The following is a 57671-nucleotide window of genomic DNA, read 5'->3' as shown; positions in this document are numbered from 1 at the left end:
GTATTCAGGACGATACCAATATCGAAGTAATGTCCGGCTTAAAACCTGGAGATGTGGTTATTACAGGTCCTTATACAACTGTTTCCAAAGAATTAAATTCTGGAGATAAAGTAAAGCTTAAAAAAGCCGAAACGCCTAAGAAATAAACATCTTTAAAAGATTTTTCGTTTGAATATAAGGTCAAAAATAAACACGAATTTCACGAATTGGCACTAATTCGTTTGTTAAATTAATTCCACAAACTAAGTAAACATTAAATTTGTGCAAATTTGTGAAATTCGTGTTTAAAATTAATCTATATATTTGTTTCCAATACGGGGAATGCTCAGCCTGATATAAATATCATTAACTTTTAAAATATAAATACATTGTCTTTTATTCTCAATATCGAAACAGCCACAAAAAATTGTTCAGTATCCATAGCAAAAAATGGGGAAACTATTTTATGTAAAGAAATTGCAGAAGAAGGCTATTCGCATGCCGAAAAACTACATGTTTTTATTGAAGAAATAATTGCAGAAGCCAAAATCTCAGTTCAGGATTTAGCCGCAATTGCAGTAAGTCAGGGGCCGGGATCATATACCGGTTTACGAATTGGAGTTTCGGCAGCAAAAGGATTATGTTTTGCTTTGAATGTTCCATTAATCGCTGTTGATACTTTGCAAACTTTAGCATCTCAGGCCAAAGTCCAGGATGGGAAAATAATTCCGATGCTTGATGCCAGAAGAATGGAAGTGTACAGCGAAATTTTCAATGCTAATTTAGAAATTGAAAGAGAAATTCAGGCAGATGTTATTGATGAAAATTCATTTAAGGATTTTACTGAAACCATTTATTTTGTTGGTGATTGTGCCGAGAAATGCAAATCGGTTTTAACAAAAGAGAATTTTGTGTTTTTAGAAGACATCAAATATCCTTCGGCTTCGGCTATGAGTAAAATCAGTTTTGATAAATATCAAAAAAGCGACACTGTTGATGTCGCTTATTTTGAACCTTATTATTTAAAAGATTTTATGATGGCACCTCCATCAAAAAAATAATAATTTACAGTTGATTGTAATTATTTTTTAACACATAGAAACATAGAATATTGAATTCAAAAAGGCGTTTCACTTGCATTAACAAACATAGTTATGTGTGAGAAACGCGTTTCTTTTGATTTACTTTTTCAAAAATATAAAATCTATGTTTCTATGTGTTTAATTAAACTTTTATTCATTACAAACGATTAATTTATTTTTGTATTGTAAATGGCTGAATAGCAATTCCTGCTTTGTCCAAAGCGGTTTTGCAATTTTCTAATGTTTCAGAAAAAACCGCTCCGTAATTTGCATTTGTTGCCCAGGGACGTACCGCAAATTCTACAGAACTTGTAGTCAGGTTTTTAACAAAAACTTCGGGTACGGGCATTTTTAGCACTTTTGGGTTGTTATTTAAAACATCCAACAAAATATCTTTTGCCTTTTTTATATCAGAATCATAAGATACAGCAAAAGTCAAATCGGCTCTTCTTTCTCCCTGCATCGAATAGTTGATAATTGTTCCGTTAGATAAAGCGCCATTTGGCACAAAAACCGTTTGGTTATTTCCGGTAAGCATTTTTGTTACAAAAATCTGAATTTCCAGAACTGTCGCAATAACGCCTTGTGCTTCAATAGTGTCTCCAACTTTAAAAGGTTTAAAGAGAATGATAAGCATTCCGCCTGCAAAATTAGAAAGAGAACCTTGCAACGATAAACCCACTGCAAGACCCATTGCTCCTAAAATAGCAACAAATGACGAAGTTTCAATTCCGAGTTTTGAAATAAACGTTATAAACAATAAAACGCGTAATGCCCAAAGCAATATATCAGCAAGAAATTTTGTTAATGTAGGATCCAGATTTCTCTTAATCATTACTTTTCTAATGATTCGATTAATCAATCGTATGGCGTATAAACCAACAAATAAGATTAAAATTGCTGAAATTAATTTAGGAGAATAGTCGAGTAAAACCTCGATAAATCTGGCGGCATAACTGCCAATCTGGTTTGAATTAATGTCCATTTTATAAAAATAAAAAAACCTTCCCAAATGAGAAGGTGGTATTAGATTTTGCAAATATATAGATATTTCCTTTTATAAGAAATAAATGTCGTTGTTATTCTGTTGCTGGTGTCTTATTGATAACTTCTTCTGTTGTAGTTATTGTTTCTTCGCTTAAATCAACAATAGTTTTCGTTGTTGTAGTTTTAGCTTCACCAGTAAATTCGCTTGCTTTTTCTTTTACAGAATCGATTACATCACTAATCGTTTCAGAGGCTTTTTCAACATACTCGCTTGCAATATCTTTAGCGTGACTGACATACTCTGTAGCACTATCAATTATTGGTTCTGAAACTTCTTTTGCTTTCGCGAAAGTCTCTTCTGCAAAAGTTTCCGCTTTATTGATTAACGGTGCAGCTTCTTCTTTTGCCTGCTCAAAAGCGTCTTCTGCTTTATTGGCTAAATCAACACTTGTTTCTTTGGCTGAGCCAAATAGATTCTTAAAAAATGAAGTTAATCCCATAGTTTTCTGGTTTTGATTAGTTTAGAAATACAATATTAACCAATTTTATTACACTACGACATTTATTTGAAAATAATTTACTGATAATTAGATAGATACAAATAAAAAAGCATCTCGATTGAGATGCTTTTTTCTAACTATTTTATAGTTGTAATTATGCGTTTATAGCTTCAACTTTGATGGCTTCGTCATTTAGCATGCTTTTCAGCATATTTTCGATTCCGCTTTTTAGAGTAAAAGTAGAGGATGGGCATCCGCTGCAAGCTCCCTGCAAAATTACTTTTACCGTTTTATCATCTTCATTATAAGAATCAAATGCAATATTTCCGCCATCGGCAGCAACTGCAGGTTTTACGTATTCTTCCAGAATGTTAATGATTTGTTGTGATGTAACATCTAATTTATCGAAATTTTCATCTTTTGTAACATCATTTTTTGTAGCAACTTCAATTAAATTTTCATCTAATACAGTACCTCCATTTTCAATAAATTGTTTGATGAATGTTCTTACTTCTAATGTAATTTCCTGCCAGTCGTTGATGTCGTATTTCGTTACCGAAATGTAATTTTCATCAATAAAAACTTCTTTTACATAAGGAAATTTAAATAATTCTTTTGCTAAAGGAGAAGAAGCCGTCTGATCGATATTTTTATATTCAACCGGATTTTTAGTCAGCATTCTGCTTACCACAAATTTTAATGCCGATGGGTTTGGAGTTGTTTCTCCATAAACCGTAATGGGCTGTTTTTTTGTTTTGGTTTCATCGATATTGATAATTACGCCGCCTTTTGCTACAAAAGCTTCAATTTGCTCTGCTACAGCATCTTTTACATCATCCCATTCTACAATGCTATATCTTTCTATAGCTATAAAGTTTCCGGAAATGTAAACTGTTTTTACAAACGGCAAATAAAATAATTGCTGTGCCAATGGTGATGCCTGGGCTTCATCAATATTTTTGAATTCAAAATTTTGATTTTGGGTAATAAAATCCTCAAATTCAAATTTTAAAATAGTCGGATTTTGAGTCTCCTTTATAGTGATTTTCGTCATGATTTAAATTTTTACAAATTTAGTAAAGTTATTTTCTACTAATACCTATATTTGATTTTTTAATAAAATAATTAAGACTCTTTTCAAATTAATCGTACTAAAATTCCAGAGTCTCTAATTTATTCCGACACGACTACCTTTATTATGTTTAAAATCAGAGTTTTATATTTGGTCTTTTTAACTTCTCTTTTTTGTTATTCTCAGGAAGGACTGCCTGTTTATTCTGATTATTTGTCGGATAATTATTATTTAATTCACCCTTCAATGGCTGGTGCGGCGAATTGTGCCAAGATAAGATTGACCGCGAGAAAGCAATGGTTTGGTCAGGATGATGCACCTTCACTTCAAACGTTAAGTTTTAATGGAAGAATTGGCGAAAGATCAGGAGCCGGAATTATTGTTTTTAATGATAAAAACGGATATCATTCTCAAAAAGGATTGAAACTTACTTACGCACATCATATTATGTTTTCGAGAGATGAAATAGATTTGAATCAGCTTTCGTTTGGTATTAGCGGAGGAGTTATTCAGAATCAACTGGATGAAACACAATTTGGAACTACTTTTGATCCTATTGTTTTTGGTGCGATTCAAAAAGATTCTTATTTTAATGTTGATGTTGGAGCTTCCTATAACTATATGGATTTTTATGCTCATGCAACCGTTCAGGGCTTGCTTGAAACCAGAAGAGAAATCTATACAGATTATGAAAGCGATAATTTAAGAAAGTTTTTATTGAGCGTAGGATATGTTTTTGGTAAACACGAGAATATTACCTGGGAACCTTCTGTTTTGTTTCAGTTATTTGATCAGACAAAAGAGAAATCTCTTGATATGAATTTAAAAGCATACAAGAATATGGACTTTGGAAGTCTTTGGGCGGCATTGTCGTACAGAAGAAGTTTTGACGGCGCGCAATACAGTTTAGGAAACGGTGTACAATCTCAAAAATTGCAATACATAACACCAATTATAGGTGTAAATTATAAAAATTTCATGTTTGCTTATACCTATTCGCAAGTTACGGGAGATGTGAAATTTGATACAGGTGCTTATCACCAAATTACTCTGGGGATCAATTTATTTTGTACAAAGGAGCGTTACGATTGTAACTGTCCGGCAATTAATTAAAACTTTTTTATTATGCTTATTAAATCTGTAAACGGAAAATCTCCGGTAATACCTGAAGATTGTTATGTTGCCGAAAATGCAACTATTGTAGGCGATGTTACTTTTGGAGATTCCTGCAGCGTTTGGTTTAATGCTGTAATTCGTGGTGATGTTCACTTCATTAAAATAGGAAATAAAGTAAATATCCAGGACGGCGCTATTATTCATTGTACTTATCAAAAACACCCAACCATTATTGGAAATAATGTTTCAATTGGTCACAATGCCATAGTTCACGGCTGTACTATTCACGACAATGTTTTAATAGGAATGGGCGCTATTGTAATGGATAATTGTGTGATAGAAAGTAATTCTATTGTGGCTGCCGGTGCTGTTTTAACTCAAAACACAGTTGTAACTTCAGGAAGTATTTGGGCAGGAGTTCCGGCCAAAAAGGTAAAAGATATTGACCAATCCGATTTTGCAGGCGAAATTGAGCGAATTTCTAATAATTACGTTATGTATTCGGGATGGTTCAAGAATGAATAAACTCCAAAAAATAAAAATTCCAAATTCCAATCAGAAAGTTAAAACTTCAATGGGAATTTGAAATTTATTTTTATTTTGGAATTTTAAACTTATAAGTTGATTTTTTCAAAGAAAGTACTTTTATAACTTTCACTAATCGGAATTCGTTTATCACTTATCAAAACCTTATTTTTTTGGATAGATTTTACATGTTTTATATTAATAATATAAGATCTGTGAATTCTCGAAAATCCTTTGCTTGAAAGCAAATTCTCTAATTTGATTAAACTAATTAAGGTTAAAGTAAATTTATTATCAGTAGTATATATTTTTACATAATCTTTTAAGCCTTCGATAAATAAAATATCAGCAAAATTCATTTTCACATTTTCATATTCAGCCCTTACAAACATAAAATCCTGTTCTAATTCCGGAGCTGTAGTGTTTTCTGAAATGGCCTGAACTGCTGCTGTTGGGTTAAAAATTTGCTGTGCGCGTACGACTGATTTTAAAAAGCGGTGAAACGGAATTGGCTTTACCAGATAATCAACTGCGCCCAGGTTAAATCCTTCAACAGCATAATCGGAATAGGCAGTGGTGAAAATAATTAATGGCTTTTTTTCGATAGTATTTAAAAATTCAATTCCCGAAAAATGTGGCATCTGAATATCGAGAAAAATCAAATCTATATTGGTTTGATTGATAAAGGAAACGGCGTCAATCGCATTGTTAAAAGTGCTTACCAATTCTAGTGAATCTACTTTTCGAACAAAATCTTCTAATAATTCAACCGCTAAAGGTTCATCGTCTATAATTACACATTTCATTTGCTCGGAATTAGATTTTTAAATTTGTTTTGGCAGTCAAAAGTAGTTTGAAACCAGTAAATTAAGTTTTAAAATTATCATAAATTACCGTTTTATTATCGTAAAATTATGCTTTTACAGTAATGGTTTTGCTTAATGTATAACCATCTGCCAAATTACCTGTTAAAGAAGCTAATTCATCAGATAAACTGTCTGCAAAAATATTGTCTGATGTGTTTGAAGTGTCAGCCTGACCATGAGACGCATAATTTGTGCTTGAATATACTTCATTGGTAACATTTTCCGGAAAAGCGATTTGCGTTACTAATAATGAAGAACCTGAAGCGCTTAAAACTTCAACATGTATATGTGGAGCACGTCCTTGATACCAGCCCGGGAAAATTGAAATAAACGAAACTTCTCCATTTGCATCTGAAGTTTGTCTTCCTCTTAAAAAATGCACAGATGTGTAATCTGTTTGCTGCATGGAAGTTCCTCCGTATTCAGAATAATTTCCGTCTTTATCACAATGCCAAACATCGACTAAAACGCCTTCTAAAGGCGCACAATCTTTGCTTTGGTTTTCAATAGTTAAATTGATCAGCAATGCCACTCCAATCCGGTCTGATTTTATATTTTCTAATACCAGCTGACTTGGTGTTTTTATAGGAAATGGCCCTTTGGTTTCAGAAGGAGAAACGGTACAGCTTCCGTCGACAGAAGTATCTGTACCATCATCATTGTCGCTTTTAGAACAAGATTCTAATATTTTGGTAGCTGTTGCTAATGAAGCAATGCCTAAAATACCATTTTGGATGAATTTTTTTCTGTCCATAATTCCTATAATTAACTTATTGCTGTTTGAATTTTATCCAGTTTTAAATTTAAATGCACACGGTAATATTGATTGTCTTGTGTAATGGTAAGTTCGTGCGCATTTGGGTAAAGTAAATCCAGTCGGTTTTGAATGTTTACTAATCCAATTCCTGAATTGTCAGGATCTTTAACGTAATTTTCGATGGTGTTTTCTATCCAGAAATCAAGATTGTCATCTAATATAAAAACCTTAATTTTTACATGGGCCGCCCCTTTATAATCGGTTCCGTATTTAAAGGCATTTTCTACAAATGAAATTAATAGCAAAGGCTCAATAAATTTATTTTTGGTGTTTCCGTGAACATTGATAACAATGTCTTCGATATCATTAAGTCGGAGCTTTTGTAATTCGATGTAATTTTGAATGTAATTGATTTCTTTTTCTAAAGCCACCGTTTTATTATCAGTTTCATACAGCATATAGCGCATTAATTCTGATAATGTCACGATGGCATCAGGGACCAAATCAGATTTCTTGTGTGCCAATGAATAAATACTGTTTAAAGAATTAAATAAAAAATGCGGATTGGTTTGTTTTCGCAAATAAATTAATTCAGTATTTGTTCTGTGCGTTTCGGCAATTAATTTGTTTTGTTGGTTGTTATAAAATTCAGTTAATGTTCTAATAATAGCACTTATCGTAATAATTAAAATATAGAAAAGAGAAGGTCCAATTTTAAAAAATAAAGGCTGTCTTCTCATCACGACATGTCTGCCATCTCTAACAAAATCATGCGGATCGCGAGGCATCATTTTAGGAGGCAGCATATTTGCCGGTCTTAAATGGTTAAATTCAGGAATAAAGTAATTGATCCTGATAACCATGAAAATAAAAATAAGGGCAAAAACAAAGGCAAAATAAAGCCAATATTTTTTTTCTAAAAGTAGGGCAGGCACCAAATAAAAATAGTTGAGATAAAACAAAATAATTCCCGTGGCCCATTGTACATAAAAATCGTTATTGATTCTGAAAGGGCTTTCATAAAATTGAATCAATGATGTCAGGATAAAGAAAGTCCATATAATACTATGAAACAAAATTTTGTTTGAGCTGGTATTTTTGATGCTGCCTATGTTCATTTAGAATTTTATTTTTAATAAAATTAAATCATTTTTCGTTACTGTTGGCGAATTGTTCTCTTTGAGTTTTTGTGCCACCAGATTCCCCACTTTTAATGCATCTTCTTCTGTCGAAAAACTTTTTGTAGCGTTTATAACAGGAATAATAGATTGTTTAATTATTGTTTTGTTTTTGTAAGCAATTGAATATCCCCAGCCCGAAGTTGTTTTGAAAGATTCTGTTTTAAGTATTTCGTTTCTTGTGCAGGCTGTAATTTGCAAAAGCAGAAAAAGAAACAATAAATTCTTCTGGATTTTACTCCAGAAGAATTGTTTTTTCATATTAATTATCATCGTCATTTTGTTCCTCTAAAGGTTTAAACTCCCATGCATCATCAAAATAAGTAGTACCTATTCTTCCTAACATGTAGAAACCTCTGTTGTTAATTGCAAAACCAACTGCGTCGGTTCTTGTAGCACCTTCCATTGGAGTTCTTTCTACCCAAAGATCTGTCGTAGGATTGTATTCCCAAACTGTTTTTACACTTTCACCACCAACAATATAACCTAAATTATTCATTGAAAAAGCTGAGGCATTTGAACGTACAATTGCATAATCATCATTGAATGAATCATCATCGTCATCATCCTGATCAATATCTCTCTTGCGAGTCCAGATATCTGTGGCAGGATCAAATTGCCAAAAATCTTCCTGATAAACGCCATTGTTGATTCCGGTTGCCAGATAAGCTTTATTATCAATTATAAAAACAGTAGCATTACGTCTTTTGTTTCCGCTAAAACCATTTACTAGAGTCCAGGTATTTGCCTGATCATCGTATTGATAAAAATCTTTCAAATAATTTCCATCATAACCAGTTCCAATATAAGCTTTTCCGCCTACCTGAAAACCTACCGCTGCGTAACGTGCTGTACCCGCAAAATCAGTTTTTTGAGTCCATGCATTACTTGTTGGGTCGTATTGGTAAAAATCTTTCAGTTTATTTGTTCCGTCATAACCAATTCCAACATAACCTTTATCGTTAAGTGTAAAACTAGAAGCCGAACTTCTTCCTATACCAATAAAGTCTGCCTTTTGCTCCCAATAGTCACCAGTTGAATTATAAGCCCATAAATCTTTTAAATACTCATCTCCTGTATAGCCTGTTGCTATATAAGCATAATCACCAATAACAAAACTAGTGGCACTAGATCTTGCCGGTCCATCAAATGCTGATTTTTTAATCCAGTTTCCTATTAAATCATCATCGTCATCACTACTACAGCCTATAAAAAAGAGGCTCGATAATAATGCCGCGAATAATATTCCATTTTTTAAATTATTCATCATAGTGTATTAAATTTATTTATTGTTTGTATTTGATGCCAATGCCTAAAATGTAGCCGTTTCCGGTATTAAAATCATAAACCTTATGATTGTCGTTATCGATAATATTGTATTTTTTATTAAAATCGTAACCTGCCTTAAAATTTATAAACCAGTTTTTATCGACGTTTCTTTCATATTCAAAAGCCGATGTCATTTGCGAGGTGCTAATTTTTGTTCCATTATTAGCAATAACTGTATGATCCAGGTTATAAAAAGTACCATTAAAACTATTCGTCAGGCTAAATGCATTTCGAATATTATTAGAATATGAAATCTTCGAATCCGGAAATCCAATCATCAAGGTGCTTTTATCGTTTATTTTATATCCTACTGATAAAGTGGGCAAAAATTGCGGATAACCAAATATTGCTGTTCTTGCAACTCCAACATTTATATTGGTATTCAAATTTAACTGCTGACTTATTTCAAAACTTCCCAAGAGCGTTACATCAGAAAAGTCAAGGTTTTTTTGAAAATTTGCTGTTGGCGTTAAAGCAAGATTCAATTTAGTATTTGAAATTTCATGTGAAATTTCAAATTTGTTTTTCAACTGACTAAATTGATCCAGATTTTCAAATTCCTCAAAACTTCCGGCATCATAGTTCAACTTCAAATTCGAGTATTCTACTGTGTTCTTTATTTTGTTTTTCGAATTGATTGCCGTACTAAATGATATACCGATACCAGTTTCGTTAAAATCTATTTTATCTGTTGGCTCTGTTTTCAAATTTGCATTTACCGAAAAGTTTTCCTGAGCTTTCATATTCAAAAACGAAATCAAAAAAAGAGAACCTATTAAAAGCCTTATTTTCATTACTTAATTATTGGTTCAAAAGTAGGTGCCTAATGGTTTTAAAAAAAAGAAGATATATGTATGGCTCTTTTTGATAGACTAAATACCCTTTTTTATGGCTGAACCAATTATTTGTTTGGCGAAACCTATCGTAGATGTTTTTTTGCTATTTATAGGCTAAAAAGGCAAGACTGTATATGTTATAGTGTAGTGCAGAAGAGTGCATTTTATATTTGTTCAAAAAATAAGATTATGCATAAGTATATATTGATGTTGGTTTTTGCACTTACAATAATTTCATGCGGTACTGATACAGATGCCGGAGAGTTTGTTGTTGGGTCTGATTATTTGGCGGTAAGCAATAAAATAATTTTAATTGACACCGTAACTGTCGAAATGTCTACCATAAACTTTGATTCACTTGTAACCTCAAGTCAGAGCCGAATTTTAATTGGTAATTATGAAGATCCACTATTCGGGAAAATAAAATCAAATAGCTATTTTCAATTAGCAGGAAGTTCTTATACTCTTGAAAGTACGGGTTCTGATACTGAAGCTGTAAATTATGTTTTCGATTCTATTTCGATGATCTTAAAATATGATAATTACTATTACGGAGATACAACAAAAGTTCAAACGTTTAATATTCACAGAATTACTCAAACAGTAAAACCGAATACAGACGATGACAGTTTTTATAATAACTCATCTTTGAGTTATGGAACCGAAAGTCTTGGAACGATCGCTTATAAACCGAGACCAACAGAAAAAGATTCGATTAATATTAAAATGGATGCTACTTTCGGAAGCGAACTTTTCCAGAAAATTAAAAAAAGAGAGATTACGGGGCTAACAAACTTAACAGAATATTTAAAAGGTCTTGTTCTGGTTCCTAATATTGATAATTCTTCGAGTGTAATTGGTTTTAATGCGACTACAAGTGTCGTCAGGATGTATTATTCCAAGTATCAAAGCGACGATGAAACTTCTTATTATATAGACTTTACCATTGCAGATGTTTCAAAGCAGTTCAACTCTATTTCCTCAGATAAAACCGGAACAGTAATTCAAAATTTACCCATTTCGAGCAGTAAATTATCCAGTACATTAACAAACAGGCAAGGATATATTCAATCGGGAGCAGGAGTAGCCTGCCGGATTGATTTTCCAAATATAAAACAGCTCAAATACATTTCAGAAAAAGGCGCGATTGTCGATGCCCAATTGATTTTAAAACCGGTTAATAATTCTTATTCAGAACAATATCCTTTAGAAGATTCATTGCGTGTATATGTAGCCGATAATTTAAACAGGATTAGCGCCACGTTGTTAAATTCTGCAGGAAGTTCAGTGTATGGAATATTAAACCAAAAAAGTGACGAGTTCAACGAAAACGTAGCTTATACAATTCCGATAGGAGGGTTTCTTCAAAAAGAAATGTGGAAAACCTCCGATTCAAAATCTTCTCTTATTCTGACATTGCCCGGAATTTCTAAAACTGTAGACAGAATTGTTTTAGGAGACCAAAAGCACGCAAACAATAAAATTCAACTAAAAGTTTATTATATCTCATATTAGATGAAAAATAAAATAATTTTTTTAAGCTGCTTCATTCTAATGTCGCTAACTGCATTTTCTCAAAGTATTTCAAGTTCTCCTTATTCCTTATATGGTGTAGGTAGTGTGTATGACTCTGATTTTGGCTCGATTCCATCTATTGGTTCGTCAGGAATAGCATTGCCTTCAAATCTCTTTATCAATAATTTAAATCCGGCTTCATTAGCTTATTTGCCTCTAAATCATTTTATGTTTGATATTGGCGGAAAGGCAATCGCAACAACGTATGAAAGTGGATCGAGATCTGAAAAACGAAATAATTTTCAGTTTTCTCATATTGCTTTTGCTTTTCCAGTTACAAAAAAATCAGGATTTAGTGTGGCTTTGCGACCATATTCAAGTGCAACGTTTAAAATCTCAAATTTAAAATTGACTATCGCAGATAGTCAGGAATATTATTACTTAACAGCGGCGGGTTCTGGCGGATTGAATAATTTTGATTTTTCTTATGGTTATAGAATTGGAAAAAAAATATCCGTTGGAGCTTCAGCCACTGTTTTATTTGGTAATACAACCGATGACAGGAGTTATCTGATCTCAAATTCTATTACAAGTATTAGTAAAAAAACAGATTATAGTGGTTTACGCGCAACTTTAGGTGCTCAATATCAAATTGATTCGACTTTTACAATTGCATCCACTTTTAAATTGCCAACAAAGGTTAACGCTTCAAAAGTGCAAAGTGTAGAAACTTTGACAAATGAGGTTGTTACTACGGTAGAATCGAATGTTGCTTCAGATGCAGATGATTATTATATGCCTTTAGAAATAGGAGTTGGAATTAGTAAACGTTTTAAGAATAATCTAAATATGACCGTAGATTATGAAAAAAGTCTTTGGAAGAATACCAATCAGTCTGAGTTATACGGAGATTTTGTTAATCAGGATCGATTTGCACTTGGGTTTACCTATAGTGCAAAAAAAAATATCAGACGATATTGGGATCGGGTTCAATATGCTGCAGGAGCCAATTTTGACACTGGGTATCTTGAAGTCGATGGAAAAAGAGTTAATAATGCCTCAATATCTATCGGACTTACATTACCAATAGAAAATACTTTTTCGGCTTTGAATATTTCCTATTCTTATGGACAAAAAGGAAAAGTTTCAGAAAATCTGATAAAAGAAAATTATCATAAAATATCCCTCAATTTGTCTTTAGACGGAATTTGGTTCGTCAAGCGAAAAATAGAATAATGACTTAAAAATCCTTCTGTATTACTTCATATTTGTCATTCAAAATTGATTTTAGAACAGAAGGATTTGCATTTGCATAAAATACAGGTTCGCTTTCTCCTTCATCAGAAAAACCAACTTTTTCGCGCAATACATTTTGAGTTTGTCGGGCAACTGCTTCTCCGGAATCAATAATCTGAATATGCTCCGGAAGAATTTTTTTAATCTGAGGAATCAAATACGGATAATGACTACAGCCCAAAACCAGGTAATCGATATTGGTATCAATCATAGGTCGCAAGTAAGTTTCTAATAACTCAGTCATTTCAGGAGAGTTCAAATTTCCATCTTCAATAAGTTGTACCAATCCATGACCAACTTGTTCAATTATGGTTGTGTTTTGAAACATTTCGGCTGTTTTATTAAACAATTCACTGTTCAAAGTTCCTTGTGTAGCTAAAATTCCAATAACTTGGGTTTTCGAATTATTAGCTGCCGGTTTTATTGCCGGTTCAATTCCAATAAAAGGAATATCATAATCAGCACGAAGTTCTCTTATAGCATTTGTGGTTGCAGTATTGCAGGCAACAACAATTAGTTTACAGTTATTTTCGATTAAAAAGTCAACATTTTTTTTACTTAAAGCAACAATCTCTTCTTTGGTTCTTTGGCCATAAGGAGCATTTTTATTGTCTGCTAAATAAATGGTTTTTTCGTTGGGAAGTAATTCGTGAATGGCGCTCCAAATGGAAGTTCCTCCAATACCGGAATCAAAAACGCCTATAGGATTGTTGTTTGTCATACAACAAAGTTACATATTTCTATGTTTTTCTACAATTTAGAAGTTAAATAAAACGGTTAAGAAAATGTAAAAAAAGTACTATATTTACAATTAACCTTAAATAACTATAACTATGAAATTTATTAAAAATTGCGAAAAATTATCAAAAAAAGAACTTAAAAGCATTAATGGTGGAAGTGCCCCTTATTGTCCGGTTGGTAAAGTTTGCTATCGAGGGGAAGATAGTAACGGGAATCTACTTTGGGATTGTGTCCCCTTAACAACTCTATGCCCGGTAATTTAAGAAATCATAATGTAGAAAAGGAGTTTTATTACTCCTTTTTTATTTGTCAAGAAATACTAGGATATTTCTTTATCTTTGCAACATGAAATTAATTTGGTTTTTATTTTCAATTTATCTTGTTTCACTATCATTGACACCTTGCAATGATATAGATGATTGTGCTTCTTTTGCAAAAACCGAACTTCATCAAAATCATTCTCAGGATAAAAAATCAGATTCTCAAAACGATCAATGCAGTCCATTTTGTTTGTGCGCTTGTTGTGGAGTTCATGGTTTTCAATTTCAAAAACATCTTTTTGTTGAGGAAACAAGTATAAATTTTGCCGATGTTAAAGAGCAAAATGACCTTTATGTTTTCAATAATTACAAAGCAATATATTTAGGTATCTGGCAACCGCCAAAATTAAGTTAGATTAATATTGAATTTCTGTCCGTTGTTTTGCTTCGGGTTATGTTAGTATTTATTTAATTTAAAAATCAAATGACAAAATATAGTATGATTTTGGCTTTGCTTGCGTGTTCGTTTGCCTATAGTCAAAACTCTTTAAAAGTTATCGTGAAAGATAACAAAACTCAGGAAAATTTAATTGGAGTTTCTGTTCAGGTTCAGCAAACTAATATTTCTGGAATAACAGACAATACTGGCGTTTTAGAATTGAATTCTATTGAAAATGGAGAACAAAAAATCATTTTTAATTTATTAGGTTACGAAGATTTCTCTATGAATGTAATTTTTCCAAAACAAAATGGAGAAGTTATAACTGTCGAATTATTTCCAGCAGATGAAGAAGAACTTGATGAGGTAATCGTGCAATCGACACGTACCAGCAGAACAATAAAAAACACTCCTACACGTATCGAATCTATTGATGCCGAAGAGCTCGATGAAAAGGCTAATATGAAACCCGCTAATGTAAGCATGGTTTTGCACGAAAGTACCGGTTTACAGGTACAGCAAACTTCTGCAACAAGTGGTAATGCAAGTATACGTGTTCAGGGACTTGATGGTCGTTATACACAATTATTAAAAGATGGTTATGCTAACTTTGGTAATTTTGCCAGTGGTTTAAGTATTCTCGAAATTCCGCCTTTAGATTTGCAACAGGTTGAGGTCATAAAAGGGCCTTCGTCAACTCTATATGGAGGTGGAGCAATTGCAGGTGTTATTAATTTTATTTCGAAAACACCGAAAGAAAAAGGAGAATATAATTTCATCTTGAATCAGTCGAATATTGGCCAGACTAATATTGGAGCTTATGCATCAAAGAGAAAAGGAAAATTTGGTTACGCTATTCTGGGATTGGTTAATTTTCAAAAAGCATATGATGTAGACGATGATGATTTTTCAGAGACGCCAAAATCACATAATTTCACGATTAATCCGCGTTTATTTTATTATCCTTCAGAGAGTTTAAGTTTTATGCTTGGTAATAGTTTTACTAATACAAATATGAAAGGTGGGGATATGCATGTTATTGATGGAAAAGCAGATGCTTACCATGTTTATTTTGAGAAAAATAAAACAATGCGAAATACCACTACTTTTGAATTAGATAAAAAATTTGAAAATCAGAATAGTTTCAAATTAAAACAGAGTCTTAGTTTTTTTGACAGAAAGATTAATATTCCGGATTATGAATTTTCGGGTTTAAATACAAATGCATTTACGGATGCTTCTTATATTATAAACAGAGAGAAATATTCGCTTATAAGCGGTGCAAATTTGGTTTATGATAAATTTGAACAAAGAAACTCAGGTGCTTTAAACGCAAAATCTTTTACTACCGGATTGTATATTCAGCATACCTGGGATGTTTCTGAGGCAATAAAATTAGAAAATGGTTTGCGAGTAGATAACGTTTCTTATTCGAATGTAAATTTCTCTAAAAATCAAACTTTCTTCTTGCCAAAAATTTCTGCCTTGTTCAGGATAAATTCGCAATGGAGTAGTAGAGTAGGTGGAGGTTTAGGATATAAAATCCCAACTGTTTTTACAGAACAAACGGAAACCATGCAATATCAAAATGTGCAGGCTTTACAAAATGTAACTTCCGAAAAAAGTATTGGTGGTACAGCAGATGTAAATTATAAAGCTAATATTTTTTCTGATTTAAAATTCTCAGTTAATCAGATGTTTTTTATCACTCAAATAAACAAACCGTTGGTTTTGCAAAATGAATTTGATGGATCTTACTTTGTAAATGCCTCAGATCCTGTTTTAAGTCAGGGTTTTGAAACAAATTTAAAGTTTATTTATAAAGATGATTTTAAACTTTTTGTTGGCTATACTTTTACCGATGCAAAAGCGAAGTATCTGACAGCAAACCAGGTTTTACCGTTAATGCCTAAAAATAAAGTTAATCTGGCCTTGATTTACGAGAAAGAAAATAATTTTAAAATGGGATTGGAAGGATATTTTACAGATGAGCAATTTTTATACAATGGTATGCAAACTCCTACTTATTGGGAATTTGGATTTATGGTTGAAAAAACATTATGGAAGAATTTTGCTTTCTTTATCAACTTTGAGAACTTTACAGATACTAAACAAAGTAACTATAAAAGAGTTGTAAATGATCCGCACAATGCACCAACTTTTGATGATATATGGGTGCATACAGAAGGTTTTACCATTAACGGAGGAGTAAAAATAAAATTATAGAAGCAAAAAAAATGGCTCAACTTTTTAAGTTGAGCCATTTTTAATAATAAGATTATTTCTTAGAATCCTAAATCTTTTTTAACGTCAGCAGTAATGTTTGGACCGTCAGCTAATAAAAGAGTAGAACCATCTAATACATATTGGAAACCTTTAGCTTTTCCAACTTTTTGGATAGAAGCTCTTACTTTTTCCATTAATGGTTTTACGATGTCAGTTTCTTTTTGTTGTAGTTCTTTTTGTGCATTGTCTCTATAGTCAACAATTCTTTTTTGCATGTCTTGAACTTCTTTAGAACGCTCACCGTTTACAGCTTCAGTTACAGTAGCAGCTTCAGCCTCATACTTTTTGATTTTTACTTGATATTCATCAACCATTTTTTTGTATTCAGTATCGTATGTACCACTTAATTTTTGTAGTTGATTTTGAGCATCAAGCATTGCAGGCATTTTCGACATAATCTCGCTAACATCAACATGAGCTACCTTAGCTTGTGCATTCATTGTGTTACTTGCTCCTAAAACTAGTATCGCAGCAATTAGTAAAGTTTTGATTTGTTTCATCATTTTTAAAAAAATATTAATTAATTATTGGTCGTATTTGTTTTCTGTGTTTCGGCTTCTTTTGCTTTTTTAGCCGCTTCTCGTTCTTCTAAAATTTTCTTCTTTCTTTCTTCTAACTCTTTTTTTCGCTGTTCATAAATCTTCTGTCTTTCTTCGGCCTTCGCTGCTGCTGCGTCAGTGGCAGTATTTGTTGGTGCCGTTGTTGTAGCTGCGGGCTCGGTTGTTGTTGAAGAAGGTTTTGCTGTAGCATCAGTTTTTGTTTCTTCTGTTTTAGCTGGTTCAGAAACCGTGCCATTTTTTTTGGCTTCTCTTTCTGCTAAGATCGCTTTTCTTCTGTCTTCATATTCTTTTTTCTTAGCTTCTTGTTCCAGCCTTCTGTCTTCGATCAATTTTTCTCTTGCCGCCTTTCTTTCATCTAATACCTTTTGTCTTTCTGCCATTTCAGGATTTTCATCAATAGCATTTTCACGGCTTTCTTTAACTTCTTGCTCTTTCAACTGTTTTTTATTCAATTGCTCTCGCTTATCAGTTCTGTTTAGTACACGTATAACCTGATCACTAATATCAAATCTTTTATTGCTAAAAAGCATTGTTAAATCCGATGACTTGTCAAAAACAAAATCATAGTTTTTAGCTTCTGCAATATCCTGAACAGCTGTAAAAACCTGATCTTGTATAGGTTTTGCTAAGGCTGCCTTATGTCGAATTAAATTTCCATCAGCACCAAATTGCTTTTGCTGATAATCCATCATTTCATCTTCCTGAAATTTAATTTCACTTTCTCTTTCATCAATAAGCTCCTTAGTAAGTAAAGCTTTTTCGGCTTTAAGATTTTCTTTGAGTTTGTTGATTTCCAGTTTTTTGGTTTCTATTTCTTGCTTCCATTTTTGAGCTTTTAGCTCCAATTGGGCTTTTGCTTCCTTATAATCGGAAACATTTTCTAAAATATATTCCATGTCGATGTAGCCAATCCTAGTCGTCCTTGTCTGCGCTTGACTTGTAAAAGCTACAACCAAGGCTAAAAATATAAATAAAAATTGTTTTCTCATAACATTACTTTATTTTGAAATTTTTAGCCAAATGTAATAAAATTTGTACTAAAAACTACACTAAAATTGTTGTCCAATGATAAAGTGTGTTTCCCATCCATTTGCTTTATTTGTAACAGATCCTGGCAGAGCGTCAAATCCATAACCAAAATCAATACCTAATAATCCAAATGCAGGCATAAATACACGTAAACCAACACCAGCAGAACGATTTAAATCAAATGGGTTATAATCTTTAAAAGTTGGATATGATGATCCTGCTTCCAAAAAGGTCAAAGCATAAATAGATGCTGATGCTTTTAACGTAATTGGATAACGTAACTCCATTGAGAATTTATTATAAATAGTTGCTCCAATTTGATCTCCGGCTGCGTTCACCGGCGTTAATGAGTTATTTGGGTAACCTCTTAACTGAATAGTTTCTCTACCATCCATAGAATAGTTAGCCATTCCGTCTCCTCCTAAATAAAAACGTTCGAAAGGTACAACACCTCTTGACTGATCATATGCTCCTAAGAAACCAAATTCGGTTAATGTTCTTAAAACTAATTTACCATATACTTTAGTATACCAGTCTGCTTTAAATTTAACTTTATAGTATTCTAACCAGTTGTATTTCTTTTGGTCAACCTTTCCAACATCAGTATCAGCGCTTCCATAATCAGATCCTACCCCTACAGTACCGGATGTTCCGTTTACTGTTTCAGTTTTTGTATAATCTCCAGGACTAATTGGCTGTCCATCTGCACCTGAAATTACTTCTGTTCCTGTATATTTCGTTTTATATTCCTTTTGATTTTGTAAATCTGAATAGTTAATTCCATTAAATAATGAATATGGAGGTGTCACTTTTGCAGAGATACTAAACTCAGAACCATAAGTTGGGAATATCGGGTTAACCCCTTTATTACTTCTTGAAATTCCGATCGTATAAGCTAAGTTTCTTGACGCTCCGTTACCAAAGGTAAATAAACCTGTATTATAGTTATTTAAATCATAATGCTGATAACTGATAGATTGTGATAATACAAAATAATCATCCGGCACTGTCAGCCTTTTAGCAAGTCCAACCTGGACTGTAAAAATATTAAAACTTTTGCTCTTATCAACATCTCTGGTAATATAATTATTAAGAAATTGCGTACTATAAGAAATAGATGAGCTAAATTGTACTGGTTTTTTTCCTCCAAACCATGGTTCAGAAAATGATAAACTATACGTTTGGAAATAGGTACTTCCTTGTAAACGAAGAGATACTTTTTGACCATCTCCCATTGGTAAAGGCTTATAAGCTTCTTTCTTAAAAATATTTCTTACCGAGAAGTTATTGAATGAAAGCCCTAAAGTTCCAATGAAGCCACCTCCACCGTAACCACCCTGAAGTTCGACCTGGCTGGATCCTTTTTCTACTACATGATATTCAATATCAACTGTTCCTGCACCGGCATCAACATTTTTGAATTTTGGATCAATAGCTTCAGGATCAAAGAATCCTAATTGCCCAATTTCACGAATAGTTCTAACTAATTGTTCTTTACTATATTTTTCTCCAGGTTTAGTTCTTAATTCACGGTAAATAACATGATCGTTTGTTTTGTCATTTCCTACAACTGATATTTTATTAAAATAAGCGATAGGACCTTCGGTAACTCTAATTTCAAAATCGATAGTGTCATTAACTGTTCTTACCTCTACAGCATTGATGTTAGAAAACAAATAACCATTGTTTTGGTATAAGTTTGTAATGTCTTCTGCATCAGGTTTTGTTTTATCAGCAATTCTTTTTTCTAGTAAAACTCCATTATATGTTTCACCTTTTTTAATTCCTAAATAACGGTTCAAAAGTTGATCTGAGTATACTGTGTTTCCTAAAAATTTAATATTTCCGAAGTAATATTTATTTCCTTCCTCCATATTGATTTTTATAGCCAACATATTCTTCTCCTTATTATAGGTTACAGAATCATAAATAATACGGGCATCACGATATCCTTTTTCTTTATAAGTAGCAACAACCTTTTCTAAATCGGCTTTGTATTTTTCAGGAATAAATTTTGACTTTTTTAGAATACGTAAAAAGTTTTTTTGTTTAGTATCCTTCATCGCTGCTCTTAACTGATTATCAGTAAGTTTTTCATTACCAATGAAGTCAATTTTACTAATTTTTACTTTATCGCCTTTGTCTACGCGAACAAGCATATTGACCTGATTTCCACCGGTGGTGTCAGCAGGTGTATTTGTAATAGTAACTTTGGTATTATAATAACCTTCTTTTTTATATTTATTTTCAATATAATTTTTGGTTGTTGTAATTAAGTTTTCGTTTACAATTTTATTTTTGGTTAAATTGTTATCCTTAATTAATCCTTCGACTTTACTTTTCTTGATACCAACAAATTTTACCTCGTTTAGTTTAGGAAGTTCAACAATATTTAAGTCAAGATAAATGCTATCATTATCAATTTTATTTACGTAGAAAGCAATTTCATCAAAAAGCCCAAGTTTGCCCAATTTTTTGATTGCACCACTGATTTCTTCACCGGGAACGGCTATTTCCTGTCCTTTTTGAAGACCTGAAAAGGTAACAACGGTTTGTTCATTGAAGCTTATTTTACCAACAACAGAAACTTTAGCAAGAATGTATTTTTTTCCCTGATCAAAAGGAACTCTTTCTTGTGCTTTTATTTGTGAAAAACTACCCAAAAGAAGTAGGGTAAGGACTATTTGTATTCTTTTTTGTAACACTAAAAAATTATTTAATTTGTTCACTGGTTTTTCCAAATCTACGTTCTCTTTTTTGATAACTAATAATAGCCTCATATAAATCTTGATCTTTAAAGTCTGGCCACAAGACATTAGTAAAATATAGTTCTGCGTAGGCAATCTGCCACAGCAAAAAATTACTTATTCTATGTTCTCCACTTGTTCGTATTAATAAATCTACGTCAGGTAAATTTTGCGTGTAAAGATGCTCATTTATAATTGAATCGTCAATAGTGTCTATTGAAATTATATTATTTTTAACTTTATCACTGATGATTCTAACGGCATTTACCAATTCTTCTCGTGATCCGTAACTTAAAGCCAATGTTAGCGTTAGGCGCGTATTATTTTTTGTTTTATCAATAACGTCCTGAAGTTCTTTTTGAGCAGTTTTTGGTAATTTATCAAGATTTCCAATAGCATTAAGTCTGATATTATTTTCTTGTAAAGTACCTAGTTCTTTTTTTAATGAATTGATTAGTATTTTCATTAAAGCTTCAACTTCTAATTTCGGGCGATTCCAGTTTTCTGTGGAGAAAGCATAGAGCGTTAGATACTCAATGCCCAATTTTGCACAGGTAGTAATTGTTTTTTTTACTGACTTTGTACCATTTTCGTGACCAAAAGCTCTTAAGAACCCTTGTTGTTTTGCCCAGCGACCATTCCCGTCCATAATTATGGCCAGATGTTTAGGTAAGTTTGTTTTGTCTATAGAGTCTATTAGGTTCATTTTATTATTCTGCGCAATAGCAAGGTTTTTGTCCAAAGGTATAAGTTAAAGTAACACCTGAAAAGACATACCAATCGTTATTATTTAAATTTCCAAATCGTAAAGATGATAAGGCATTATTACCAGGATTACTTCCGTCAATATCGTCTGTAAAGGTATAGCGGGCTCCAACTTCAAGGCCTAAAACAAAATTAGGAGATACATTTGACTTGATTCCTAACGTTATAGGAATAGCAATTGAACTTGAATTTTTATCTTTTCTAGTTTGACCTCCCGAAATATATAATTCATCATACATAAAGTAACTTAATCCTGAATATATATAAGGAGTAATTTTTGGATGATAATCATGTAGATTAAAATCGAAAAAATTAAATTCTAAACCGGCCGAAAGTTCCTTAATATTGTTTTCAAATCTGTAACCTCGATTGCTTCGTCCCGTTTCTTCGGATTCACGATCATTTCCTGTAACAGTAGATTGTGTATATGAAAAACGGTAAGAATGTCTTGGACTTTTATTCCATTTATACAAAACACCAAAAGCTAACTTTTCAGGAGCGATATAAGTTGTTTTACCAACATCACCTACAAAGTTACTTCCACCAAGAAAAACACCAATCTCATTAATTTGAGCATTTAGTGTAATTAGGGGGAAAAAACATAACAATAAATTAAAAATTTTCTTCATTTAATTCAGAATTGCGTGCAAATATAATAATTATCGATACGAATCAACGTCGCTTTAGTTAAATGTGCTTTTTTTTCAATTTGCAATATGATTTTGAGACATTTAATGAGGATTCGATACATGCAGAACGAGAAAAAGTGGTATTATCGTATAGTGGCGTGTGAGAAAAAGGCTTAATTCCTCTTGTCTTCTCCCCAAAGCAGCTTATTTCTTAAGGTTTTTAAGAAAGTTTCACCGGGAATTTCAACCATTTTTATTTTAAAATCTGTTTTTTTGATTGTTAAAACAGATTCGTTTTTTACAGAAGCAATTCTGGAATCTAATGAAACTAAATATTGATCTTCTCTTCCCGATACACGTAACTTAATTTCGGTATCGTCAGGAATAACAAGTGGTCTGGCGGTTAAATTATGAGGTGCGATAGGCGTAATTACTAAACTTTTTACCTCTGGTGTAAGCAATGGTCCGCCACAACTTAGAGAATATCCGGTTGAACCCGTTGGCGTCGAAATAATCAAACCATCTGCCCAATATGAATTTAAATATTCATTGTTCAAATAAGTTTCAACGGTAATCATCGAAGTTGTGTCTTTTCTGCTCACTGTAACTTCATTCATAGCAAAATTTAAATCTTCTTCTATAGCATCATTTTTTGGATCGCAGGTTATGCTTAGTAAAGTTCTTTCAGAAGTAGTGTAATTTTTATCAATCACAAACTGCAAAAAACTGTCAATATTTTCTTTTTGTACTGTAGCCAAAAAACCAAGTCTTCCTGCATTGATTCCCAAAATTGGAACACCGGAATTACGGACTAAAGTAGCGGCTCTTAATATAGTTCCGTCGCCACCAATACTTATCAACATTTCAAAACTATTATCTAAGGAATTACTTGATGAAAAAGTTTTATATTCTTTTTTTACGAGTTCCTTTTCATGAAGCATTTTTAGAAAGTTCTCCTCTATTACCATTTCAACATTATTGGTATTGAAAAACAAAAAAATATCTTTAATAATAGGCTCAGTACTGTTTTGGTAATATTGTCCGTAAATGGCTACTTTCATCTTGTTGTTTAATCGATTTTTTGTTTAACTGTTTAATCGTTATTTCTTTTCGTTAAAACGATTAAACAATTAACCGATTCAACAAACAAATTATATATTAAGGTATTTGTCTAAATAATCAGAACGTTCTTTTAAACTATTTATATAGGCGTCTTCCTGATGTTCTGAAATGATTTCGTAATTATATCGTCTAAATGTCTGAATAATTTCATTCATTGGTCCCACACCAATTTTTACTGTAATCTGAACATTTTCCAAATCAGCTTCAGAAACAAAACAACCTAAAATTTTTCCATTATTGCTTTCAACTATTTGTGCCACCTGACCCATAGAATAATCCAAAAGTCCTTTTTGAACAATAATGATACCGCCTTGTTCTTTCAAAAATGGAGTTTCCTGAAAAAACTTCATGATGTCTTCCATTTCATAATAACCTACATAGATATTATTTTCATCAATAACCGGAACAGTATTAGTATGATTTTTTGCAAATACTTCTAAAACATCTAGCCACATCATTGATTTTCTGGCAAAAAATCGTTCTAAAGTATATTTGTAATCAATTGCTTTTTTGTCAGTGTCAAAAGTTTCAACATCGTCAGAAGCAATACTCCCAATGAAAATACCGTTTTCCAAAATTGGAAAATGAGAAAAATTCAAGTCAGCAAAAAAGTCCTGAACCGATGCGATCGTTTCCTGGCTATCAATTGCTCGAAAATCGTTTGTGATATAGTTTGTAATTTCTGTCATAAATCAATTGAAGATATTTGATGCAAAATAATCAAAAAATAGCAAAAACTGCTACGTTTTACTTTGTATTTTTGTCGTAACAAATATAGTGTTACTAGAATTAATTATCTATTTATATGACAAAGTTAAGTGTAAATATCAATAAAATTGCAACCTTACGTAATGCAAGAGGCGGAAATGTTCCTGATTTACTAAAAGTAGCTGCCGATATTCAGAATTTTGGAGGTCAGGGAATTACCATTCATCCACGTCCGGATGAGCGTCATATTCGTTATCAGGATGCGCGGGATTTAAAACCAATTGTTTATACCGAATATAATATTGAAGGAAATCCGCAGCATAATTTTATTGATTTGGTTTTAGAATGCAAACCCACTCAGGTTACCTTGGTTCCCGATGCGATTGGGGCTATAACTTCTTCCGCAGGCTGGGATACAATAAAAAATCAGGAATACTTAACGGAAGTTATTCAGGAATTTCAACGTAACGGAATCAGAACTTCGATTTTTGTTGATCCTATTAATGAAATGATTGAAGGAGCAAAAAAAACAGGAACAGACAGGATTGAATTATACACCGAAGCATTTGCACATCAATATAGTTTAGGAAATAAAAACGGAATTGATCCTTATGTAAAAGCTGCAGAATTGGCAAACGAATTAGGTTTGGGAATTAATGCAGGACATGATTTAAGTTTAGATAACATTCAGTTTTTCAAACAAAACATTCCCGGTTTATTAGAGGTTTCTATTGGGCATGCCTTAATTTCTGAAGCACTTTATCTTGGTTTGGATAATGTTGTGAATATGTACTTAAATAAATTGAAATAAGTTTAAAAATTAAAACAATTATAACCTGATGTAATTGGGTTATAATTGTTTACTTTCGCACTTTTCATATAAAAAGCTAGTGTCGAAATCAATTATTATTTTTTGTTTATTGTGTTTTTCCGGTTTATTTGCGCAATCCCAAGCCAATATAAAAGGAAATGTAAAATCTTCTGAAAATGAAAATTTAATTGGTGCCGGTATTTCTTTCGATACAAATAATCAAAAGTATTCTGTACTAAGTGATACACTTGGTAATTTTTCAAAAGATATTTCTTTAGGAAAAATCACAATTTCAATTAATCAATTGGGTTATCTCAATAAAACCCTCAATATTGATCTTGTAAAAGATACCATAATTTCAATTGTTTTAGAAAAAGATATTTCTCTTTTAAAAGAAGTGATTATAGAGAATGATAAAAAAAATGGTATTTCAACTTTATCAGGAGGAAAATTATCTTTCAATTTAAAAGAATTGTCTTCGTTACCAACCGTTTTAGGAACAACCGATATTATAAAGATTTTGCAATTAACACCCGGAGTTCAAAATTCTGGCGATGCTAATGGATATTTATACGTAAGAGGTGGTGATCCGGGACATAATGCAATATTATATAATGGAACTCCGGTTTATGGAATGTCACATTTGTTAGGTATTTTTCCTTTTTACAATGCTGATCATATTAAGGAGGTAGAATTTGACAAGTCAAGTTCGAATGCAAAGTACGGAGGACGATTAAGTTCGACGACACTTTTAATTCCGAACAAAAAAATACCTACTGAATTTTCCATTCAGGGGAATGTTGGGATTTTGGCTTCACAATTAACTTTGGCTTTGCCAATTAGTGAAAAGACAGGTCTTTATCTATCTGGTAGAAAAACGTATATCGATGAAATTATTGCGCCATTGATAAATTCTTCATCCGAAAATAATGATGTTCAGAATATGAAGTATGGATTTTCAGACGGGAATATCACTTTTGTATCTCAGATTTCTAAAAACAATCTATTTGCTGTTGATGCTTTTGTTAGTGGTGATAAATTAAAAATTAATGATGATAATTTATCTTTAAAAACCAGTCTGAAATGGAGTAATTTTACAGTTTCTCCTTCTGTAACCACAGCATTTTCTTCAAAAATAAGCATGTCAAATGCTGTTTATTTTAGCCAATATTCTAATGATTTGAGTATGGAACAAGCAACAATTCAGTTTGGAGTTTCTTCGTCTGTGAAAGATTTTGGTTTTACAAATTCATTTCGTTTTTGGATAAAAGACATTCCTGTCGAGTCTGGATTGCAATATGTTTATCATGATTTGCAGCCTCAAAAAGTGAATGTTGAAAACTTTAGCGGTTCAAACAATGCATCTCAAAATAGTATGATTACTGCCAATGAAGCAGCGATTTTTACTACCATCAAACCAAAACTAACAGACAAATTAAACGCAGAACTGGGCTTGAGGATAAATTATTATACGTCACGATCACAAAGTTCGTATTTGCATTTTCAGCCTCGGGTACTGTTGAATTACGTTGCAAATGAAAAATTTTCCTTTTACGGATCTTATAACAAACAATATCAATATTTGAGTTTGATTACCACTTCAAGTGTTGGAATTCCGACAGATTTCTGGATTGCCAGTTCAGACGGAATTAAACCGCAATCTTCAGATGAGTTTGCAATTGGTTCAAATCAAAACATTTCAAAGAATTTGGTTTCTTCTTTTGGAGGATTTTATCGCTCCATGAAAGATTTACTGGAATATCCTTATGGTATAACTCAGTTTAATGAAACTACGACTCTAAAAAATGATTTATTGGTGGGTAAGGGAAAAACGTACGGTCTCGAATTTATGCTGCGAAAAAATAACGGGAAATTTACCGGCTGGTTAAGTTATACGTTAAGCTGGTCTGATAGAAATTTTGATGAACTCAATAATGGAAAGACGTATTTTGCCAAATATGACAGACGTCATAATCTCTCTTTAGTTGGAATGTACGATTTAAATTCAAAGTGGAGTTTTGGTGTTACCCAAATATTCAGTTCCGGAAATCGATTTACAATGCCAACTTCCTGGTATTTTATCAATAATAATCCTGTCAAAGAGTATTCAGAATATAATAATGCGCAAATGCCAAATTATATTCGTACCGATCTTTCGGCAAACTATTTCTTTTTTAAAACAAATAAAAAAGAAAGTGCCCTGAACTTTTCAATCTATAATACTTTTAATATTGATAATCCAATTTATGTTGTTTTGGATGTTAAAGTTGCTGATGATAAAAGTAGTGTGGTTGTAAAACAGGATAAAAAAGTGTTGTATCGAATATTGCCTTCAATAAGCTGGAGATTTAAATTTTAAAAGATGAAAAAATATTTATTATTTCTTTTTACTTTAGTAATAATGAGCTGCTCTAAAGACGATTTTAGCGAACAAAGTATCGAGTCTAAAATTGTTGTAGAAGGCTGGATAGAAGAGGGTGATTATGCTCAGGTTTTGCTTTCTAGCAGTATTCCCGTTACAGATGTAATTGACTCTACAAATGTTTTAAATCATGTTATTCGATCAGCAAAAATCACAATTTCTGATGGTCAGACTTCAGAAGTTTTACGAGTAAAAAATGACAAAAACAGAGTTCCGCCTTTTGTATACTACGGAACAACTTTAAAAGGGGAAGCTGGAAAAGAGTATTCGCTAAAAATAGAATATTTAAGCCGCGTTATCGAAGCCGTAACAACAATTCCTAAAACTGTTGCGATCAAAAGTGCAGAGTATGTAAAAAAGAATGCTACAGATACAACAGGTTATGTTTTTGTGAAATTTGATGATCCTTTAGAAGATAAAAATTATTATCAGGTTGCAACAAAAATTGATGCCGAAGAACCTATTTTTGTTCCTGCATTTTATGGAAATCTGGATGATAAAAATTTCACGTCAGCAAATGTTTCTATACAGGTAAACAGAGGAATTTTACTTTTTCCTAAAACAAAATTCACCCCTTATTTTGCTGATGGAGATTTAATTTATGTGAAATTAAGAACGCAAAACAAAGACACTTTGGATTTCTGGAACAGCTGGCAAAATGAAATTGTTAACAGTAAAAATCCAATTTATCCGTCGAATACAAGTTTGAAATCGAATATAAAAGGCGGTCTTGGTATTTGGGCAGGATATGGTCAAAGTACTTTAATTGTTAAAACACCTCCAAAAAAATAAAACCGGTTTGAAATAATTTCAAACCGGTTTTTTAAATTAAAATTTAAAAAACTATTTTTTTCCAAAAGATTTAATAAAATCTCCAAATTGAGTTTGAAATTTATCATATAGTGTTGAGAAATATGCGCTAAATTCAACCTCAGTATTATCGCTAAATTTTAAATATAACACTTCGTTAAGGTATGGTTGAGAAAACGATTCTCCGTTACTACTGTATTCCCAATAATTATTTGTAGCATTCCAAACAGGCAAGTTGAAAACATAATCGTCACCTGATTTTTCTGAATGCTTAACAAGATCGGCTATTTTAGTTCCGTCTTTTTTAGAAACTAAAATTAACTTCATGTTTTTGTTGAAATTTGCGGCCTTATTTTCAGATAAGATTTTCTCGTATTTATTCCTAGCTGTATAGTATGCTTTAAAATTGGTATTAGCGTCGTATTGATCTGGAAACAAAGGGCTAGCTATGCTTTTTAAAGTTGCATTCTCGGCTGCTTCGGCCGCCAAATCCATATCTGCAATAATAATAAAATTGTCCATTAAATTCATTAATCCATTAGCTTTTCCTCTGTATTGAACAAGTGTATCATTTTCAATCAATACATCTATATTTGCATTACTTCCTGCATTAAAGTCAAGTATGGTTTTCCCGTTATAAGTAAGAAGACCTTTTGAGGTACTTTCAATTCCTTTTTTACCACTCATTTCCCAGGTATACCCATCATTTAGAATCATTTTATATGTAAAGTCATCTGGAGCCTCTTTTCCGTTAGAATAGCTTGCTGTTTGTGTAAACGTAGCAGCTTGAGCATTGTCAATTGTTAAAATTGCATCTGTAGATGTAGGTAAAAAGATGTGATCATTTACAGCAGGAATAAAAGCACCTTGTTGAGTTTGTTCATCATAAATCCAATATCTATAGCTATCTTCAATTTTTACTTTTATATCAGAAGAAACACTTTTTGCAGAAAATGATGCGTTGTTTTCAGTTTGAGATGCTTTAGCAGGGAAAACAAATTTTAATTCAGTTGCTGAATCTGTTTTAAGCCATTTTTTTTGTGCGTTGTTCCAACTATAAATACCATAAACACCAGAAACATTTAAGATGTCTTCTACCTGATTGTTGTTTTGTCCGTTAAAAATATCAACAAAATCGACGTCTAATAATCTGTTTAAATTTTCCATTGCTCCAATAGCGCCAGAGTTTTTTGTTTTTTCTAACTGAACCAATATTTCATTAGCTTCAGCTTCCAGTTTTACCTTTTGCTCTGCTGGAGTTAAATTAGAATAAGGTTGTTTAAGTATCTCGGCTATTTCTTCAGCAAGGGTTTTGTCTTTTACAGGTTCTTCTGTTACGGGATCTTTTATAGTTTCCGGACTGTCGTCACTAGAACATGAAACCGTAAGTTGAGGAACAATTAATGATAATAATACAATTTTTTTAATCATGATTTGATTTTGATTTAATTAAAAATTTTAAGATTTTTCGTACTCTTAATTAATCGCAATATACATTTTTTGATATAAAAAACTTACAATTTATCACTAAAGACTTTAAGTTTTATAAATAAATGACAAAAAAATCCGGTTTGAATAGTTTCAAACCGGATTTATGTTATAATTTTAAAGAATAATTAGTTCTCAAAAGCTTTGATAAATTCTTCAAATTTAGCTTCAAAGCCGCTAAATCCTGTTGAGAAATAAGCGCTCATTTCTACTTCTGTATTATCTCCGAACTTTAAGTAATATACTTCGTTATAATAATTAACAGTTACAGTCGAGTTGTCGTCAGAAGCCCAGTAACCTCCATTGCTTGCAGTTGCATCAGTTACCCATTTTATATTATATGTGTAGGTGTCTGCTTTTTCAGAGTGCTGAACAATATCAGCTATTTTAGTTCCGTCTTTTTTAGATACTAAAATTAACTTTGAATTTTTATTGAAACTTGCAACAGTACCTTGAGAATATTTAAGGTTGTTTGAATTTTCATCTGCATAATGGTTTTTAGTGTCGTAATTAGAATATACCATTGTTTTTTCTAAAGCAATTTCGTCAGCTGCTGCTGTAGCTAAGTCCATATCAGCAATAATTAGAAAATTGTCTAAAAGTTGCACTAATCCGTTTGCTTTACCTCTATATTGTACTAATTCGTCGTTAGTCATTAAAGCATCAATACTTGCAGTGCTTCCTGAGTTAAATGAAAGTAAACTTTTACCGTTGTAAGTAAGAGCACCTTTTGAAGTGTTTTCTGTAGCTTTAACACCACTCATTTCCCAAGTATAGCCATCACTTAAAGTCATTTTGTACGCAAACTCATTAGGAACTTCTTTTCCGTTAGAATATTTTGCAGTTTGTGTAAATGAAGCTACAGCAGTATTGTCGATTGTTAAAGTTGCATCTGCTGAAGTTGGTAAAAAAACATAATCATTTGTTTTTACTTCAGTTTGCCAATCGTAAGTATCTTCAATTTTAACTTTAATATCTGAAGAAACACTTTTGCTAGTGAATGTAGCATTATTTGTAGTTTGAGTTTCTTTAGCAGGAAAAACAAATTTTAATTCTGAAGTCGAAGCTGTTTTTACCCAAACTTTACCGGCATTATCCCAAGTGTAAATTCCGTAAACTCCGGCAACATTGATAATGTCTTCTACTTCATTATCGTTTTTTCCGTTAAAAATATCAACAGGACTAATGTCTAATAATCTGTTTAAGTTTTCAATTGTTTCAATTGCACTTAGTTTTTTAGTTTTGTCTAGTTGAACTAACATTTCATTAGCTTCTGCCTCTAATTTTACTTTTTGCTCAGTAGGAGTCAATTTAGAATAAGGCTGTTTGATAATGTTAGCAATTTGTTCTGCTAAAGTTTGCTCAGGCACAACAGGGTCAATTACAACAGGGTCAGTTTCCGGACTGTCATCACTAGAACATGAAATCATAAGTTGAGAAGCAACTAACGATAATAAAAGGAATTTTTTAATCATGGATTGGTGTTTTAATTAAATAAATTGAATCAAATTTTGGGTTTGATTTCTAGGCGCGAATATACACTTTCAAATTGTTCTTTGTTTACGGGAAACCGTAAAGTTCGAGAGTTTTTTTAAATAAAATGATTTCTTCAAAATTATTGTGCTTATATTGCTGGATAAGTTTTTTAACTTTGTAATAAGCTAAAAATTAATATAAATGTTATACTCAAAAATAGAAGGCGAAGGGAAACCTTTCATCATCATGCACGGATTTCTCGGAATGTCTGATAATTGGAAAACACTTGCGGGGCAATATGTAGAAGCCGGATTTCAGGTTCATATTTTAGATTTAAGAAATCACGGACGCAGTTTTCATTCAGATGAATGGAGTTACGAAGCTATGGTTCAGGATGTTTTCGAATATTGCCAGGCCAATCAATTAAGTAAAACAGATATTTTAGGGCATTCGATGGGGGGGAAAGTCGCCATGCTTTTTGCAACAACCCATCCTGAAATTGTAGATAAATTGATTGTGGCAGATATTGGCCCTAAATTTTACAAACAACATCATCAGGATATTTTGGCAGGATTAAATGCAGTTGATTTTTCTGTAAAACCAAGTCGAAACGATGTTGAGGAAATTGTAGCGCAATATGTTTCTGATTTTGGAACGCGTCAGTTTTTATTAAAGAATTTATATTGGAAAGAACCGGGACAACTGGCATTTCGATTTAATCTCGAAGTTTTCAATAATAATCTTGATGCAATTGGAAAAGCTCTGGCAGATGATTTGGTTTTCGAAAAACCAACATTATTTATCCGCGGCGGAAATTCGGGTTATGTTCAGGATACTGATCTTGATCAGATACGCACCCATTTTCCGGATTTAAAAGTTGAAACAATTCCAAATGCCGGCCATTGGCTTCATGCCGAAAACCCTAAAATGTTTTTTGAATTAACAACTGCCTTTTTAAAAGAGTAATCATTTTGGCAAATATTTTATTACTTTTATTAAAATTTTAAATCAGAAAAAATATGAAATTATTACTTAGACTTCTTGTTACTGCAGCCCTAGTTTTACTACTTGCTAATCTTTTGTCAGGCGTTCATGTAGCAAGTTTTGGTACAGCGGTAATTGTTGCAGTGGTTTTGGGATTGCTTAATCTTTTTATAAAACCAATCTTAGTTATCCTGACTTTGCCGGTAACGGTGATTACTTTAGGATTGTTTTTACTGGTTATAAATGCGATAATCATTTTATTGTGTACCAATATAGTTGGAGGTTTTGCAGTAGATTCTTTTTGGACAGCCTTAATATTTAGTGTCATATTGTCTATTCTTCAGTCTATTACTTACAAAATTCTGGGAGACGATAAAAAATAAAAATAGAAATGACGTTTAAAACGTCTTCAAATACAATAGGTTAAAAACTTGGCTGGGTTGCAAAAATTTTATAATTTTGCAACCCAATTTTATTACGTAAATTAAAGAAGAAGATGGATATTAAAAGAGTAGCAACAGACGCTGTGAATGAAACAATTGTAATGACAGTTGTTCACATGGATTACAAAGGTCAGGTAGCAAAAAGAATAAACGAAAAAATGCCTTTGGCTACCGTTAAAGGTTTTAGAAAAGGACAAGTTCCTAAAGATCTTGTTGAAAAACAATACGGAAAAGCAATTAAGCAGGAAGAAGTTAAAAAAGTAGTTGATTTGGCTTTAGAGCGTTTTGTTCAATCTGAAAGATTAAATCTTTTAGGAACTCCTCTTGCTAAAGAAAATGAAAACTTTGATTGGGATGCTGAAGAACTAACTTTCGAATACGAAATTGGTTTAGTGCCAAACTTTGAAATTGATTTAGAAGCTAAAAACAATATCGTAAAATATATCGTTACAGCTGATGATAAATTAATCGACGGACAAGTTGAGCGTATCCAAAAACAATTCGGAAAAGCAATTCCACAAGATAAAGTTGATGCTGATTCTGATTTAACCGGAACTTTCACAAACGAAGAAAAAGGTATTAGCAATACAACTACAATTTCTGTATCTACTTTCAACAAAGCTGCTGCTGATAAATTCATCGGTAAAAAAGTTGGTGATGTTGTAACTGTAAGCACAAAAGGTTTATTTGAAGATGATCACCAATTAATGGATTACTTAAAAGTATCTCATGATGATGTTCACGGTTTAGATGTTGAAGTAAACTTTACTATCGAAGCTATAAACGGAGCTGAATTGGCAGAATTAAACCAGGAGTTATTTGATAAACTTTTTGGTGAAGGAAAAGTAGCTTCTCTTGAAGATTTAAAAGCTAAAATTAAAGAAGATGCTGAAGCGCAATTTGCACAACAAGCAGATCAAAAATTATTGTTAGACGTTCAGGATTTCCTAATCGAAAACACAAAATTTGATTTACCTGCAGAATTCCTTAAAAAATGGTTGCAAACTGTTGGAGAGAAAAAACTTTCTGCAGAAGAAGCTGAAGTTGAATACGCAAGATCTGAAAAAGGATTACGTTTTCAATTAATTGAAGGAAAAGCAATGGCTCAAAGCAATATCCAAATTACATTTGAAGATTTGAAAGCTTTTACAACAAACGCAATCAGACAACAAATGGCTCAATTTGGACAAACAAATCCAACTGACGAAGAAGTTCAAGGAATCGTGGCTAGAGTTTTATCTAACCAGGAAGAAGTGAAAAGACTTTCTGAGCAAGTTGTAGCTGAAAAATTGTTAGAAGTGTTTAAAGAAAAAGCAAATCCAACAACTAAAGAAGTAACTTACGAAGAATTTATTGCTGCATCTTACGGAGAATAATTCTATCTGAAAAGTCAAAAGTTATAAGGTTAAAAGTTAGAAGTACAACCGATTGTATTTATTCTAAAATTTAAGATTTTATTACAGATATCGAAAGATAAAAAATAGTTATATTTGAGCGTCAAGAGATTTTTCTTGACGCTTATTTTTTTGTTTCAAGTTTTTTTGTTTCAGGTTTTAGGTTTTCGAACTTCAAAAAACTTGGAACCTGAAACAAAAAATAGGACATATTGACATTCTTTATAAAAGGGTATGACCTTTGTGGGAAATAAAAATATAATACCAAAAATTAAGTAAAACTTATACACATAAAATATGAACTACGGTAAAGAATTTAAAAAATTTGCTACAAAGCACCAGGGAGTAAACGCAATGTACTACGATAAAATCGTAGCGGCAATGAACCCAACAAACATGACTCCATACATTATCGAAGAACGCCAGTTGAATGTTTCTCAATTAGATGTGTTTTCAAGATTAATGATGGACAGAATTATCTTTTTAGGAACGGGTATCGACGATCAAATCGCAAATATCGTTCAGGCGCAATTATTATTTTTAGAAAGTGCCGATGCTTCAAAAGATATTCAAATTTATCTAAATTCTCCAGGAGGAAGCGTTTACGCAGGTTTGGGAATTTATGACACCATGCAATACATCAAACCAGACGTAGCAACAATTTGTACCGGTATGGCAGCTTCAATGGGAGCGGTTTTATTATGTGCAGGAGCTGAAGGAAAACGTTCTGCTCTACCACATTCAAGAGTTATGATTCACCAGCCATCTGGAGGAGCACAAGGTGTTGCAACAGATATGGAAATCAACTTACGTGAAATGTTGAAATTGAAAGATGAATTATACAAAATCATTTCACAGCATTCAGGACAATCTTTTGAAAGAGTACACAAAGACAGTGAGCGTGATTACTGGATGAAAGCTGACGAAGCAAAAGAATACGGAATGATTGATGAAGTATTGAGAAGAGGATAATTTTCTAGTTAAAAATTTGTTTCAAGTTTCAGTTTTCAAGTTAACAAAGCAAACTTGAAACTTGAAACCTGAAACCTTTTTTAAAAACTTGAAACAAAAAAATAAGTTAATAGGTTGCTAAGTTTTTGAGGTTTTAGTGATAAATCTCAAAAACTTAGTAACTTTGCAGCTTAGTAATAAAAAAAGAATGGCTAAAGTAGTATTAGAATGTTCGTTTTGTGGAAGAAAAAAGCCAGAAACCAATTTATTGATTGCAGGTATTAATGCACATATTTGTGATAAGTGTATTGAGCAGGCGCACGGAATTGTAATAGAAGAATTAAAATCAAGTGGAAGTGCAAAACTCGTTGGTGACTTAATATTAAAGAAACCAAAAGAGATCAGAGCTTTCTTAGATCAATATGTTATTGGACAGGATCAGACTAAAAAAGTAATGTCGGTTGCGGTTTACAATCACTACAAACGTTTAATGCAACAGCAATTAGACGACGAAGTAGAAATTGAAAAAAGTAACATCATTATGGTTGGTCAAACCGGAACAGGAAAAACATTGGTAGCAAAAACTATCGCAAAAATGTTAGATGTTCCTTTGGCAATCGTAGATGCGACAGTACTTACAGAAGCAGGTTATGTGGGTGAAGATGTTGAAAGTATTTTGACACGTTTACTTCAAGCCGCTGATTATGATGTAACCAAAGCAGAAAGAGGAATCGTATTTATTGATGAAATTGATAAAATCGCCCGCAAAAGCGATAATCCATCTATAACACGTGACGTTTCTGGAGAAGGAGTTCAACAGGCATTATTGAAATTATTAGAAGGAACAGTTGTAAACGTACCGCCAAAAGGAGGTCGTAAACACCCGGACCAGAAATTTGTTGAGGTAAATACCCAAAACATTCTGTTTATTGCAGGTGGTGCTTTTGATGGTGTAGAACGTATTATTTCTAAACGTTTAAACCGTCAGGCAGTTGGATATTCAACATCCAAAAATGTAGACAATATCGACAAAGACAATTTGTTGCAATACATTATTCCAAAAGATATTAAAGATTTTGGTTTGATTCCGGAAATTATTGGTCGTTTGCCAGTATTGACACACATGGATCCTTTAGACAGAGAAACATTGCGTGCCATTCTGACTCAGCCAAAAAATGCCTTAATCAAACAATATCAAAAATTGTTTATGATGGACGAAGTAGAATTCAGTATTACTGATGAAGCTTTGGATTTTATTGTTGATAAAGCTTTAGAATATAAATTAGGGGCTCGTGGATTGCGTTCATTATGCGAAGCAATTCTAACAGATGCTATGTACGAATTGCCAAGTTCAGACGATAAAGTTTTGACAATTGATAAAGATTATGCAGAACATACTTTAAGTAAAAATTTATTGAAGAGAATGGAAATTGCTTCGTAAATTCTAAATACAGCTGTCAAAGTTTTAAATTTTGACAAAGATTAATATCAAACCTGTTCATTTATTTGAGCAGGTTTTTTTTTTAAAATTATAAAAGCAAACACGAATTTCACGAATTTGCACAAATTTCAATGGTTAATTTATTTTGTAAAATTAATTACACGAATGAATTAGTTTCAATTCGTGAAATTCGTGTTTAAAATTTTCTGCTCCTGAAAAAAATTACTGAACCCTAAACTTCTCACGATATTCGATTGGTTTCATTCCCACCATTTTATAGAATACCTTTCTAAAAGCTTTTGGATCGTTGTAACCTGTTTTTTCGATGATTTCAGAAATTGAAAGCTGTGTTTGTTCCAGATATTTCTTAGAACTTTCAACCCGTATATTTTGTAAATATTCAATTGGCGGAATTCCGGTTACTTGTTTAAATCGGCGTGTCATGTTTCTGGCGCTTGTTGGAATATCTTTGGTTATTTCTTCCAGTTTTTCAATAGAATGATATTGGCTTTCTATTTTTTGCTGTAACATCGCAACCAAACTGTCATTATGTAAATGATTGGGTCTGAAGGTGCTAAAATAGCTTTGTTTGTATCGGTTTAAATCAATAGAGAAAATCTTGGCGATTTGCACCGCAATTTCATTTCCGCAATATTTCTGAACCAAAAGAATCAATAAATGAAAAGTTGAGGTCGAACCTCCGCTTGTATATAAACTTCCATCGGCCGTTAAGGTTTCTTCCGATTTTAATTTTACCATTGGAAAAGCCTTCGTAAAAGCACTACAGGCATCAACATGTGTTGTTGCGAGTTTTTCGTTAAGTAAACCCGAAGCCGCAAACAAAAAAGCACCCGTACAAAAACTGGCCAATTCAGCTCCAGCCTGATGCTGTTTTTGCAGCCATGGAATAAACTTTCTGTTCTTTGCGATCATCTCACTCATATCATCGGTAGTAAAAGCCGGAATTAAAATAAGGTCTAAAAGCTTATCAGAATCTTCGATTGAATTTACTTCATAACCAAATAAAAACTTTTCTTTGATTTGTTCTGCCGATTGAAAAACCATAATTTCAAAAGGCTTTTCAGAACCTTTGTATAATTTATTAGCAGTTTCAAAAACTTCTAAAATGGCTGCTATACTTAATAATTTATAGTAGTGAGGTACTATTAAAGCTGTTTTCTTAGTCATGGTATTTTCATTTATGCTTATTACAAAAATAGAAAAATTGTCTTAAATGACCCTAAAGATGACTTTTTTTGTAATGTAAGCCTTGTTATTTAACTTTAAATTTGTTTTGATAATTTGTAATTTTATATATCATGGCAACAAAAATTTTCATAAATCTTCCGGTAAAAGATTTAAATCGTTCAATATCATTTTTTACAGAGTTGGGTTTTTCGTTCAATCCAATGTTTACAAATGAAAAAGGAACTTGCTTAATTATTGGCGAAAATATAAATGCAATGCTTTTAGTTGAAGAGTTTTATGCAACATTTACCAATAAAGAAATTTGCAATGCAGAGACAACAAGCGAAGTTATTATTGCTGTATCTTTTGAAACTCGCGAAAAAGTAGATCAAATAATGGAAAAAGCTATTCAATCAGGAGGAACTGAATATGTGGAAACAAAGGATTATGGGTGGATGTACCAACGCACTTTCCTGGATATAGACGGGCATCATTGGGAAGTTTTCTGTATGGATGAAAGTAAAATACCGAGCGAAGTATAAAATTAAAAGTCTATAATAATGATACAAGTTCAAAATACAATAAATGCCCCAATAGAAAAAGTTTGGGATCTGTGGACATTGCCAGAACATATTATGAATTGGAATAATGCTTCTGCACACTGGCATACACCATATGTAGAAAATGATTTGAAAGCAGGCGGGAAATTCAAATTTACAATGGCTCTTAAAGATGGAAGCGATGGGTTTGATTTTGAAGGAGTTTATACAAATGTCCAGAAGTTTTCAGTAATAGAGTACAAACTTTTTGATAACAGAACGGCAAATGTTCACTTTGAAAATAATGGTGACCATGTAAAACTTACCGAAACATTTGAGCCCACAACAGAAGATTCAGCAGCTATGGAAGAACAGTTTTGTACTGCAATTATTCAAAATTTTAAAAAGTACGTTGAAGATTTTAAAGAGTAAATCAATTAATAAATTATAAAAATAATGATAACAGTAAAAAGTACAATAAACGAATCAATAGACAAAGTTTGGGAATTCTGGACATTACCTGAACACATTACAAAATGGAGTTTTGCCTCACCGGATTGGCACACGCCTTATGCAGAAAATGATTTGAGAGAAGGCGGGAAATTTAAATCGACGATGGCCGCAAAAGACGGCAGTATGAGTTTTGATTTTGAAGGCGAATATACTTTGGTAGAAAAAAATAAAGCCATTGAATATATAATGGCTGATGGAAGAAAGGTTGAAATTAATTTTGCATCAACTTCAAACGGAGTAGAAGTAACGGAAAGTTTTGATCCCGAAACACAAAATCCCGAAGAAATGCAACGTGGCGGCTGGCAGGCAATTTTAGATAATTTTAAAAGTTATGTAGAAACTAATTAGGTTCAAAGGTTCAAAGAGGCAAAGGTTCAAAGTTTTAACATATGAAAAAAAAACTTTGTGACTTCGTGACTTTGTGGCAAAAACATTTAATAAAAAAACAAAAAGATGGCGAAACAAATTTGGCTGAATTTGCCGGTAAAAGAGGTGGCAAAATCAAAAGCTTTTTTCTCAAAAATAGGTTTCTCTTTTAATGAAAAACACGATACGTCAAGCTCAACCTGTATGATTGTAGGCGAAGGGAAATTTGCAGTAATGCTTTTTGAAGAATCTTTGTTTGCCAGTTTTTCTCAAAATAAGCTGACAGATACAAAATCAAGTTCAGAAGTTTTGATTTCGATTGACGCAGAAAGCAAAGAAGAAGTTGATGAATTCACAGAAAAAGTAAAAGAAGCCGGTGGAACCGTTTTTAGCAAGCCTGCAGAAAGCCAAGGCTGGATGTATGGCAGTGCTTTTGCAGATTTAGATGGTCACCGCTGGAATATCTTATATATGGATTTTAGTAAAATGCCTAAATAAATTAGATATGGAAACATTAGAATTTAAAATCAGAATTAAAGCTCCGGTAGAAACCGTTTGGGCTGTTTTATGGAACGAAGAAACCTATAAAAAATGGACAGGAGCTTTTTGCGAAGGCTCGTATGCAGTAAGTGATTGGAAAGAAGGTGATAAAATTCATTTTATGTCTCCAAACGGAGAAGGAATGAATAGTATTATCGAAAAGAAAATTCCAAATGAATATATGGCTTTCAAACATATAGGAGAAATTAAAGACTTTAAAGAATTACCTATTGATGAAGAAACTAAAAAATGGACCGGCGCAATGGAAACGTATCGTTTAACGCAAGATGACGAATTTACAGATTTGGTAGCTCAGGTTGACGTAGTAGAAAAATATATCGATTATTTTAAAGAAGCTTTTCCGAAAGGATTAGAAACAGTAAAAGAGCTTTCTGAAAAATAGAACAAAGAAAATAGAACAAAGAAAATAGATTATAATAACAAAAAAAAACAAAAATATCATGGCAACATCAGTAAACCCTTATTTAATATTTAATGGAAATTGTGAAGAAGCATTTCTATTTTATAAATCAGTTTTTGGAGGTGAATTTCCGTATATCGGAAAATTTAAAGATATGCCGGCTGCCGAAGACGGAGGCTGTGCAGAATTTTCAGAAAAAGATGCTAACAGAATAATGCACGTTTCTTTGCCAATTGGAAATACCATTTTAATGGGAAGCGACAGTAACGAACAATCAGGAGATGTAACATTTGGAGGAAACTTTTCAGTTTCAATCAATGTAGAAAGCCAAGAAGAAGCAGACAGAATCTTCAACGGACTTTCAGCAGGCGGAAACGTTTTTATGCCTATGGATAATACTTTCTGGGGTTCTTATTTCGGAATGTTCACAGATAAATTCGGCATAGGCTGGATGGTAAATTTCGATGTAAACGAACCAAATAAATAAGTAGTTTTTCCGCCACGAATTCGTGAGATTTTATTCAAATAAAATTCTAAAAATGATTCTTGAATTCGTGGCGGAAAAAACATTGCAATTAACTTTTGTTAAATGTTAAATTACTTAAAACTTACCTATTGATTTGTGTTTTTTCTCTACAAAAAAACAAAGAATATACTTTTTTATCATAAATAGATTGCCGATTTTTGTCGCTTCGAAAATCAATAAGCATAAAATGGCAACAGAAGACAAAGAAATTATTTTACTTAAAGTTTCAGGGCATGACAAACCGGGTGTAACAGCCGGATTAACATCAGTATTAGCTGCTTACGATGCTATTATCCTTGACATAGGCCAGGCGGATATTCACGATACATTGTCTTTAGGAATTTTATTCGAAATAGAAGCAGGCTCAAGTTCTGGTCCGGTGCTTAAAGATTTGCTTTTTAAAGCTTACGAATTAGAAGTTAAGGTAAAATTCATTCCTATTTCTGTAGATGATTACGAAACCTGGGTTAAATCTCAATCCAAACAACGCTACATTATAAATGTTTTGGGCGAAAAACTAACTGCTACACAACTTGCAGCGGTTACCAAAATATTATCAGATCAAAATTTAAATATTGATTCCATTATAAGATTAACTGGAAGAACTTCTGTTGTTGAAAAAGAAGAATATCCGCGTTCCTGCATACAATTATCTGTAACCGGCGAAATAGTAAACAAGATTGAAATGACAGCCAATTTTATGGCCATTTCAAGAACTTTAGATGTCGATATTTCTTTTCAGGAAGATAATATTTACAGAAGAAACCGCCGTTTGGTTTGTTTTGATATGGATTCGACTTTAATCCAGGCTGAAGTTATAGACGAATTGGCAGAACTAAACGGAGTGGGCGCACAAGTAAAAGCGATCACAGAATCTGCGATGAATGGAGAAATCGATTTTAACGAAAGTTTCAAACAACGAATGGCTTTGTTAGAAGGTTTAAGTGAAGACGTTTTGCAAAAAGTAGCCGAGAATCTGCCAATAACAAAAGGAGCACACCGTTTAATGAAAGCCTTAAAATATTACGGTTACAAAACCGCAATTTTATCCGGAGGATTCACTTATTTCGGAGAATACCTGCAAAAAGAATTAGGCATTGATTACGTTCACGCCAATCAATTAGAAATAAAAGACGGAAAATTAACCGGAAAATATATAGGTGATATTGTAGACGGTTTAAAAAAAGCCGAATACCTGACAGCGATTGCAGCTAAAGAAGGAATTCATATCAACCAAACAATTGCAGTAGGAGATGGAGCAAACGATTTACCAATGATCAATTTAGCAGGTCTTGGAATCGCTTTTCACGCCAAACCAAAAGTAAAAGAAAGCGCCTCAAATTCAATTTCAAGTTTAGGTCTTGATGGTGTTTTATATCTTTTAGGATATCACGACCGTTATATCGATATGATGTAATCGATCTTTGTGTCCTTGCGAGGAACGAAGCAATCTCACTTGCTAAATCAACTAATGTTAATAATAGTGAGATTGCTTCGTTCCTCGCAAAGACAAGCGAGTTCAATAATTCGTGAAAATTCATGAAATTAGTGTTTAAGCACGCACATCTCTTTCAACTGCTCCAGATAATCTCTCTCATTCGAAAGTCTCGGAATTTTATGTTGCCCTCCAAGTTTGTCTCTTTCTTTAAGCCAATCGTAGAATAAGTTTTCACGTGCTACATTAATCACCAAAGGATTCAGCGTCATATTGTTGTAGCGTTTGGCTTCGTAATCAGAATTTAAAGTCTGTAAAGTTTCATCAAGCACTTTTTGGAAAAGTCCCACATCAGCCGGTTTTTTCTTGAATTCGATCATCCATTCGTGAGCGCCTTTTTCTTTGTCCTGCATAAAAATAGGGGCAACGGTATAATCGATAACTTCGGTTTGGGTAATCTGACAGGCTTTGGCAATGGCCTGATCTGTATTTTCGACCATTAATTCTTCGCCAAAAACATTAATATGATGTTTTGTTCTTCCTGTAACTCTAATGCGGTACGGATTTAATGAAGTAAAACGAACTGTATCACCAATTAAATAACGCCATAAACCTGAATTGGTCGTAATAACGAGTGCGTAATTTTTATTCAGTTCAACATCGGCCAAACAAATAACTTTTTGGTTTGAAGTCCCAAAAGTATCCATCGGAATAAATTCGTAGAAAATGCCGTAATCCAGCATCAGCAATAAATCGTTGGAATTATTTAGATCCTGAATCGCGAAAAAGCCTTCAGAAGCATTGTATATTTCGTAATATTTAAAATCCTTGCTAGGCAGGATTTTTTTGTATTGTTCTTTGTATGGAGAAAAACTCACGCCGCCATGAAAATAAACCTCAAGATTTGGCCAGATTTCCAATAGACTTTCCTTACCGGTATTCTCCAAAACTTTATTCATTAAAACCAGCATCCACGACGGAACTCCGGCAAAACTGGTCACATTTTCAACTTTGGTTTCATTTATAATAGCAGCGATTTTAGATTCCCATTCGCTCATCAACGAAGTTTTATTACTTGGCGTACTGCTAAATTCAGCCCAAATTGGCATGTTTTCAATTAATATTGCAGATAAATCTCCAAAATAAGTATTGTTGTTTTCGTAAATCTGTGAACTTCCGCCTAAACGAAGACTTTTTCCCAAAAACAATTCAGAATCTTCATTATTATTCAAATAAAGGCAAAGCAAATCTTTACTTCCTTTATAATGACAATCTTCGAGAGCTTCGTTACTTACGGGAATAAATTTGCTTTTCGCATTGGTTGTTCCGCTTGATTTTGCAAACCATTTGATAGGAGTTTCCCAAAAAACGCCTTGTTCGCCCTGACGTGTACGTTCAATCAAAGGTTGTAATTCCTCATAGCTCGCAATCGGCACTCTTTCTGCAAAAGTTTGATAAGAGCTGATTGAAGCAAAATCATATTGTTTTCCTACAACGGTATTTTCAGATGCCATTAATAAATTGTGCAACAGTTCTTCCTGAACTTCATTAGGATATTTTAGAAAGAGTTCTATTTGGTGAATTCTTTGTTTTAGAACCCAGGAGGCGAACGAGTTGATAATTGATAAGGGCATGAGAAATTTTAGATTTTAGATTTTAGATTTCTGATTTTATACTTTTTGTAAAAACTCAAAATATAAGATTTGAAATATCACCAGACAAACATTAACTTTGTCGTTGTATCAAAAATACTGTTTTTTTGTAATAAAAACATTCTATTTTTTACTAAAAAAGAATTTTAAAATTAAAATTCTGCGTTTGAGAAGCAATCTAAAATCTAAAATCAACAATCTAAAATATAATGACATATCAAGGCGTACTTACAAAAATGCAAACAGAAATCGGAAATCCAATTCAGTATTATTTGGTTTTTGAAGATAGCTTTCTCAATATGAATCAATTATTAGATAAAGAAATTGAAATTAATTTTGCAGGTTTTCAATGTTTGAATTGCTGTAAAAAGAAAAAGATATTCAGACAAGGTTTTTGTTATGATTGTTTTTACTCCAGCCCTGCCGTAGGAGATTGGATTATGAGACCGGAATTAAGTACAGCGCATTTAGGAATTGCAGATCGGGATTTAGAATACGAACAAAAAGTACAATTGCAGCCTCATGTTGTGTATTTGGCTGTGGCAAGCGAAATAAAAGTGGGTGTAACACGAAAAACACAAGTCCCAACCAGATGGATTGATCAGGGAGCCAGCCAGGCAATTGCCGTTGTTGAGGTTCCTAACAGATATTTGGCCGGAATTACCGAAGTTGCTTTAAAAAGTCATTATACCGATAAAACCAATTGGAGAAAAATGCTTCAAAATCCAACTGCGGTTTTTGATTTGATTGCCGAAAAAGTAAAAATTGAAGAGTTGATTCCTGCTGAAGCACGAGACTATTTTTACGCTCAAAAGAATGATTTAATCGAATTAAATTATCCTGTTTTAAATTATCCTGCAAAAGTAACAAGCTTAAATTTAGACAAAACACCTTCTTTTCAAGGAAAACTTATTGGGATAAAAGGGCAATATTTAATTTTTGAAGACGGTAATGTTTTTAACATCCGTGGTTCCGAAGGATACGTCGTGACAATCGACGTATAGGTCGATTGTTTTTGGCTATTCGTCTGATTCATTTGGTTTTACATAAAAGTTTTGTAATTTTAAATTATATTTTAATAAGATATCAAGTGTGAAAAATGATACATTTGATTACAATTTTGTAATAATTGCTTATTGAAAGAAATTACTTTTAGAAAAAAAAAGAGACTAGATTTGAAGTAATTCAAGTTAACAGGTTCTTTTTAAAATTAAAGTAAATTTTATAATTTTTAAATTATTTAATAAATGGGTGTTTTAAACAAAATTAATGTTTTCAGAAGAGGCTTAATGCGCAATCTGACGAAGAACATTGGAAAACCAAAAAGTGAATCAGGAATAATTTTAGTGGATAAAACTGAAATTAAAAGAGTCTTAATTTGTAGACCAAATGCAAGATTAGGAAATCTGTTATTGATCTCACCACTTGTTAAAGAAGTTGCTGAAACATTTCCAAATTGTAAAATTGATTTATTTGTTAAAGGACCACTTGCACCCATTATTTTTGAAAATTATGATGTTGTTTACAAAACAATTCATTTACCCAAAAAACCTTTTAAAAACTTATTAGAATATATAAAAGTTTGGATTTCGATAAGAAAACAGCCTTACGATATGGCAATAAATGTCGATCAAAATTCTTCATCAGGCCGTTTGGCTGTACGTTTTTCTAAAGCAAAATATAAATTCTATGGCGATTTAGAAAATGATCGTCAGCAAACGAAATCTGATTATGAGCATATTGCAAAATACCCTGTTTATAATTTCAGACACTATTTAACAAAATTGGGATTAAAAGAAAGCAATAAAATAGTGGAGCCTATAGATCTTAAATTAACTTCTTTTGAGTTGTCCGAGGGCAAAAAGATATTAAGCACATTAAATAGCAATAATTCTAAAAAAACGATTTGCATATTTACATTTGCGACAGGAACAAAATGTTTGTCTGAAGATTGGTGGGAGAATTTTTATGCTTCACTAAAAGAGCAATATACGGATTACAATATTATTGAAATATTACCAATCGAAAATGTATCCCAAATAGCTTTTAAAGCGCCAACTTTTTATAGTAAGGATATCAGAGAAATTGGTTCGCTAATAGCCAATACCGAAATATTTATAGGAGCAGATAGCGGAATGATGCATTTAGCAAGCTCAGTTCAAACACCAACTGTGGGATTGTTTTCAGTTTCAAACCTTAAAAAATATAAGCCTTACGATAATTGCAGCATTGGAGTTGAGGTTGAAAATTGTTCAAAAAATGATTATTTTAAAATAGTAAATGGTATACTGAATAATGGTAGATTAAAAACATATTCAAGAGCTGTTTAAGTTTTAAAATATACAACATAAAAAAGGCCAATCATTACGATTGGCCTTTCTCTTTTATTTGAAATCCTTATTTTTTCTTTTTAAATAAACCATTTAGTAAGTCACTGGCTTTTTTGGTAGCTTCCTGAGTATTTTTTTCTTTCTCAGTTGCTGCGGCTTGCGTAGTATCTTTTGCTTTTGTGTTTTTATTAATCAAATCAGAAAGTGCTGATGCTCCTTTTTGAGTTAATTTCTCTTTTTGCTGATTAGCAACCTGAGATGCTAAACTGCTAACAGCGCTTTTCATATCTGTTGATACTTTTGGATTTGAGAAATTACCTGTAACCAATGCATTGATCGGAATGTTATCCAGTTTTGCAGCATCTGCAGGAGACAATTTAGCAAGGAATGCACTTGCTTCAGTTCCTAAATATTTAGCAGGAACATCTAATTTTAAGTTGTAATTCATTGTTTGATCAAAACCGTGTGTTCCACCAACTGTCACTTTAATATCTTGATATTTAATATCAAATGGTTTTACGTTAACTTTTCCATCATCAAAAGTCAAAGCCATTTTTACATCATTAAGATTTAGCTTACTCATATCAAGAAACTTAATGTTTGATGTCAATGAATTCAATACAGTCGAATTTTTAGCATTAACCGAAGTCGAAAGCAATTGACCTATTAAATCTCCCGAAAGTGATTTCAAATCCGGAGTCAATTCATTTGCATCAAGATTTCCGTTTAATTTGATAGTCGAATTTAATTTTCCATTGATGATTCCTGCCAAAGGAGCAATTTTTTTCATCATGTCTAATTGTGTAAAAGTCTGAGCAATATCAACCTGATTGAAACCTAAATTCATATCAAATGTTGGTACTTTTGCTTTTGTCGAAACAGCTCCGGTTAAACCAATTGTTCCTCCAAAAATTGAAGTTTTAAAGTTCTCTAAAAGTGCTTTTTCATCTTTGATAATCAACTTTCCTGAAACATCTTTTAATTTTAAATTGTCATACAAAACAGTATTTGCTTTTGCATTTAATGTACAGTTTAAAAACGCAGGAATCTTCATTGCTTCAGCAGGTTTTGCCGGTGTAGTTTTTGTTTCAGTTTCTGTTCCGCCTGTAGTTGCTGGTTTAGCAGGTTCTCCGGAAGTCATGAAATCATCAACAGCCAATTGATTCGAGCTCATGTTGAAATTTCCTTTTAGCTCTTGTTTTTTAAACATAAAACCATAGAAATTTTCTAAAACTCCATTAATGCTAATATCACTTTTTCCTGTAGTAGCATCAAATTTTTTCAGATTGATTGTACTTGTATTGAATTCAACCAAAGCGGTACTGATATTCATCGATTTATTGTTTTCATCAGTATATTTAAATCCTGATAAACTCATAGTTCCGGCATTTTTGATGTTTTGATACTGACTTTTTTCTACAGAAGCCATATCGAATTCTGTTGTAACATCAGCTTTTAAAATACCCGCCAAAGGTTTATCCAATTTTACAGGATATGCTTTTGAAAGGTTGGCTAAATTAACAGTTCCTTTCAATGCCGCTTTTACCAACGGATTCACAGTTATGTTTCTCACATTTGCTTTAGCGCTAAAAACATCCTGATCAATTCTAAACGAAAGTTTATCCAGATTAACGTAAGTATCATTCAAAATACCCGTTTCGTTGATGATTTTAGTATCAATTACAATATTCTGAACTGATTTTGGCAGATTCGGATATTGAAAAGAAGAATTGTTAGAAGCTATGGCAATATTGAATTTTGGTACAGTTGTATCTGTTAATTCTCCTTTTGCAAAACCAACAACAGTAAAGTCTCCGGTAGTTTTAACGCCTTCTAAACTTGAAGAATAAGCCGAAGGAATTAAGCCCAGGAAGTTAGTAAACGACGAAGTTGGCGTTTTAAATTTCAAATCATAAATCTGACCTTTTTCTACCATCTGAATAAATCCGTCAAATTCTAAAGGCAATTGATTAATTAAAGCTTTGTTTTCTTTAAATGTATATTTGCTTTTTTCTAAATCAATTCCTAAAACAGCATCCAAAGTCAGTTTTACATTTTTCATGTAATTCATCTTATCCATATCCAAAGAAACTTTGGCGGTAGATTTTGTTGTTAAATCAAGCTTAGAATTGGTAAAGTCTCCCGTTCCTTCGTGATTTAAACTGTCGATTACCATTTTTATTTTAGAACCCTGATCAATATATCTAAAAGTGAAATTCTCGATTTTGTAGTTCTGAATCTTTAAAGAAAGCGGTTTGCTGGCTTCATCTGTTTTTGTTTCGTCTTTTTTATCTTTTAAAGCGATATCAAAGTTTCCAACACCATCTTTATTAAAAATGATATTGATTAAACCATTCGTAGAACTGATTCCCTCAATGCTCATAGGTTCATCTTTTCCTTTAAAAAGTTCTTTGATACTCATCTTTAAGTTCAATTCTCCTAACGAAACCAAAGTATCGCCTTCAAAAGGAGCTTTGTTGATGATAACCAGTTTCTCGATTCCAACAGTAGCATTTGGAAAGTTTTTAAACAAGCTTAAATCAGCGTCAGCAAAACTCACTTTTGCATCTACACTTTCATTAATTGCTTCTGTAATTTTTGTTTTGATCTGATCCTTAAAAAGATAAGGAATTGCAAATAGTGCGGCAATGATGACCACAAAAACAATCGCGGTGATTTTTAAAATTTTCTTTAACATAATTAATTATAGATTTGAGGTTTTAGGGTTCTTAATTTATACATATTATTCTTGCAAAAATAAACTTTTAATGTAAAATATATTTCAAATTTATCATAAAAAACAATAGCCTGCCTTAATCGAATTTCGATTATGGGCAAGCTATCAAAAAAAAATAAATTATTCTTAAATATTTTTAAAACTTTATGATATGTATTCTGATTTATCTGATCTTGTAATTTTTTGCTAAAATAATCGGTACAGCCCGGAAAAGCTGTTAAGCAGAAATTAACTTTGAGTTAATTAAAACAGGATTTAGTGTTATGTATGCTAAGAAATTGTTTTGATAAAAATAAAAAAGTCCGCTTGAGAATTCAAACGGACTTTAATTATTATATTTTTCAACCTGTTAGGAGTTATGCGTAAATATTTTAATTAAACACATAGAAACATAGATTTTATGTTTTTGAAAAAAAAGGAAGTCAAAAGAAACTTGTTTCTCACACATAGCTATGTTTGTTAATGCAAGTGAAAACGTCTTTTTTGAGTTCAATAATTCTATGTTTCTATGCGTTAAAAATTATTACACCCAAACAATTGGTTTTAATTATTTTTGAATGAAAGAAACAATTTTATTCAACATTTCTTCTGAAATAGGTAAGGTTTCGTTGGTATAACTTGCAAAATTAGCTTGTTGGTCACCTTCGATAATTTTCATGATATGATTCATTTTATCAATTATCAAAAGTTCTGAATTTTTATTGGCCTGCGATAAATTTTCTGCATCTTTTACTGTTACTTGCAAATCCTTATTTCCCTGCAGGATTAAAATAGGTACATTTAATTTTTTAATTTCTACCGAAGGATCGTATTTAAACCACGAAATTATATAAGGCTGAATGCTTGGTCTGAAAAGTGAATTTAGCATGGGATCAACCTTTTTTACTTTATTTCCGTTTTTCAGACTATCAATAATCGGAAAGGTCATTTCTTCAATTTGCTTGTTTGATTTAGATGCAATTTGCGTTTTGATAAGTTTGTCTGCAGATTCTCCAGAGCCTGCAATAGAAATAAATTTATCTGCTTTTGCGCCGGCAATGATTCCAATTAAGGAACCTTCGCTATGTCCAATGATAGTTAATTTTGAGAAACGTTTGTCTTGCTTTAATAAATTAATCCAGCTTTTTACATCTTCGGTATAATGTTCAAATACCAAACTTGATTCAGGGCCGGCAGCTGCTTTGCTTTCGCCAATTCCGCGTTTATCAAATCGTAATGATGCAATTCCGTTTTTTGCCAGCGCTTCTGCCAGCATTTTTAAGGAATTGTTTTTCATCATTGGATTATTTCCGTTTCTGTCCGTTGGTCCCGAACCTGAAATAATTAAGGCAACAGGACATTTTTTAGTTAAATCCGGTGTGATTAAAGTTCCGTAAATCTCATCTTTATTGATTTTTAAAACAAGATTACTTTCCTTAAATTTTGTTTCACTTTTGCTTTGGGCATTCATGAAATTTACAAAAACAACAAATAAAACGGCGATTATTTTTTTCATTGTTGCATTATTTAATGTTTAATCCAAAAGGCATCATTGCCTGAACGCCTTTTTGTTTTTGAAGTCTTTTTACCTGTTCGATCAGCATATAGTTTTCGGCACCAATTTCTTCTTTTATAAAAGCTTCTTTAGATTTTGCAAAAGGCAAACCAGATAATACATCGTTGAATGTTTTTTCGTATTCAGGATAGTTTTGTGTGCTGTATGATTTTGTTTTGGAAATTCTTGCAGCTTCAGCAATAGCGTCATCCAAACCACCGATTTTATCTATTAAGCCAATTTTTATTGCCTGAGATCCAGACCATACTCTTCCTTGTGCAATAGAATCTACCTGTGCAAAAGTCATTTTTCGGCCTTGCGCTACATGCGTTACAAAAGTGTTGTAAATTTTTTCTACTCCTTCTAATGTAAAAGCTTTAAACTTTTCATCAACAGGAACAAACGGGCTGTAATTTGCTGAGTTTTCGTGTGTTTTTACCTGCTCAGTATTAATCCCGAGTTTATTGGCCAACGGGCTAAAATTTGGCAGAATTCCGAAAACTCCAATAGAACCCGTAATAGTATTTTTTTCTGCAAAAATTTTATTGGCATTACAAGCAATGTAGTAACCACCAGAAGCCGCATAATTACCCATAGAAACTACAACAGGTTTTACTTTTTTAGTAATTTCAATTTCTCTCCAAATCAAATCAGAAGTCAAAGCGCTTCCGCCCGGACTGTCAATTCGAAGCACGATTGCTTTTACATCTTCATCTTTGCGCGCTTCCTGCAAAGAACGACGCATTGCGCCTTCGCCAATTACATTTACATCGCCTTCGCCGCTTTCAATTTCTCCCTGAGCATAAATAATAGCAATTTGATCACTTGATGTATTGGTTAAGGCAGTTGTGATATTGTTTTGTGTATAATCTAAAATCGAAATTTTGTTATAATCGTCGTCTCCGGTTACTTTCAATTGTTTTTTAATCGCATTATGATATACATCTTCATATGCTACAATATCGACTAGATTTTCTTTTTTTGCCATTTCTGGTGTTCTGGCCAATAAACCGTTTGCAATTTCATTTAATTTGACAACAGGAATATTTCGGCTTTTCGAAATATCTTCAGAAACATTTGTCCAGATAGAATTTAAAAGCGCAGTTATTTGTTCTCTGTTGGCGTCGCTCATTTTGTTTTCTAAAAACGGCTCAACGGCACTTTTGTATTTTCCGTGACGAATTACTTCCATATGAATACCCGATTTATCCTGAAAATCCTTAAAAAACATCACTTCAGACGAAAGTCCTTTAAAATCAAGATCTCCTGCAGGATTCAAATAAATAGTATTGGCAACAGAGTTTAAATAATATTCTTTTTGAGAAAATGAATTGGCATAAGCCCAAACAAATTTTCCTGATTTTTTAAAGCTTTCCAATGCATTTCGTAAATCTTTATATTGAGCCAGTCCTAAGGAAGATTCATCATTTAAAATAGAAATTCCTTTAATGTTGTCGTCTGTTTTTGCAGCCTCAATTGCATTGATTACGTCGCTTAAACCAACTTCCTTTTTATCAGAGAAAACCGTTACCCAGGGATCTTTATATTTTCCGGCGTAGTCATTGTCGATTTTTTTCAAATCTAATTCTATAACAGAATCAGCTTTGACTGAAACGGTGTCTTCTCCTCCAAAAATAGCACCAATAAGAATTACTCCAAAAAAGAATAACATGATAAAAACAAAAATACCAATTACAGTGGCAATTACATTTCCTAGAAATTTCATAAAATATATTTTTTAATATGTAGCAAAAAAGAGTAAGAAGTTACAAATTTTAATGCACAAATTCACAATTAAATTCGGAACCTGTTACACAAATATATTGTTAATTCTAAAATAGATTTAGTTAATTTGCATTAATTATGAAATCACAGCATCAGGTCGTTTTATCTATAGGCAGTAATCAGGGAAACAGATTGGCAAACATCGAAAGTTGTATTGCGTTAATACATCAGGAAGTGGGAACCGTAATCGAGGTTTCAAAACTATATGAAACACCCGCATGGGGATTTGAAAGTGATGCTTTTTACAATTGTGCCTTGCTTTTACACAGTAACTTATCGGCGCAAAAGATATTAAATCAGGTTTTAAAAGTCGAAAAACAATTAGGCAGAATCCGTTCAAATCAGGAAGGATATCAGTCGAGAATTATTGATATTGATTTGATTGTTTTTGATAACGAAATTATCGAATCTGAAAAACTTACCATTCCGCATCCTTTAATGCAAAACCGAAATTTTGTATTACTGCCCATGCGCGATTTAAAATTAGACTGGAAACATCCTGTTTTTCATAAAACCATAAATGAATTAATTGCAAGTACTCCCGATGACAGCTCTTGTGTTGTGGTTCAGGATTTGAAAAGTCCTTTACAGGAAATTCCATTAGAGAATTATAATTATATCGCTTTTGAAGGAAATATCGGCGCAGGAAAAACAACTTTGGTACACAAAATTGCAGAAGATTTTAATGCTAAAACAGTTTTAGAGCGTTTTGCAGATAATCCGTTTTTACCTAAATTTTATAAAGATCAAAACAGATACGCTTTTCCGCTCGAAATGTCTTTTTTAGCCGACAGATATCAGCAATTATCAGATGATTTGGCGCAATTTGATTTATTCAAAGATTTTATCGTAGCCGATTATCATATTTTTAAATCATTGATTTTTGCTAAAATTACCTTGCAGGAAGATGAATATCGCTTGTACCGAAATTTATTCGATATTATTTACAAAGAAATGCCAAAACCGGATTTGTACATTTATTTGTACCAAAACACCGGACGTCTATTGGAAAATATCAAAAAAAGAGGAAGAAATTACGAGCAAAATATAGAAGCAGAATATCTGGATAAAATCAATAACGGATATCTGGAATACATCAAATCTCAAACTGATTTGAATGTTTTAATTATCGATGTCTCTAATCGTGATTTTGTAAAAAACCACGAAGATTACCTTTTTATTTTAAACGAAATTCAGAAGAAATTGAATTAATATGCCAATTTGGGAATTAGATAATTAAATGATGAAGGTTTTATGCATAAATTATCTAATTGACAAATTTTCTCATTATCTAATTGTGCCCCAGTTTAATTTTTGAAATAAATCCCAAACAACAATTCCTGCACTTACAGAAATATTTAAGGAATGTTTGGTGCCTAACTGCGGAATTTCGATACAACCATCGCAAATAGCAACTGCTTCCTGAGCAACACCGTAAACTTCATTACCAAAAATTAAAGCATATTTCTGATTTTTCTCCACTTTAAAATCCTGAAGAAAAATAGCGCTTTCAACTTGTTCGATAGCAAGAGTCAGAACATTTTCTTTTTTTAGATTTTCAATTACTTCCAAAACATTTTCATGATGCTCCCAAGTTACAGTTTCGGTTGCGCCAAGAGCGGTTTTATGAATTTCTTTATTTGGAGGAGTTGCTGTAATACCGCACAAAATTATTTTTTCGATCAAAAAAGCATCGGCGGTTCTAAATACAGAACCAATATTGTGCAAGCTGCGAATATCATCCAAAACTAAAATTAAAGGGGTTTTGTCTGATTTTTTAAAATCTTCGATAGATTTACGTTCTAGCTCACTATTTTCAAGTTTTCTCATTGTGTTGAATTCTGGTCATAAAAAAAGCTTCCAAAGATAAGGAAGCTTTTTCGATTTTTTTATTGTTTTCAGATTAGCTTTTTACTGGATCTGGTAAAACAGTACCTTTAATTGTAAGTACTTTTGTTGGTTGTCCTTCAGCATTAGAAGTAACAGTTACAGTTTTTGTAAAAGCACCAACTCTGTCAGTAGCATATTTAACACCAATAATACCTTTAGCACCCGGAGCAATTGGCTCTTTTGGTGTAGTTGGTACAGTACAACCACAAGATCCTTGTGTATTTGTAATGATTAATGGTTTAGTTCCATTGTTTACGAAAACAAACTCACGTTTTCCATCAGCATTGTGAGCGATAGTTCCGTAATCAATAGTTTCAGTTTCAAAAGCCATTCCGGCTCCTTCAATTTTAGCAACTTTTGCAGCTTTAGCTTTCTTAGTAGTTTGAGCGTTAGAAGCAGTAATTCCAACTACAGCCAACATAACGAATAAAATTATTTTTTTCATCTTTTAAGAGTCTTTTTAATTATGACAAATCTAGATAAAATTCTTATATATGAACTTAAAATATTCTTAAAATATTTTAATTTTTATTGCTCTTCTATATTCCTTCAAAATATTATAAATTCGCTGTCTTAATTTTCATTTAAAAAACAATAATTTGGCAACGAAAGAGAAAGTGGTGAAAGAAACACCTTTGATGAAACAGTACAACGAAATCAAGAGAAAATATCCTGATGCATGTCTGCTTTTCAGAGTAGGAGATTTTTATGAAACCTTTGGAGAAGACGCCATCAGAGCTTCTAAAATTCTTGGAATTACATTGACCAAAAGAGGGGCAGGTTCTGAAACTGAAACAGCTTTGGCCGGTTTTCCCCATCATTCTATAAATACCTATTTGCCAAAATTGGTAAAAGCCGGACTTCGTGTTGCTATCTGCGATCAGCTTGAAGATCCTAAAATGACTAAAACTATTGTGAAGCGTGGTGTTACAGAATTGGTAACTCCTGGAGTTTCTTTGAATGATGAAGTTTTACAGTCTAAATCAAATAACTTTTTAGCATCTGTTTATTTTGCTAATAAAAGTATCGGAATTTCGTTTCTGGATGTTTCGACCGGAGAGTTTTTAACTGCTCAGGGAAATGCCGAATATATAGATAAATTATTGCAGAATTTTAACCCAAGTGAGGTTTTGGTTCCAAAGAATAATAAAGGTGATTTTAAGGATGCTTTTGGAGAAGATTTTCATAGTTTTTATCTGGAAGACTGGATTTATAAAGAAGATTATGCTTTAGAAACCCTTACAAAACATTTTCAAACCGTTTCCTTAAAAGGTTTTGGTGTTGAAGAGTTAAAGGAAGGTGTTATCGCGTCTGGAGCGATTCTGTATTATTTGTCTGAAACACAACATAATCGTGTGCAGCACATTACGGCAATTCAGCGTATTGCCGAAGATGCCTATGTTTGGATGGACCGTTTTACCATTAGAAATTTAGAATTATATCACAGTTACAACCCAAATGCAGTAACGCTTTTGGATGTAATTGACAGAACACTTTCGCCAATGGGAGGGCGCTTGTTAAAACGCTGGCTGGCTCTTCCGTTAAAAGACAGTAACAAAATAAAAGGGCGTCATGATGTGGTTTCTTACCTGAAATCAAACAATGAAGTTTTACATAATATTCAATACCAAATCAAGCAAATTTCAGATTTAGAACGTTTGATTTCTAAAATCGCTGCGGGGAAAGTTTCTCCGCGTGAAATTGTTTATTTAAAAGAATCACTGGATGCTATCATTCCCATAAAAACTTTAGCGCTTCAAAGTCCGCAAGAAGCAGTGAAAGTTATTGGAGATAGTTTACATGCCTGTGATCTGTTAAGAGAAAAAATAAAAACAACCTTAAATCAGGATGCGCCGGTTGCGATTGCAAAAGGAAATGCGATTGCAAAAGGAATTAGTGAGGAATTAGATGAATTGCGTGCTATTTCTACTTCGGGAAAAGAATTTTTAGAAGGAATTGAAAAAAGAGAATCAGAAAGAACCGGAATTTCATCTTTGAAAATATCATTCAATAATGTTTTTGGTTATTATATAGAAGTTCGAAACACACATAAAGATAAAGTTCCGGAAGAATGGATTCGCAAACAGACTTTGGTAAATGCGGAGCGTTATATTACCGAAGAATTAAAAGAATACGAAACAAAGATTTTGGGTGCTGAAGAAAAAATCTATAAGATAGAATCTGATCTTTTCGAACAATTAGTAGCCTGGATTGCAACGTATATCAAACCGGTTCAAATGAATGCCAATTTAGTGGCACAGCTAGACTGTTTATGTTCTTTTACACAATTGGCTGTCGAAAACAAATACGTGTGTCCTGAAATTGATGAAACTTTCGAACTTGAAATTAAAAACGGAAGACATCCTGTTATCGAAAAACAATTGCCTGTTGGAACTCCTTATATCGCTAATGATGTTTATTTAGATAGGGAAACCCAGCAGATTATTATGATTACGGGTCCGAATATGTCTGGTAAATCGGCCATATTACGACAAACAGCCTTGATTGTATTATTGGCTCAAATGGGAAGTTTTGTTCCTGCGGATAGCGTAAGAATGGGAATTGTAGATAAAATATTTACCAGAGTAGGAGCGTCGGATAATATTTCGATGGGAGAATCTACTTTTATGGTCGAGATGAACGAAACGGCTTCGATCTTGAATAATATCTCAGACCGTAGTTTGGTTTTATTAGATGAAATTGGAAGAGGAACCAGTACCTATGACGGAATTTCGATTGCCTGGGCTATTGCCGAATTTCTGCACGAACATCCATCAAAAGCCAAAACTTTGTTTGCAACACATTATCATGAATTAAATGAAATGACAGAATCGCTGCCAAGAATCCAAAATTATAATGTTGCGGTAAAAGAGTTAAAAGATACAGTTCTGTTTATTCGTAAACTCGTAAAAGGCGGAAGTGCACATAGTTTTGGAATTCATGTTGCAAAGATGGCCGGAATGCCGCAGCTGGTAATTTTGAAAGCTCAAAAGCTATTGAAAAAGTTAGAAAAAAATCATTCCAGCGATGCCTTAAACGGAATCAAATCTGCGAATGATGAAATGCAAATGAGTTTCTTTAATTTAGATGATCCTTTATTGGAAGAAATAAAACAAGAGATCATGAGTCTTGATATAAATGCAATCACGCCCGTTGAAGCATTAATGAAGCTTAATGAAATTAAAAGAATGTTGGTTGGAAAATAATCAGATTTAAAGTTTAGGTTATCAGAAAGTTATAAAATAAGTGTAATTTTTTTTCAAAAAACGCTTGTGTAATTGAATAAATGTCCTAAATTTGCACTCGCAATACGAAACAAGTTGAGTATTGTAGTTCTTACAAGAATTTGAAACGCGAAAATAGCTCAGTTGGTAGAGCGCGACCTTGCCAAGGTCGAGGTCGCGGGTTCGAGCCCCGTTTTTCGCTCAAAAACCATATAATGCTCGGATGGTGAAATTGGTAGACACGCTGGACTTAAAATCCAGTGAACAGCAATGTTCGTGCGGGTTCAAGTCCCGCTCTGAGTACTAAAGCCTCTTCTTTTGAAGAGGCTTTTTTTATTGTGTAAAGTCAAAGTTTGAAAATGATAAATTTACGCAGTAAATTTATCTAAGGTTCTAAGGTTCTAAGGTTCTAAGGTTCTAAGGTTCTAAGGTTCTAAGGTTCTAAGG

At 32.6% G+C, this 57671-nt stretch carries 53 protein-coding genes and 2 tRNA genes (1 of these 55 running past the window's edge); 29 read left to right on the top strand and 26 right to left on the bottom strand.

Features of this window, described 5'->3' with window-relative positions; translation table 11 throughout:
* Both SD960_RS19825 and tsaB read left to right on the top strand, forming a co-directional pair.
* On the top strand, positions 1-146 hold the end of the coding sequence (locus tag SD960_RS19825) for an efflux RND transporter periplasmic adaptor subunit (protein ID WP_318805539.1). 1147 nt of this gene lie to the left of the window's left edge; 146 of the gene's 1293 nt are visible here — the last part of the coding sequence; its start codon lies beyond the left edge, outside the window; it ends in the stop codon at positions 144-146.
* Between the two features lie 222 nt (positions 147-368).
* On the top strand, positions 369-1040 hold the full coding sequence (gene tsaB, locus SD960_RS19820) for a tRNA (adenosine(37)-N6)-threonylcarbamoyltransferase complex dimerization subunit type 1 TsaB (protein ID WP_318805538.1): 672 nt from the start codon (positions 369-371) through the stop codon (positions 1038-1040).
* 193 nt (positions 1041-1233) lie between these two features.
* Here the strand turns inward: tsaB and SD960_RS19815 are convergent, their stop codons facing one another.
* From SD960_RS19815 to SD960_RS19805, 3 genes are all read right to left on the bottom strand, one after another.
* On the bottom strand, positions 1234-2046 hold the full coding sequence (locus SD960_RS19815; protein ID WP_318805537.1) for a mechanosensitive ion channel family protein: 813 nt from the start codon (positions 2044-2046) through the stop codon (positions 1234-1236).
* Positions 2047-2140: 94 nt separating this feature from the next.
* Positions 2141-2548: a YtxH domain-containing protein gene (locus tag SD960_RS19810; protein ID WP_318805536.1), complete on the bottom strand. Its 408-nt coding sequence runs from the start codon at positions 2546-2548 to the stop codon at positions 2141-2143.
* A 154-nt stretch (positions 2549-2702) separates the two neighbouring features.
* Complete coding sequence (locus SD960_RS19805) at positions 2703-3602, bottom strand: NifU family protein (RefSeq protein WP_318805534.1); 900 nt, start codon at positions 3600-3602, stop codon at positions 2703-2705.
* Between the two features lie 144 nt (positions 3603-3746).
* Between SD960_RS19805 and SD960_RS19800 the strand changes: the two genes are divergently transcribed.
* Together SD960_RS19800 and SD960_RS19795 are read left to right on the top strand one after the other, a co-directional pair.
* Complete coding sequence (locus tag SD960_RS19800; RefSeq protein ID WP_318805533.1) at positions 3747-4733, top strand: type IX secretion system membrane protein PorP/SprF; 987 nt, start codon at positions 3747-3749, stop codon at positions 4731-4733.
* A 12-nt stretch (positions 4734-4745) separates the two neighbouring features.
* Positions 4746-5261, top strand: coding sequence for a gamma carbonic anhydrase family protein (locus tag SD960_RS19795; protein ID WP_318805532.1), 516 nt, complete (start codon positions 4746-4748; stop codon positions 5259-5261).
* Positions 5262-5350: 89 nt separating this feature from the next.
* Here SD960_RS19795 and SD960_RS19790 read toward each other — a convergent pair whose 3' ends face one another.
* The 6 genes from SD960_RS19790 to SD960_RS19765 all read right to left on the bottom strand — a co-directional run bounded on the left by SD960_RS19790 (position 5351) and on the right by SD960_RS19765 (position 10185).
* On the bottom strand, positions 5351-6067 hold the full coding sequence (locus tag SD960_RS19790; protein WP_318805531.1) for a LytTR family DNA-binding domain-containing protein: 717 nt from the start codon (positions 6065-6067) through the stop codon (positions 5351-5353).
* Positions 6068-6173: 106 nt separating this feature from the next.
* Positions 6174-6881, bottom strand: a complete 708-nt coding sequence (locus SD960_RS19785; protein ID WP_318805530.1) for an intradiol ring-cleavage dioxygenase — start codon at positions 6879-6881, stop codon at positions 6174-6176.
* Between the two features lie 11 nt (positions 6882-6892).
* On the bottom strand, positions 6893-8002 hold the full coding sequence (locus SD960_RS19780; RefSeq protein WP_318805529.1) for a sensor histidine kinase: 1110 nt from the start codon (positions 8000-8002) through the stop codon (positions 6893-6895).
* On the bottom strand, positions 8003-8323 hold the full coding sequence (locus tag SD960_RS19775; RefSeq protein WP_318805528.1) for a DUF4907 domain-containing protein: 321 nt from the start codon (positions 8321-8323) through the stop codon (positions 8003-8005).
* A gap of 1 nt (position 8324) precedes the next feature.
* On the bottom strand, positions 8325-9329 hold the full coding sequence (locus SD960_RS19770) for a Kelch repeat-containing protein (RefSeq protein ID WP_318805570.1): 1005 nt from the start codon (positions 9327-9329) through the stop codon (positions 8325-8327).
* 19 nt (positions 9330-9348) lie between these two features.
* On the bottom strand, positions 9349-10185 hold the full coding sequence (locus tag SD960_RS19765; RefSeq protein WP_318805527.1) for a DUF6268 family outer membrane beta-barrel protein: 837 nt from the start codon (positions 10183-10185) through the stop codon (positions 9349-9351).
* A gap of 231 nt (positions 10186-10416) precedes the next feature.
* Between SD960_RS19765 and SD960_RS19760 the strand changes: the two genes are divergently transcribed.
* Together SD960_RS19760 and SD960_RS19755 are read left to right on the top strand one after the other, a co-directional pair.
* Positions 10417-11742, top strand: a complete 1326-nt coding sequence (locus tag SD960_RS19760) for a DUF4270 family protein (RefSeq protein ID WP_318805526.1) — start codon at positions 10417-10419, stop codon at positions 11740-11742.
* Entirely contained in the window at positions 11743-12978 is a 1236-nt protein-coding gene (locus SD960_RS19755) for an aromatic hydrocarbon degradation protein (protein WP_318805524.1), read from the top strand.
* A 4-nt stretch (positions 12979-12982) separates the two neighbouring features.
* Here the strand turns inward: SD960_RS19755 and murI are convergent, their stop codons facing one another.
* Complete coding sequence (murI, locus tag SD960_RS19750; protein WP_318805523.1) at positions 12983-13759, bottom strand: glutamate racemase; 777 nt, start codon at positions 13757-13759, stop codon at positions 12983-12985.
* Positions 13760-14124: 365 nt separating this feature from the next.
* On the opposite strand from murI, the gene SD960_RS19745 reads away from it, so the two are divergent.
* Together SD960_RS19745 and SD960_RS19740 are read left to right on the top strand one after the other, a co-directional pair.
* Positions 14125-14454, top strand: coding sequence for a DUF6660 family protein (locus SD960_RS19745; RefSeq protein WP_318805521.1), 330 nt, complete (start codon positions 14125-14127; stop codon positions 14452-14454).
* Positions 14455-14523: 69 nt separating this feature from the next.
* A complete protein-coding gene (locus SD960_RS19740) occupies positions 14524-16704 on the top strand; it encodes a TonB-dependent receptor domain-containing protein (protein WP_318805519.1) in 2181 nt (726 codons plus the stop codon).
* A gap of 59 nt (positions 16705-16763) precedes the next feature.
* Here SD960_RS19740 and SD960_RS19735 read toward each other — a convergent pair whose 3' ends face one another.
* The 7 genes from SD960_RS19735 to SD960_RS19705 all read right to left on the bottom strand — a co-directional run bounded on the left by SD960_RS19735 (position 16764) and on the right by SD960_RS19705 (position 24305).
* Positions 16764-17267, bottom strand: a complete 504-nt coding sequence (locus SD960_RS19735) for an OmpH family outer membrane protein (RefSeq protein WP_207384896.1) — start codon at positions 17265-17267, stop codon at positions 16764-16766.
* A gap of 17 nt (positions 17268-17284) precedes the next feature.
* On the bottom strand, positions 17285-18313 hold the full coding sequence (locus tag SD960_RS19730) for an OmpH family outer membrane protein (protein ID WP_318805517.1): 1029 nt from the start codon (positions 18311-18313) through the stop codon (positions 17285-17287).
* Positions 18314-18373: 60 nt separating this feature from the next.
* Entirely contained in the window at positions 18374-21133 is a 2760-nt protein-coding gene (locus SD960_RS19725; protein WP_318805516.1) for an outer membrane protein assembly factor, read from the bottom strand.
* Complete coding sequence (locus SD960_RS19720; RefSeq protein WP_042565727.1) at positions 21066-21806, bottom strand: isoprenyl transferase; 741 nt, start codon at positions 21804-21806, stop codon at positions 21066-21068. The genes SD960_RS19725 and SD960_RS19720 overlap by 68 nt, the downstream gene beginning before the upstream one ends.
* A gap of 4 nt (positions 21807-21810) precedes the next feature.
* Positions 21811-22494, bottom strand: a complete 684-nt coding sequence (locus SD960_RS19715) for a DUF6089 family protein (RefSeq protein WP_318805515.1) — start codon at positions 22492-22494, stop codon at positions 21811-21813.
* A gap of 173 nt (positions 22495-22667) precedes the next feature.
* On the bottom strand, positions 22668-23555 hold the full coding sequence (locus SD960_RS19710) for an NAD kinase (RefSeq protein ID WP_318805514.1): 888 nt from the start codon (positions 23553-23555) through the stop codon (positions 22668-22670).
* A 90-nt stretch (positions 23556-23645) separates the two neighbouring features.
* The gene (locus tag SD960_RS19705; protein ID WP_042565682.1) at positions 23646-24305 is read right to left on the bottom strand and encodes a CBS domain-containing protein; all 660 of its coding nucleotides are present in this window, start codon (positions 24303-24305) and stop codon (positions 23646-23648) included.
* A gap of 116 nt (positions 24306-24421) precedes the next feature.
* Here SD960_RS19705 and SD960_RS19700 point away from each other — a divergent pair, with 116 nt between their 5' ends.
* The 3 genes from SD960_RS19700 to SD960_RS19690 all read left to right on the top strand — a co-directional run bounded on the left by SD960_RS19700 (position 24422) and on the right by SD960_RS19690 (position 28349).
* Positions 24422-25135 carry a pyridoxine 5'-phosphate synthase gene (locus SD960_RS19700; protein ID WP_318805513.1) on the top strand — a complete coding sequence of 238 codons (714 nt, stop codon included), beginning with the start codon at positions 24422-24424 and terminating at the stop codon, positions 25133-25135.
* Between the two features lie 79 nt (positions 25136-25214).
* Positions 25215-27494, top strand: coding sequence for a TonB-dependent receptor plug domain-containing protein (locus SD960_RS19695; RefSeq protein ID WP_318805512.1), 2280 nt, complete (start codon positions 25215-25217; stop codon positions 27492-27494).
* Between the two features lie 3 nt (positions 27495-27497).
* A complete protein-coding gene (locus SD960_RS19690; protein ID WP_318805511.1) occupies positions 27498-28349 on the top strand; it encodes a DUF4249 domain-containing protein in 852 nt (283 codons plus the stop codon).
* Positions 28350-28400: 51 nt separating this feature from the next.
* On the opposite strand, the gene SD960_RS19685 is transcribed toward SD960_RS19690, so the two are convergent.
* Together SD960_RS19685 and SD960_RS19680 are read right to left on the bottom strand one after the other, a co-directional pair.
* Positions 28401-29798 carry a hypothetical protein gene (locus SD960_RS19685; protein WP_318805510.1) on the bottom strand — a complete coding sequence of 466 codons (1398 nt, stop codon included), beginning with the start codon at positions 29796-29798 and terminating at the stop codon, positions 28401-28403.
* A 185-nt stretch (positions 29799-29983) separates the two neighbouring features.
* Positions 29984-31330 carry a hypothetical protein gene (locus SD960_RS19680; RefSeq protein WP_318805508.1) on the bottom strand — a complete coding sequence of 449 codons (1347 nt, stop codon included), beginning with the start codon at positions 31328-31330 and terminating at the stop codon, positions 29984-29986.
* Positions 31331-31532: 202 nt separating this feature from the next.
* Between SD960_RS19680 and SD960_RS19675 the strand changes: the two genes are divergently transcribed.
* From SD960_RS19675 to clpX, 5 genes are all read left to right on the top strand, one after another.
* Positions 31533-32297 carry an alpha/beta fold hydrolase gene (locus tag SD960_RS19675; protein WP_318805506.1) on the top strand — a complete coding sequence of 255 codons (765 nt, stop codon included), beginning with the start codon at positions 31533-31535 and terminating at the stop codon, positions 32295-32297.
* A 53-nt stretch (positions 32298-32350) separates the two neighbouring features.
* A complete protein-coding gene (locus SD960_RS19670; RefSeq protein WP_318805504.1) occupies positions 32351-32698 on the top strand; it encodes a phage holin family protein in 348 nt (115 codons plus the stop codon).
* A 113-nt stretch (positions 32699-32811) separates the two neighbouring features.
* The gene (locus SD960_RS19665; RefSeq protein ID WP_318805503.1) at positions 32812-34134 is read left to right on the top strand and encodes a trigger factor; all 1323 of its coding nucleotides are present in this window, start codon (positions 32812-32814) and stop codon (positions 34132-34134) included.
* A gap of 315 nt (positions 34135-34449) precedes the next feature.
* A complete protein-coding gene (gene clpP / locus SD960_RS19660) occupies positions 34450-35124 on the top strand; it encodes an ATP-dependent Clp endopeptidase proteolytic subunit ClpP (protein ID WP_318805501.1) in 675 nt (224 codons plus the stop codon).
* 187 nt (positions 35125-35311) lie between these two features.
* On the top strand, positions 35312-36544 hold the full coding sequence (gene clpX, locus SD960_RS19655; RefSeq protein WP_318805500.1) for an ATP-dependent Clp protease ATP-binding subunit ClpX: 1233 nt from the start codon (positions 35312-35314) through the stop codon (positions 36542-36544).
* Between the two features lie 222 nt (positions 36545-36766).
* On the opposite strand, the gene SD960_RS19650 is transcribed toward clpX, so the two are convergent.
* The gene (locus SD960_RS19650; RefSeq protein WP_318805499.1) at positions 36767-37732 is read right to left on the bottom strand and encodes a GlxA family transcriptional regulator; all 966 of its coding nucleotides are present in this window, start codon (positions 37730-37732) and stop codon (positions 36767-36769) included.
* A gap of 131 nt (positions 37733-37863) precedes the next feature.
* On the opposite strand from SD960_RS19650, the gene SD960_RS19645 reads away from it, so the two are divergent.
* The 7 genes from SD960_RS19645 to serB all read left to right on the top strand — a co-directional run bounded on the left by SD960_RS19645 (position 37864) and on the right by serB (position 42054).
* Positions 37864-38274 (top strand): VOC family protein, encoded by a 411-nt coding sequence (locus SD960_RS19645; RefSeq protein ID WP_318805498.1) that lies wholly within the window; start codon positions 37864-37866, stop codon positions 38272-38274.
* Between the two features lie 18 nt (positions 38275-38292).
* Entirely contained in the window at positions 38293-38703 is a 411-nt protein-coding gene (locus SD960_RS19640) for an SRPBCC domain-containing protein (protein ID WP_318805497.1), read from the top strand.
* 24 nt (positions 38704-38727) lie between these two features.
* Positions 38728-39132, top strand: a complete 405-nt coding sequence (locus tag SD960_RS19635; protein WP_318805495.1) for an SRPBCC family protein — start codon at positions 38728-38730, stop codon at positions 39130-39132.
* A gap of 105 nt (positions 39133-39237) precedes the next feature.
* Positions 39238-39648, top strand: a complete 411-nt coding sequence (locus tag SD960_RS19630; protein WP_318805494.1) for a VOC family protein — start codon at positions 39238-39240, stop codon at positions 39646-39648.
* A gap of 7 nt (positions 39649-39655) precedes the next feature.
* The gene (locus SD960_RS19625; protein ID WP_318805493.1) at positions 39656-40093 is read left to right on the top strand and encodes an SRPBCC domain-containing protein; all 438 of its coding nucleotides are present in this window, start codon (positions 39656-39658) and stop codon (positions 40091-40093) included.
* Positions 40094-40151: 58 nt separating this feature from the next.
* On the top strand, positions 40152-40598 hold the full coding sequence (locus SD960_RS19620) for a VOC family protein (protein WP_318805492.1): 447 nt from the start codon (positions 40152-40154) through the stop codon (positions 40596-40598).
* A gap of 226 nt (positions 40599-40824) precedes the next feature.
* Positions 40825-42054, top strand: coding sequence for a phosphoserine phosphatase SerB (gene serB, locus SD960_RS19615; protein ID WP_318805491.1), 1230 nt, complete (start codon positions 40825-40827; stop codon positions 42052-42054).
* 128 nt (positions 42055-42182) lie between these two features.
* On the opposite strand, the gene SD960_RS19610 is transcribed toward serB, so the two are convergent.
* Positions 42183-43706: a GH3 auxin-responsive promoter family protein gene (locus SD960_RS19610; protein ID WP_318805490.1), complete on the bottom strand. Its 1524-nt coding sequence runs from the start codon at positions 43704-43706 to the stop codon at positions 42183-42185.
* A gap of 227 nt (positions 43707-43933) precedes the next feature.
* On the opposite strand from SD960_RS19610, the gene SD960_RS19605 reads away from it, so the two are divergent.
* Together SD960_RS19605 and SD960_RS19600 are read left to right on the top strand one after the other, a co-directional pair.
* Positions 43934-44728 (top strand): DUF2797 domain-containing protein, encoded by a 795-nt coding sequence (locus SD960_RS19605; protein ID WP_318805489.1) that lies wholly within the window; start codon positions 43934-43936, stop codon positions 44726-44728.
* A 243-nt stretch (positions 44729-44971) separates the two neighbouring features.
* Positions 44972-46054, top strand: a complete 1083-nt coding sequence (locus SD960_RS19600) for a glycosyltransferase family 9 protein (protein WP_318805488.1) — start codon at positions 44972-44974, stop codon at positions 46052-46054.
* Positions 46055-46121: 67 nt separating this feature from the next.
* Here the strand turns inward: SD960_RS19600 and SD960_RS19595 are convergent, their stop codons facing one another.
* The 3 genes from SD960_RS19595 to sppA form a co-directional block, all read right to left on the bottom strand.
* Positions 46122-48752 (bottom strand): AsmA-like C-terminal region-containing protein, encoded by a 2631-nt coding sequence (locus SD960_RS19595; RefSeq protein WP_318805487.1) that lies wholly within the window; start codon positions 48750-48752, stop codon positions 46122-46124.
* A 586-nt stretch (positions 48753-49338) separates the two neighbouring features.
* Entirely contained in the window at positions 49339-50286 is a 948-nt protein-coding gene (locus tag SD960_RS19590) for an alpha/beta hydrolase (protein ID WP_318805485.1), read from the bottom strand.
* A gap of 7 nt (positions 50287-50293) precedes the next feature.
* Positions 50294-52051 (bottom strand): signal peptide peptidase SppA, encoded by a 1758-nt coding sequence (gene sppA, locus SD960_RS19585; RefSeq protein ID WP_318805483.1) that lies wholly within the window; start codon positions 52049-52051, stop codon positions 50294-50296.
* Positions 52052-52188: 137 nt separating this feature from the next.
* Between sppA and folK the strand changes: the two genes are divergently transcribed.
* Entirely contained in the window at positions 52189-53322 is a 1134-nt protein-coding gene (gene folK, locus SD960_RS19580; protein WP_318805482.1) for a 2-amino-4-hydroxy-6-hydroxymethyldihydropteridine diphosphokinase, read from the top strand.
* Positions 53323-53397: 75 nt separating this feature from the next.
* On the opposite strand, the gene SD960_RS19575 is transcribed toward folK, so the two are convergent.
* Entirely contained in the window at positions 53398-53940 is a 543-nt protein-coding gene (locus SD960_RS19575) for an RNA methyltransferase (RefSeq protein ID WP_318805481.1), read from the bottom strand.
* 73 nt (positions 53941-54013) lie between these two features.
* Positions 54014-54445, bottom strand: a complete 432-nt coding sequence (locus tag SD960_RS19570) for a DUF1573 domain-containing protein (protein WP_318805480.1) — start codon at positions 54443-54445, stop codon at positions 54014-54016.
* A gap of 154 nt (positions 54446-54599) precedes the next feature.
* Between SD960_RS19570 and mutS the strand changes: the two genes are divergently transcribed.
* The 3 genes from mutS to SD960_RS19555 all read left to right on the top strand — a co-directional run bounded on the left by mutS (position 54600) and on the right by SD960_RS19555 (position 57527).
* A complete protein-coding gene (mutS, locus tag SD960_RS19565; RefSeq protein WP_318805479.1) occupies positions 54600-57206 on the top strand; it encodes a DNA mismatch repair protein MutS in 2607 nt (868 codons plus the stop codon).
* Positions 57207-57353: 147 nt separating this feature from the next.
* Positions 57354-57426: transfer RNA gene (locus SD960_RS19560), tRNA-Gly, on the top strand.
* Positions 57427-57441: 15 nt separating this feature from the next.
* Positions 57442-57527, top strand: a tRNA-Leu gene (locus SD960_RS19555).
* Positions 57528-57671 lie beyond the last annotated feature (144 nt).

The sequence above is a fragment of the Flavobacterium sp. MMLR14_040 genome (assembly GCF_033657265.1).
In the GTDB taxonomy this organism is placed as follows: Bacteria; Bacteroidota; Bacteroidia; order Flavobacteriales; family Flavobacteriaceae; genus Flavobacterium.
The sequence above is the reverse complement of the archived record's forward strand: the minus strand, read 5'-3'. Positions and strand labels throughout refer to the sequence as shown.

What these genes read in the sequence shown, in the direction of transcription:
- SD960_RS19815 (WP_318805537.1), bottom strand. Translation starts at nt 2,046, where the DNA reads ATGGACATTAATTCAAACCAGATTGGCAGTTATGCCGCCAGATTTATC.
- SD960_RS19810 (WP_318805536.1), bottom strand. Translation starts at nt 2,548, where the DNA reads ATGGGATTAACTTCATTTTTTAAGAATCTATTTGGCTCAGCCAAAGAA.
- SD960_RS19805 (WP_318805534.1), bottom strand. Translation starts at nt 3,602, where the DNA reads ATGACGAAAATCACTATAAAGGAGACTCAAAATCCGACTATTTTAAAA.
- SD960_RS19800 (WP_318805533.1), top strand. Translation starts at nt 3,747, where the DNA reads ATGTTTAAAATCAGAGTTTTATATTTGGTCTTTTTAACTTCTCTTTTT.
- SD960_RS19795 (WP_318805532.1), top strand. Translation starts at nt 4,746, where the DNA reads ATGCTTATTAAATCTGTAAACGGAAAATCTCCGGTAATACCTGAAGAT.
- SD960_RS19790 (WP_318805531.1), bottom strand. Translation starts at nt 6,067, where the DNA reads ATGAAATGTGTAATTATAGACGATGAACCTTTAGCGGTTGAATTATTA.
- SD960_RS19785 (WP_318805530.1), bottom strand. Translation starts at nt 6,881, where the DNA reads ATGGACAGAAAAAAATTCATCCAAAATGGTATTTTAGGCATTGCTTCA.
- SD960_RS19780 (WP_318805529.1), bottom strand. Translation starts at nt 8,002, where the DNA reads ATGAACATAGGCAGCATCAAAAATACCAGCTCAAACAAAATTTTGTTT.
- SD960_RS19775 (WP_318805528.1), bottom strand. Translation starts at nt 8,323, where the DNA reads ATGAAAAAACAATTCTTCTGGAGTAAAATCCAGAAGAATTTATTGTTT.
- SD960_RS19770 (WP_318805570.1), bottom strand. Translation starts at nt 9,329, where the DNA reads ATGAATAATTTAAAAAATGGAATATTATTCGCGGCATTATTATCGAGC.
- SD960_RS19765 (WP_318805527.1), bottom strand. Translation starts at nt 10,185, where the DNA reads ATGAAAATAAGGCTTTTAATAGGTTCTCTTTTTTTGATTTCGTTTTTG.
- SD960_RS19760 (WP_318805526.1), top strand. Translation starts at nt 10,417, where the DNA reads ATGCATAAGTATATATTGATGTTGGTTTTTGCACTTACAATAATTTCA.
- SD960_RS19755 (WP_318805524.1), top strand. Translation starts at nt 11,743, where the DNA reads ATGAAAAATAAAATAATTTTTTTAAGCTGCTTCATTCTAATGTCGCTA.
- murI (WP_318805523.1), bottom strand. Translation starts at nt 13,759, where the DNA reads ATGACAAACAACAATCCTATAGGCGTTTTTGATTCCGGTATTGGAGGA.
- SD960_RS19745 (WP_318805521.1), top strand. Translation starts at nt 14,125, where the DNA reads ATGAAATTAATTTGGTTTTTATTTTCAATTTATCTTGTTTCACTATCA.
- SD960_RS19740 (WP_318805519.1), top strand. Translation starts at nt 14,524, where the DNA reads ATGACAAAATATAGTATGATTTTGGCTTTGCTTGCGTGTTCGTTTGCC.
- SD960_RS19735 (WP_207384896.1), bottom strand. Translation starts at nt 17,267, where the DNA reads ATGATGAAACAAATCAAAACTTTACTAATTGCTGCGATACTAGTTTTA.
- SD960_RS19730 (WP_318805517.1), bottom strand. Translation starts at nt 18,313, where the DNA reads ATGAGAAAACAATTTTTATTTATATTTTTAGCCTTGGTTGTAGCTTTT.
- SD960_RS19725 (WP_318805516.1), bottom strand. Translation starts at nt 21,133, where the DNA reads ATGAGGCTATTATTAGTTATCAAAAAAGAGAACGTAGATTTGGAAAAA.
- SD960_RS19720 (WP_042565727.1), bottom strand. Translation starts at nt 21,806, where the DNA reads ATGAACCTAATAGACTCTATAGACAAAACAAACTTACCTAAACATCTG.
- SD960_RS19715 (WP_318805515.1), bottom strand. Translation starts at nt 22,494, where the DNA reads ATGAAGAAAATTTTTAATTTATTGTTATGTTTTTTCCCCCTAATTACA.
- SD960_RS19710 (WP_318805514.1), bottom strand. Translation starts at nt 23,555, where the DNA reads ATGAAAGTAGCCATTTACGGACAATATTACCAAAACAGTACTGAGCCT.
- SD960_RS19705 (WP_042565682.1), bottom strand. Translation starts at nt 24,305, where the DNA reads ATGACAGAAATTACAAACTATATCACAAACGATTTTCGAGCAATTGAT.
- SD960_RS19700 (WP_318805513.1), top strand. Translation starts at nt 24,422, where the DNA reads ATGACAAAGTTAAGTGTAAATATCAATAAAATTGCAACCTTACGTAAT.
- SD960_RS19690 (WP_318805511.1), top strand. Translation starts at nt 27,498, where the DNA reads ATGAAAAAATATTTATTATTTCTTTTTACTTTAGTAATAATGAGCTGC.
- SD960_RS19685 (WP_318805510.1), bottom strand. Translation starts at nt 29,798, where the DNA reads ATGATTAAAAAAATTGTATTATTATCATTAATTGTTCCTCAACTTACG.
- SD960_RS19680 (WP_318805508.1), bottom strand. Translation starts at nt 31,330, where the DNA reads ATGATTAAAAAATTCCTTTTATTATCGTTAGTTGCTTCTCAACTTATG.
- SD960_RS19675 (WP_318805506.1), top strand. Translation starts at nt 31,533, where the DNA reads ATGTTATACTCAAAAATAGAAGGCGAAGGGAAACCTTTCATCATCATG.
- SD960_RS19670 (WP_318805504.1), top strand. Translation starts at nt 32,351, where the DNA reads ATGAAATTATTACTTAGACTTCTTGTTACTGCAGCCCTAGTTTTACTA.
- SD960_RS19665 (WP_318805503.1), top strand. Translation starts at nt 32,812, where the DNA reads ATGGATATTAAAAGAGTAGCAACAGACGCTGTGAATGAAACAATTGTA.
- clpP (WP_318805501.1), top strand. Translation starts at nt 34,450, where the DNA reads ATGAACTACGGTAAAGAATTTAAAAAATTTGCTACAAAGCACCAGGGA.
- clpX (WP_318805500.1), top strand. Translation starts at nt 35,312, where the DNA reads ATGGCTAAAGTAGTATTAGAATGTTCGTTTTGTGGAAGAAAAAAGCCA.
- SD960_RS19650 (WP_318805499.1), bottom strand. Translation starts at nt 37,732, where the DNA reads ATGACTAAGAAAACAGCTTTAATAGTACCTCACTACTATAAATTATTA.
- SD960_RS19645 (WP_318805498.1), top strand. Translation starts at nt 37,864, where the DNA reads ATGGCAACAAAAATTTTCATAAATCTTCCGGTAAAAGATTTAAATCGT.
- SD960_RS19640 (WP_318805497.1), top strand. Translation starts at nt 38,293, where the DNA reads ATGATACAAGTTCAAAATACAATAAATGCCCCAATAGAAAAAGTTTGG.
- SD960_RS19635 (WP_318805495.1), top strand. Translation starts at nt 38,728, where the DNA reads ATGATAACAGTAAAAAGTACAATAAACGAATCAATAGACAAAGTTTGG.
- SD960_RS19630 (WP_318805494.1), top strand. Translation starts at nt 39,238, where the DNA reads ATGGCGAAACAAATTTGGCTGAATTTGCCGGTAAAAGAGGTGGCAAAA.
- SD960_RS19625 (WP_318805493.1), top strand. Translation starts at nt 39,656, where the DNA reads ATGGAAACATTAGAATTTAAAATCAGAATTAAAGCTCCGGTAGAAACC.
- SD960_RS19620 (WP_318805492.1), top strand. Translation starts at nt 40,152, where the DNA reads ATGGCAACATCAGTAAACCCTTATTTAATATTTAATGGAAATTGTGAA.
- serB (WP_318805491.1), top strand. Translation starts at nt 40,825, where the DNA reads ATGGCAACAGAAGACAAAGAAATTATTTTACTTAAAGTTTCAGGGCAT.
- SD960_RS19610 (WP_318805490.1), bottom strand. Translation starts at nt 43,706, where the DNA reads ATGCCCTTATCAATTATCAACTCGTTCGCCTCCTGGGTTCTAAAACAA.
- SD960_RS19605 (WP_318805489.1), top strand. Translation starts at nt 43,934, where the DNA reads ATGACATATCAAGGCGTACTTACAAAAATGCAAACAGAAATCGGAAAT.
- SD960_RS19600 (WP_318805488.1), top strand. Translation starts at nt 44,972, where the DNA reads ATGGGTGTTTTAAACAAAATTAATGTTTTCAGAAGAGGCTTAATGCGC.
- SD960_RS19595 (WP_318805487.1), bottom strand. Translation starts at nt 48,752, where the DNA reads ATGTTAAAGAAAATTTTAAAAATCACCGCGATTGTTTTTGTGGTCATC.
- SD960_RS19590 (WP_318805485.1), bottom strand. Translation starts at nt 50,286, where the DNA reads ATGAAAAAAATAATCGCCGTTTTATTTGTTGTTTTTGTAAATTTCATG.
- sppA (WP_318805483.1), bottom strand. Translation starts at nt 52,051, where the DNA reads ATGAAATTTCTAGGAAATGTAATTGCCACTGTAATTGGTATTTTTGTT.
- folK (WP_318805482.1), top strand. Translation starts at nt 52,189, where the DNA reads ATGAAATCACAGCATCAGGTCGTTTTATCTATAGGCAGTAATCAGGGA.
- SD960_RS19575 (WP_318805481.1), bottom strand. Translation starts at nt 53,940, where the DNA reads ATGAGAAAACTTGAAAATAGTGAGCTAGAACGTAAATCTATCGAAGAT.
- SD960_RS19570 (WP_318805480.1), bottom strand. Translation starts at nt 54,445, where the DNA reads ATGAAAAAAATAATTTTATTCGTTATGTTGGCTGTAGTTGGAATTACT.